Source organism: Actinomyces sp. SKVG-SVH-4(1) (genome assembly GCF_048514265.1).
GTDB lineage: Bacteria > Actinomycetota > Actinomycetes > Actinomycetales > Actinomycetaceae > Actinomyces > Actinomyces oris.
In genome coordinates this window covers 57,672-114,902 of record NZ_JBGEVE010000006.1, presented here as the reverse complement: position 1 = coordinate 114,902, position 57,231 = coordinate 57,672, and the positions used below count along the sequence as shown (strand labels likewise).

Sequence of the window (57,231 nt, the reverse complement as noted above, 5' to 3'; positions counted from 1 at the left end):
GGAAGGGCGCGGTGAAGCCGCGGGCGTCGAGGTCGGCGGCGAGGTCTGAGTCCACGCCGAGATCGGCGAAGGTGGCCTCATCCGCGGCCGGGGTCTTCCCGGAGGCGAAGCGGCGTGAGGCGGAGGTGCGGTGTGCGGTCACGAGGATCCTGTCGTTTGGGACCGCGAGCACGCCGGCGCGTGTCGCTGGCAGCGTGCGCGTCGGTGCGTGAGGTGCCGGCGTACGCGGCTCGACGGCGCGGGGCGTCAGGTGAGTCGACGCGCGCCGGGACCGGGGCACCAGCCAGGTCGGGCAGCGCCCGGACCAGAGAGCCATCCTGCCGGAGATCCCACAATGTGTCACTACGGGCGACTATTCACTGCGCAGGCACTCGATGCGGCGGCCCACGAAACGCTGTGACCAGCGGTTTTACGGCACGCCCCGGAAACGACGGCCGCAGAACCGAAGGAATAGTCGCCATTCGTGACACCTGAGACCCCAGATCCACCCCCGACGGCCACACATTGAAGCCGGCTACCTGCCCAGGCGGCGTTCCCGGCTGGCGAAGTCGCGCAGCGCCCGCAGGAAGTCCACGCGCCGGAAGGCCGGCCAGTTGACCTCGCAGAAGTAGTACTCGGAGTGCACCGACTGCCACAGCAGGAACCCGGAGAGCCGCTGCTCGCCCGAGGTGCGGATGACCAGGTCGGGGTCGGGCTGCCCCTTGGTGTAGAGGTGCTCGGTGATGTCCTCCTCGCTGAGTGAGGCGGCCACCTCCTCCAGGCTCGCCCCGGCGGCGGCCCGCTCGCGCAGCAGCTCACGCACGGCATCGGCGATCTCCTGACGACCCCCGTAGCCGACGGCGATGTTGACCTGCATGCGCCGGTCCTCGGCCTCAGCGGTCTCGACGGCCCCGTCCGCCGACCCGCCTGCCCCAGAGGCCTCCGCGCTCGACGGCCGGGAGCGGACGACGGCGGCGCGCAGGCGCTCAGCCAGCGGCTCGGGCAAGAGGTCGACGGCACCCACGAGGCGCAGGCTCCAGCGGCCGGTCTCGGCGAGCTCGTCAACGGCGTGGGCGATGATGTCCAGCAGGGGCGAGAGCTCGGCCGGGTCGCGGGAGAGGTTGTCGGTGCTCAGCAGCCACAGGGTGACGACCTGGACCCCCATCTGTTCGGCCCACCCGAGGAACTCCTCGATCTTGTCCGCGCCGCGCTTGTGGCCCTGCGCGGCCCCGAAGCCCATGGACTTGGCCCAGCGGCGGTTGCCGTCGAGGATGACACCCACGTGGTGGGGCACCGTGGCCGGGTCGATGCGCGCAGCCAGCCGGCGCTCGTAGATGTCGTAGAGGAGGTTGTCGCCTGCCATGCCGTATTCCTCGGGGCTCCTCGGTGGGGTTGCTGGGGGACGGGGCCCGACGGCTCGGGGCCGCCTCCAACGCTATCGCGCAAGGCCCCTCCTGCGCTGGACGAGCCGGTTAACAGCCGGGTCAAATCCGGCCATCAGGTTCGCCCAGGGTTGCCGGGGCACAAAGGAGGCGTGCCAGGCGGCCGGGCCGCACCGGCTCTGGCGACGGCGGCCCCGGAACCTCCCGACGCACCCCACCATGCCTGCCGTGTCACATCGCCACCCGGACTCCTACCACCGAAACCTACGCTCACGTAACCTACGGAGTCGTAAGGTTCAGCATCGACCCGTTCCCACCCCACACCACCCAGAAGGACACTCACGCCCATGTCACCGACATCGCCCTCGACGTCGCAGGCCCCGCGCCGCTCCACGTCCATGAGCGCCAAGGGCGTCATCGCCTCCGTCAAGCCCAGGCTGCGCGGATGGATCCACGCCGGTACCGCACCGCTGGCCCTGGCGGCCTGCATCGTACTGACGGTGCTGGCGCCGGGAGCGGGCCTGAAGTGGGCCTGCGCCGTCTACCTGACGTGCTCGCTGCTGCTGTTCGCCAACTCCGGCGTCTACCACATCGGCACCGGGCACTGGCCCACGAAGGTCGCGGCCACGCTGCGGCGGATCGACCACGCGAACATCTACCTGCTCATCGCCGGCACCTACACGCCCCTGTCGGCGGCTCTGCTGCCGACGCGCACGGCCGCCCTGGTCCTGGGCATCGTGTGGGCGGGCGCCGCGATCGGCACGGCCACGAACCTGCTGTGGATGCACGCCCCGCGCTGGTTCACCACCGCCCTCTACATCATTCTGGGCTGGGTGGCGATCTGGTTCCTGCCGCAGTTCTGGCGGGCGGGCGGCCCAGCGATCGTGTGGCTGCTGGTGGCCGGCGGCGTGACCTACACGCTGGGCGCCGTCGTCTACGCCCGCAAGACTCCCGACCCCTCGCCGCGCTGGTTCGGCTTCCACGAGATCTTCCACGTGTGCACCGTGGCCGCGTGGGCCTGCCAGTGCGTGGCCTGCTTCCTGGCGGTTCTGCGCTAGCGGGGACGGACGGCCGGCCGGGACGGCCGAGAGGCGGCCACGGAGGCTGCTGGGCCCGGTGGGCGGCCCGCCACGCCGTCGAGCCGACTGCTATGTCCACCCCCTCCCCCAACCCCTGCGACGACGTCGATCAGGCGGACCGGCACGGATTCGCCCACCCCGCCGCCCAACCCCAGCCCCGGAGTATTCCAGTATCTTTCGCCAACCGCACAGCATTCCCTCAGGCTGCGGCGTAGACTCGCGCTTCAAACCCGGTCGGCCCCGCGAGGAGCCGCCGGGTGTCGTCGTCGCAAGGTGGCCCGACCGGCTGCCGAGCGACCATCACCAGTCATCCAAGGAGGACCCATGTCCGAGCAGTCACAGGGCACCTGGCTCACCCAGGAGGCCTACGACCGGCTGGCCGCCGAGCTTGAGCACCGCAAGACGACCGAGCGCAAGGAGATCGCCCAGCGCGTGGAGGCGGCCCGCCAGGAGGGTGACCTGCGGGAGAACGCCGGCTACCACGCCGCCCGCGAGGAGGCGGGGCTCAACGAGGCGCGCATCATCCAGCTCGAGGAGACCCTGGAGAACGCCCAGATCGGCGAGGCGGCCGACGACGGCTCGGTCTCGGCCGGCACCATCGTCACGGCGAAGGTGGCCGGCAAGGAGCAGGTCTTCGCCCTGGGCGGCCAGGAGATCACCGAGGACGTGCCCGACGGCGTCAAGGTCTTCTCCCCCGACGCCCCGCTGGGGCAGGCCCTCATGGGGCACCGCGCGGGCGACACCGTCTCCTATGAGGCCCCCAACGGCCGGAAGATCCAGGCCGAGATCGTCAAGGTCGAGCGGGTCTGACCCTCTTTTCCGCCCACCCCTTTCCACCGAGCCGGGCATTCTTCGCGCAGCCCCACCGAATTTCCGTTGGGCGCCGCGAGAAGTGCCCGGCTCAGATTCTATGGACACCCAAGAAAACAACCAACCCTCGAGATGACGCAAGGAGAGTTCTGTGGGTTATGCAATGTATTTCTACAGATTCAGCGACGGACGCAGCATCGGGGGCGACAAGCGGGGGTTGTCGGACTTTCTTGAGCGCCGAGGACTAAGCCTTCAGCGCAGCACACACTCCAGCGACACCACACACCTGACGAACGCAGACGGTTCGGTACTGTTATTCGACGACGGCTACCCACGAGATCTCATCCTCTCCGACCCCTCCATTCACGACTCGGAGCTGAGCGCTTTCATTGCACACGCCCATCTCAGCGATGACGAGTGCGAACTGCTCTACGACTTGTGCGTCTCAACGAACTTCCTCCTCGTTCACGTGGACGTCCCCCTACTATTCGTCATCCCGGGCGGGAATCACCGGATCGACCAACTGCCGCAAGAGGTGAGGGATGATGCAGACCGAGGTGAGATTGAGATTGTTGTGGCCAACAGTTGGCAGGAAATGCAAGCCGCATTAAAGTACGAGTATACGCGTATCCCGCAGATACGAGGAATCCAACCACGGACGGGACGTATCCACCCATGGGCTTCTCTCTTTATCTGTACAAGATCGACGGAGACCGACTCGTCGATCCGGATCGCGACGGCGTGCAGGAGTTCTTGCAACGGCGTCGAATGCACATGAAGGTCTTCCCGCCCTCCAGCGCAGACCGGTCATCATCCGCAACGCTGCTCAACGAGGACGGCTCCGACATCAATGTCGATGGGCTCCAGGACTTCCACTTCTCCAATGTGCTCGAGGAGGATGAGGCGATGACGGCCGGGACCGGGCATGCCCACCTCACCTCCGGTGAGTGCGACTTCATCTTTGATCTGTGCATCTCGGCGGGCTTCATGATCGTCAACCCTCAAGGATGCCCCAGTTTCGTCGTCCCGCGTGGGAACCACACGGCCGAGAATCTGCGAGTCATCACGCAAGACATGAGCGCGGAGGATCAGGAGCAGGACATCATCGGCGTCAACAGCGGCGAGGAGCTTCAGGCGCTGCTCACCGGTGGGTTCCAGAGCTTCCTCAACTGGCGCGAGAGGGCCTTCACCCAGCTCGAGCTGAACAGCTCCGGGTCGGAGCCCTCACCGAGCACCTGACCGACACCCGCACCTGTCCCTCCGCCCAGACCGTTCCTCGCGGTCAGTGAAGCGCGGGCGGGAATAGGGGTCGGCCGCAGTACGGTGTCCTCATGTTCAACGCCCTTCGTCACTCGCTCAGCGGATCGGCGCCGGCCGGCCGCGAGACGCCGGTCCTGCCCACCCCCGGAGACCACCCGGTGCTGGAGACGCCCCTGGACGGGCCGTGGCCCGAGGGCAGTCGGGTCATCTACCTGGCGGCCGGCTGCTTCTGGGGGGTGGAGCGGATCCTGTGGCGCCAGGACGGCGTCGTCTCGACGTCGGTTGGCTACATGGGCGGTCAGACACCCAATCCCACGTACCAGGAGGTGTGCACCGGGGCGACCGGTCACGCTGAGACGGTGCGCGTCGTCTACAACCCAACGGTCTGCGGCGAGGGCGGGGAGACCCTGCTGCGGACTTTCTGGGAGAACCACGACTCCACGCACCTGAACCGCCACGGCAACGACGTCGGCACCCAGTACCGCTCGGCGGTGTGGACGACGACGCCGGCCCAGCGCGAGGCGGCTGTGCGGATACGTGAGGCCTTCCAGGGCGAGCTGACCCGCCTGGGCCTGGGAACCTGCGTCACCACCATCGAAGAGGCCGTGGACGCGCCGGCTCAGTTCGGCGGCCCCTACTACCTGGCTGAGGACTATCACCAGGCCTACCTGCACAAAAACCCCAGCGGCTACTGCAACCACGGCCCCAACGGGGTGACCTGCCCGGTCGGCATCACGGACCTGCCCGCCCAGACCGACATCCTGGCCCCCGACGACGCCCCGGCCTGAGGACATCACCCCAGCCATTGACGGGTCAATCACCAGCGTTCTCACACGTTGTCTTGAGATGCTGTCCCCCGGCCGCCGGCCAGCACTCCCAGCTGCGAGCGCCCGCGACTTCCTGACCTGTTTCCCTGCGCACCACAGGAGGCTCAACCCCTATGAGCAGCCAGCAGACTCGCACCCCGTCGGACCGGTCTCCGGCGGGGGCGGAGCCGGAGACCCACTGGTCTGAGGACACAGACTTCCAGTGGCGCGCCGCGACCGAGCTGCTCATCGCCATGGGGGTCCCGCGCTCCACCGCCCGCCTCACCGGCGACCTGCGCACCTCCGTCGCGCACTTGGAGGAGGTCGACGCGCACCTGCCCCGCGACGGCAAGCCCCTGCCGGAAGCTGACCGTCTCACTCGCAACAACGCCGTCGACGACGTTGCCCGCGCCATCCTGCCGCTGGCGCACGCCACCCTGGAACGGATCCGGGCCGAGGAGCTGCGCACCGAGGTCGTCGGCGTCGACTACGACGCCCTGTGCGACGCCGTCGAGCAGCTCGAGGCCACCTACCGCGCCGGCTGGTGGCGCGCGGCTGAGAGAGAGGGCGCCGACTTCTTCCTGCGCGAGGTCGAGGCCCTCAACCGTCTCAACGTTCCGGCGGTGCGTGCCAACTGGCGTGACGCCGGCAAGATCGCGGGCATCCTGCGCAAGATGCCAGTCTCCACGCTGCGGCGCGTGGCTCGCACGAGCAATCCCATGGCGCTGCGGCTCATGGTGCTGTTCAATCTCCAGGCCGGCTACCGCGACGGCAGCTTCGACAAGACCATCTCCATCCCCCGTCTCATCCACACCCGCACCAGCGAGTACCGCGCCGAGTACCGAGCCGGCTCAGCCGCTTAGCGCGAACCGCGCAGCCGCACAGCCCCCACCAGCCCCCGCCGACCCACTCACTTCGACCGAATCTTCAGAATCGACGCGGCTCCGGGTCGATTCTGAAGATTCGGTCGAAGTGAGTGAGGGAGTAGGGAGGAGGGGGCTCACCAGCGTCGGCCAGTGGGCCTGACCCCGGCAGCGGCCAGCCGCCGCAGCATCTGCGCCCCGGCATCGCCCCAGGCCTGCGCCCATGTCCAGCGGGCCACCGTCAGGCCCGAGGCCCGCAGCGCGTCCTCCCGGAGCTTCTCACGCCACACGACATCCTCCGGGTCCTGCCCGAAGGAGGCCGACCGGTACTTGACCCGACCGTCGAACTCCCCGGCCACCCCATGATCCGGCCAGTAGAAGTCCAGGATGTAGAGCTCCGACCCGACCCGCACACTCACCTGCAGCTCCGGCTGGGGAAGCCGGTGCTCCCACATGCGCACGCGGGAGATCGACTCGCCCGGCGACTCGGAGCGGCCGTCGGCCAGGCGCACAGCCTGCCGAGCACGAGGGCCGCCACCTGCCGTCTCGGGCAGACGCTCCAGCGCCTCTTGCAGTCCCTCCGCAGAGCACAACCCGTTGTTCAGGGCCGCATCCATGGCGGCGACTCCCGCCATGAGGCCGTTCCACCGAGCCAGGTCAATAAGCGCGTCCGGCAGCGCGACCGCGAGATGCCCGCCCACTCTGACGACCTCAGTGCCGGGGCGCCGGACATGGCGCCTCAGCAAGGAGGTCCGCACCCGGCCGGGGTGCCCGTCCACGACCTCCACCCGGCGCAGGACCGTCCCCACCAGTGGCAGCCCGTAGGCGGCGACGGCGGAGGCGCCCGCCAGCACCAGCTCGTCACCGTACTTCCGGTGCGCCGCCTCGAGCAGCAGCTCGTAGCGCTCCATCCATGCAGCCTCCTGCCAGGCCGCGCGGGGCGCGTAGACGCCGGCGGCGACGCGCAGCCAGTCGTGGCTGAGGTCCGGGCGTGCGCACGCGGCGCAGTCGAGACCGATCTCGTTCCACATCAGCGGGCGCAGGGCCCCGCCGTCGGACAGGGGCGGGGAGGAGATTGCGGTAGTCATCCCCCCATGCTGCCCGCAACGCCCCGGCTCTCACTCAGCGCGCTCACCGTCCTGTGGAAACGGGGCGCCGACGACGCCGTTGTGGAGACCGGGATCGCCGATCACTTCGACCGAATCTTCATAAACGACGCGGCTCCGGGTCGATTTTGAAGTTTTGGTCGAAGTGTGCGCGGAGGGAGGCCAGCTCGAGCTTGCGGTAGCGGCTGACGGCCGCGGCGACGTCGACCATGCGGGGGCGCACGAGGAAGGCGGGCCGCTCGCGCTCGTCGGTCAGGGCGTCTAGGCCCTCCTCATCGAGCAGGGCCTCCAGGTCGTCCAGGCACTCGCGCAGCGGGGAGACCCCGTCGAAGCGCTGCTCCAGCAGGGCGCGCAGCGCGTAGGCGATGGCCTCGGCCTGCCCCGGATCGGTGACGCCGCCGACGTCGGAGATGTCGATGTCCTCCCGGTCAAGGACCAGGGTGGAGGTGCCGTGGGCGCGGGTGCGCACCGGCCCCCGGCGGGTGCGCGGCGGGGCGGGCTCGGGGACGCGCTGCCGGGGCGCGGCGAAGTCCTCCAGGCCGGTCAGGGGCCGGGGCTGGTCGGCCACGACCCGGCGGGCCTGCTCGGTGACGTCGCGCAGGTGGTAGGCGTCCATGAGCAGGACCCGGTCGGCCACGTCCAGGTAGTCCCCGGAGCCGCCCATGACCATGACCGTGGAGACGCCCCTCCTGCGGAACAGCGCGGTGATGCGGTCCACCAGGGGCGTGATGGGCTCGCGCTCGGCGGCCACCAGCTCGCGCATGCGCGAGTCGCGGATGAGCAGGTTCGTGGCGGAGGTGTCCTCGTCCAGCAGCAGCGTCGTGGCGCCGGCCTCGACGGCCTCGATGATGGAGGCGGCCTGGGAGGTGGATCCCGAGGCGTTGCGGGTGGTGAAGGAGGCGGTGTCGCGCCCGGCCGGCAGGTGGGAGATGAAGGGGGTCAGGTCGACGCCGGTCACGGCGCGCCCGTCGGCGGCCCGCACCTTGACGGCGTCGGGGACCGTGGCGACGAGCTCGCGCCCGTCCCCGGGCACGTGCGGGTAGACACCGCGCTCGATGGCGCTCAACAGCGTGGACTTGCCGTGGTAGCCACCTCCGACGATGACATTGACGCCCGCCTCGACGACAGTGCCGCGCACTGTCCCGGCGTGCGGGAGCTCCACCGTGGCGGCCATGGACTCGGGAGCCTGGAGGGGAACACCGCCGTCCAGGGGATCGTCACTCACCCCGGAGCGGCGCGGCAGGACGGAGCCGTCGGCGAGGAAGGCCACCCAGCCGTTGCGGGCCACCGTCGCGGTCAGGGCCCGGTGGTCCTCAAGGGTGGCGACGTGGCGCACGAGCCGGTCGCCCCGCTCGCCGGTGAGGTCCATGGCCTCCTCCAGCTCGCGCACGAGGTCGCGCCCCACGATCCGGGAGGCCTCGTGGCCCTGGATGGAGCGGCCCTGGGCGGGCAGGGCCAGGCGGGCGCGGACCTCCAGCACCCAACCGGTCCCCTCCTTCTTCTCCTCGGGGCGCAGGATGATGCTGGAGCGCTGGAGGATCTCCTGTCCCGGGGAGGCGATGGACAGCGCCGTGCCGCGGAAGCCCGCGTGCAGCTCGCGGGTGAGGAAGTCGCCCACGGCCAGGCGCCGGTCTGCGTCGGCCAGCAGGTCGGCCTCGTCGAGCAGCTCCAGGCCGTGCAGGTCGGTGGGCACATCCACGTGTATGCGCGTGGGCGGGGCGTAGGGGTCGGACTGGACGCGGTCAATGTGCAGGAACCAGCCGGCGGGCGCCCGGTAGCGTCCGACGATCGCCTTGTAGGCGGCGTAGGAGCGTCCGTCGAGGGCGTGGAGGTGGCCGACGAGGTCGGCCAGGAGGCCGTCTCGGGGCTCGTCGTCGTAGACGCGGCGCGAGCGGCCGCGCTCGCCATCCCGGTAGCCACGGTCACCGCCACGGCCGCCTCCCGAGCCTCCTCGGTAACCCGAGCCGCTCCGATAGCCACGGTCACCTCGATAGCCGCGGTCGCCACCAGAGCCTCCTCGGTCACCGCGCTCGCCGTATCCGCCCCTGTCGTCCCGGCGGGAACCGCCTCGCTCGCTGCGCTCAGTCATGGGGAAACCCTACCCACCCGCCATACCGCTCCCACCAGCCCCGGCACGAACGACGTCGCCGCCGGAGCACCCGCAGGTACCGCCGACGGCGACGTGATGGACTGGTGTCCTCCGGCTCAGCCGAACGACCGAGCTCGACGTCCTCAGCGCAGGGAGGCCAGGGCGTCGGAGTGGGCGACGACGTCGCGCACCATGGCCGGCACCTCGGCGTCGTGGAAGGCGGCCGGCGAGAAGGCGCCGTCGGCGAAGTCGGTGTTGAGCGACAGGAACACGTTGGAGGCCACAACGGTGGCGCCCATGCCCTGGAGAATCTGCTGGAGGTGGCTGACGGCGCGGATGCCGACGCTGTAGGAGTAGCCGACCACGCCCACGCCCTTGTTGGCCACAGCGCCGGGCTGGAGGAAGTCGATGGCGTTCTTCAGCGCGCCGGGGATGGAGAAGTTGTACTCGGGGGTGACGAAGATCAGCGCATCGAAGGACTTCAGGGCCTCATCGAAGGCGGCGCCGGCCGGGTCGCTGGGGACGGCCATGCGCGGGGGGATCTCCTCGGCGAACAGGGGCAGGTTGAAGGAGGCGATGTCGACGATCTCAGCCTCAACGCCCTCGATCTTGTTGGCCTGGTCGACCACCCACTGAGCGATGGAGCCACCCACGCGGTTGGGGCGAACGGAACCGACGACGACGGCAAGACGGGTCATGCTTTTTCTCCTGGTCGGGATGAGCCGGGTCGGGTTCGGCGTCAGGCGAAGACTCCTTTGGCGCACCCGGCCGCGACAATTGATTTAGCAATAACCTTATGGGAGTTCCAACAGAAAGAGCGACCCCTTATTGCATGATGCCTGCCACAACGCACGCACACTCGCCCCCGCCTTTCCGGTTAGGACGCCGGGAGCCGCGAATTTGTCCCGGATTATCGCGCCAGGAAGAAACGGAAGGCGGGGTCGGCGGTCTCCTCGTTGTAGGAGTAGCCGAGGCGGTCCATGTGCTCGGTCAGCTCGACGTCGTCGGGCCCGGCCGCGAAGGCGCACAGGATGCGGCCGTAGTCGGCGCCGTCGGTGCGGTAGTGGAACAGGGTGATGTTCCAGCGGGTCCCCAGGACCTCCAGGAAGTGGGCCAGCGCCCCGGGCGACTCGGGGAAGAGGAAGGAGAAGAGGCGCTCGGGCACTCCCAGGGTGGCGCGCCCGCCGATCATGGAGCGCACGTGGACCTTGGCGAGCTCGTCGTCAGTGAGGTCGATGACGTCGTAGCCGGCCTCCTCCAGGTCCGCCACGATCTCGGCGCGCTCCTGGCGCCGGGCGATACGCACGCCCACGAAGATGCGGGCGGGGTCGGTCTCGGTGCGGGCCGCGGAGAGGCGGTAGTTGAACTCGGTGACCGAGCGGGCCCCCAGGACCGAGGCGAAGCGCAGGAAGGAGCCCTGCTCCTCGGGGATGGTGACCCCGAGGATGGCCTCGCGCTGCTCACCGATCTCGCTGCGCTCGGAGATGTAGCGCAGCTGGTGGAAGTTGAGGTTGGCGCCGGACAGGATGAAGGCGAGGCGCTCGCCGGACAGGTGGTGCTCGGCGACGTAGCGCTTGAGCCCCGCCAGGGCCAGGGCGCCGGAGGGCTCGGAGATGGCGCGCACGTCGTCGAAGATGTCACGCACGGCGGCGGAGGTCTCGTCGGAGGAGACGGTGACGACGTCGTCAAGCAGGGCCCGGCACATGCGGAAGGTCTCCTCGCCGATGCGGCGCACGGCCACCCCTTCAGCGAACAGGCCCACGTGGTGCAGGGTGATGGGCTCCCCGCCCAGCAGGGCGGCCTTGAGGCAGGCCGACTCCTCGTGCTCGACGCCGATGACCTTGATCCCGGGCATGAGCTGCTTGATGAGGACGGCGACACCGGCCGCCAGCCCGCCGCCGCCCACGGGCACGAAGACGCGGTCGAGATGGGCGTCCTGCTGGATGAGCTCCAGACCGATGGTGCCCTGACCGGCAATGACGCGGGGGTCGTCGAAGGGGGCGATGTAGGACAGGCCCTCGGCCTCGGCCAGGCGGGTGGCCTCAGCCTTGGCCGCGTCGAAGTTGTCCCCGTGGAGGCGGACCTCGCCGCCCAGGGCGCGAACGGCGTCAACCTTGATCTGAGGGGTGACGGTGGGCATGACGATGATGGCGCTCATCCCCAGCAGGGCGGCGGAGCGAGCCACGCCCTGGGCGTGGTTGCCGGCCGAGGCGGTGACGACGCCGCGCTCGCGCTCGGCCGGGCTCAGGGAGCGCATGGCGTTGTAGGCGCCGCGGATCTTGAAAGAGTGGACGGTCTGGAGGTCCTCGCGCTTGACCTCGACGGTGTTGCCCAGGCGGGCCGACAGGGCCGGCATCTCCTGCAGGGGCGTGTGCTCGGCCGCCTCGTAGACGGGGGCCTTGAGGATCTCCCGCAGGTAGCGGGCGCTGTCCCAGGCCGGAGTTCCGTTGCTGCTGACGCTGTCGAGCTCATTCACGAGTGACAGCGTAACGGGCCAGGCGCCGATCACGATGAAGGGCTCCGAATGTCCAAAACGGATACAAAGGAGCCTGCGGCTCGATCAGGTGGCTGATAGAACCTTGGAATCATGCGGTTCTTGTCTGACGCCTTGGCCCTGTTTCGGGTCTTTGTTTCCGTTTTGGACATTTTCAGGCTGATCGTCTCACGATCCGGCTCGGCGAAGCCGTGAGGCCAGCTTGCTCAGCACGCCGGCGCACCCGAGGTGCCAAGACTCCGCCGATGCACAACTGGACGCAGGGCCGGAAGGAGGCTTTCACCAGCACAGGCGGCCAACACCTCCCATACCTGCCTATAGCTGGAAACATTCATACCTATGTGAGTCCGCAGAGCGAGCAGGTCATCAGTGCACCGGAGCCGGCGGGAATAATTCGGCTGGACCGCAAGGTTGGTATGCACACCCTACGGAAAGGAGCCGCCATGTCGCTCCAGCTCTTCGAGCTCGTCCCCACCACCCCGTCGCGCGAGGCCGCCGAGGCCCTCATCGCGCAGGTCTCCCAGGCCGTTGAGGCCGCCGGCGCCTCCGTCCTGGAGTCGCAGGTCACCGCCAGTCACGAGCGCATCTTCACCATCGTCGAGCTCGGCTCCGACGACGTCGCCGGCCTGACCCAGGCCGTCCGGTCCGCTGCGGCCGACGCCGAGGTCACCGGCCCCGACGAGGTCCGCCTCGTGGGCGCCGAGCTGGAGGACGTGCGCGCCCTGGCCCGCAAGGCCGACTACCTCGTGGAGTGGGACATCCCCGAGGAGATCTCCATGGAGACCTACCTGGCCCGCAAGAAGGCCAACTCCCCCAAGTACGCCCAGGTGCCGGAGGTGAGCTTCCTGCGCACCTACGTACGTGAGGACACGGTCAAGTGCCTGTGCTTCTACGACGCCCCCGATGAGGAGGCCGTGGTGCGCGCCCGCGAGGCCGTCTCCACCCCGATCGACCGCCTCCACGCCCTGGAGGGCTGAGGTTCCGGTCCGCTGATGAGGCGGGCGCCAACCCATCGCGCGGTTGGCGCCCGCCTTGTTGTCTGTGCCCGACGGCGTAGCTCCTCGCGCCCGGCCTGGGCCCGGCCGGAGCCGGGCCGCTGCCACAAGACCTCAGCGGCCCCAGCGGTCTCCGCGGTCTCAGCGTCGCATGCTGCGGGAGGCGGCGACGGACGTGATCGACAGGACCACGAGGGCGGCGGCGGGCGTGGCCACGGCCCAGGGGGCCCGTTCGATGTAGGGCAGCGCGTCGGACAGGACCAGCCCCCACTCCGGTGCGGGGCTCTGGGCGCCCAGGCCGAGGAATCCCAGGGCGGCCAGAGCCAGGGCCTTGCCGGGCAGTCTCAGGGCCGCGTGGCGCGCCAGGGGGCCGACGACGGCGGGCAGGACCCGGGTCAGGGTGATCCGCACACGCCCCTCCCCCAGGACCGGAGCGAGCAGGACGTCGGGGCGCTGCCGGTTCTCGGCGATGAGCCCGGCGGCGTGGGAGGCCAGGGGTGCCCAGCCGACGCCGGCCACGGCGATGGCGGCTCCCGTGGCGCTGGGCCCGGAGACGCCGGCGACGATGAGGCCGGCCAGGATCGGCGGGGCGGCGTTGGCCACCTCGATGAACCCCGTGGCCGCCCGCGGCGCCAGCCCCACCAGGATGGCGATGACGAAGCAGACCACCGTGACGATGACAGCTCCGCTCACCGTGGACACAGCCCCGTGAGCCACCCGTGCCAGCACGTCGCGCCCGAGCGAGTCGGCGCCCAGTGGGAGGGCGGCACTGGGCTGTGCGAGCTTGTCCGCGACGACGGCGTAGGGGTCGCGCCGAATCCCGACGGCCATCATGAGGGCCAGCAGGGCGGCACCGCTGACGGCGATGACGCGGGCAGCCCGCCCCGAGTGCTCCACCGGGGGCGGTGCCGTGAGTCCGCCCGCCCCAGCGGCCCGCCCCATGAGGAGGCGTCGGACCGCTCCGGCGATAACACCGGCGGCCAGCGCCAGGGCGAGCAGCAGCAGGATCTGGGCCTGGAGCGCCGGCACGTCCTGGGCGGAGGCGGCGTCCAGGAGCTCGCGCCCCAGCCCGGGGATGGCGAAGATCTTCTCCACGGCAACCGCGCCGCCGGTCAGGGCGACGACGACGAGCGCCACCTGCCCGGTCAGTGGCGCCAGGGCCCGCCGCAGGACGGCTCCGGCCAGGGTCCGGCCGCGGATGCCGGCGGTGGACCAGGTGGCCACCCAGCGTTCGGAGAAGGTGGCGGTGACGGCGTCGGAGACGAGTCCGCCGAGGTAGCCGCCGGTGGGCAGGCCCAGGCTGAGGGCCGGCATGATGACCTTCTCGGGGCTGCCCCACCCGAAGGGCGGCAGGATCCTGAGGTAGACGGCCAGGACGAGCATGAGGATCGGGGCCAGGAGGTACTCGGGCAGGGAGATGAGGACCGCGGAGGCGGCGCCGCCGCGAGGCCGGGGGCGCCCTCGCAGCCCGTCGCGCAGGGCGGGCAGGACCAGCGCGGCGGCCACGACGACCCCGACGCCGAGCGCGGCGGCCATGAGGCTCAGGGAGACCCCGAAGGCGTCCACGGCGTCCGGGCCGACGTCGGCTCCCGAGACCCAGGAGCGGCCCAGGTCGCCGCGGGCCACTCCGGCCAGCCAGTGCCCGATGACGTGGAGGGGGCCGCCGTCGATCCCGATGCTCTTGCGGATGGAGTCCAGGATCTCCGGTGTGGGCTCCCGGTCGGAGGAGGTGGCACGCAGGATCGTCAGGGCCGGGTCCTTGCCCGAGAGCCAGGGCAGCATGCCCACCAGGCCCACGAGGCAGGCCAGGGCGAGCAGGCGCGAGATGCCGGTGACAAGGTCACCCGTGCGCAAGCGCCCGGCGAGCCGAGAGAGCACGCCGCTCACTTCTTCACGGTCGTGGCCGAGGTGATGAGGGCGCGCTCGCCCGGGTCGCGCTGGGCGCCGGTGACCCCGGCGGCCTCGCCCTGGATGACGCGCTCGTGGGCCAGCGGGATGGCGGCGCCGGAGGCGAGGATGGCCTGCTCGGCGGCCATGATGGCCTTGTGGCGCTCGTCGCCGGGCTGCGTGGCGGCGGCCTTGGAGATGGCGGCGTCGACCTTCTCGTCGTGCAGGCCGCTCATGGAGTAGGAGCCGGAGGAGGAGAAGTCGGCGGTCATGTAGGCGACGGCGTCGCCGGAATCCAGGACGGTGGAGCGCGACACAAGGACGGCGTGGAACTTGCCGGCCAGGGCCTCGGACTCGATCTGGTTGTACTCGCGCACGTCCTGGGTGACCTTGAAGCCGGCGGCCTCGAGCTGCTGGGCCAGGAGGGGGACCATCTCTCCGAGCTCGGGGCGGTCGGTGTAGGAGGCCAGGGTGATGGCGGTGCCGGCGGGGACGGTCCCCGCGGCGGTGGCGCCGGGGACCTTGCCGGTGGCGGCCGCGCCCGAGGCTCCGGGGTAGGTCTCCTTCTTCCAGGCGCGCAGCTCGGCGGCCCACGGCACGGCCGGTCCCAGGAGCCCGACAGGAGAGTCGGCGTGACCCTCGAAGACGGTCTTGATGAGGGCGGCGGGGTCGACGGCATTGCGGGCGGCGGCGCGCAGGGCGGGGTCGGCGAAGGGGCCGGAGCGGGTGTTGAGGTAGAGGGTGGAGGTGCGCGGGGTGGCTACCTCGTGGAGAAGGTTCTTGTCGATGTTGCCGACCTGGGCGACGGGGACGGCTTCGACGATGTCAGCGGTGTCGGTGCGCAGGGCGTTGGCGCGGGCGGCGCCGTCGGGAACGTAGGTGACGTCGATGCCGGGGGCGGTGGCCTTCGTGCCCCAGTACTTGTCGTTGCGTTCCAGGGTGGCGCCGGAGGAGCCGTTGGCCTGCTTGAGGATGAAGGCGCCGGTGCCGTGGCCAACGGGGTCGATGGCGCCGTCGGCGGAGCCGGGGTAGGCGGCCGGGGACAGGATGACGAGCTGGGGGCTGGACAGGCGCTGCGGCATGAGGGGGTCGGGCGCCGCGGTGGTCAGGAGGAGGTCCTTGCCGTCGGCCTTCGCGGTGAGCTTGACTCCGTCCAGGACGCGTGGCGGCTTGGCGGCGGTGGCGGCGAAGGTGAGGGCGGCGGCCGCGTTCTCGGCACTCAGGGCGGCGCCGTCGTGGAAGGTGACGCCCTCGCGCAGGGTGAGGCGCCAGGTGGTCTCGCCCTCGCGCTTCCAGGAGGTGGCGAGCAGCTCCTGGGCGTCGCCGTCGGCGTTGAGCGTGGTGAGGCTCTCGGCGCAGGACCAGCGGACGAGCTTGGAGCCGTCGTTGGTGAGCGGGTTGAGCTTGCTCTCAGGGGCGTGGAACATGGCCAGGCGGATACGGCCGTCACCCGAGGAGCTGCGCGAGCAGGAGGCGATGGCGGCGGCGCCGGCTCCGACGCCGAGGGCGGCGAGGACCTGGCGGCGGGTGACGGCGGGGGTGGGCATGGACATGGATGCTCCTTCGGGCCTGTGTCGGGGTGTCAGCGGTCGGGGTGTCAGCGGTCGGGAGTTCGTCAGTCGGTGGCGGTCGGCAGGGTGGGCACGGCGTCGCGCAGGGCGCGGGTGGCCGTGTGCGTGGGCTTAGTGAGGAGGCGGCGCATGGGGGCGTCCTCGACGATGGAGCCCTCGTCCATGACCAGGGCCCGCTGGCAGACGCGGGCGACGGCGGCCAGGTCGTGCGACACCACCAGCAGGGCTGGGGCGGGCACGGCGCCGGAACCAGCTGGGGCGGGCTCCGGCTCGCCACTCGCGCCGGACTTGGCGGGGGGCTCCTGCTCATCGCTGGTGGCGGCGTCGGGGTCGGCCTCGATGGCGGCGAGCAGGTCGAGGGTCTGGCGGCGCAGGGCGGGGTCGAGCCCGGAGACCGGCTCGTCGAGCAGGAGGTAGCGCGGGGACAGGGCCAGGGCCCGGGCGATGGAGACCCGCTGCGCCTGGCCGCCGGAGATCTCGTGGGGCCGGCTCTCCCATATCTTGCGGCGAATCTCGAGGCTCTCCAGCACCCGCCGGGCCCGACTGGTGGCCTCCTCACGGTCGCGCACCACCCCCAGGGTGCGCAGCGGGGTGGCCACCTGCGCCAGCACTGAGCGGCGCGGGTGGAGGGTGGCGGCGGCGTCCTGGGGGACGTACTGCACCGCCCGCCGGAAGGCCCGCAGCGCTCGGACTCCACCTCGGCGCACGGGGCGGCCGTCAAGCAGGATCTCGCCGGCGTCCTCAGGGCCCGGGGAGTCGAGCAGCAGCAGGGCACGCAGCAGCGTCGTCTTGCCGCATCCTGAGCGTCCGATGAGGGCCACGTTCTCCCCCGGCTCCAGGCTCAGGTCCACGCCGCGCAGCACCTCTCGCCGCTCGCCGCCCGCCCCCGGGTGGGAGCGCCTCAGTCCACGGGTCTCAAGCCCGCTCATGCCGCGGCTCCCGCTGCGGCCAGGGCCCCGTCGATGGTCTCCTCGGCGCCGGCCTCGCACATGGCGGCCGTGACCGGGTGCTCGGGGCGGGTCAGGACGGAGCGGGTCTGCCCCGATTCGATGATGACGCCGTCATGGAGGACGGCGATGTTCTCGCAGATGGCGGCGGCGGGCAGGTCGTGGGTGATGAGGAGCAGGGCGGGAGCCTGGGGCAGGCTGGTCAGAGAACTCAGGAGCCCGAGGATCTCGGCGCGGGCGACGACGTCGAGGGCGGTGGTGGGCTCGTCGGCAATGATGAGGGCGGGTTCGGCGGCCAGGGCCAGGGCCAGGCTGACGCGCTGGCGCTGGCCTCCGGAGAGGCGCCCGGGGACGCGGTCGGCGAAGGACTCGTCGAGCCCGACGGCGTAGAGGTAGTCGGTGGCGCGCTGGCGGGCCTCGTCCCGGCTGCGTCCGGCGGCCTGGGAGGCCAGCGCGATTTGGCGGCCGACCGCGATGAGCGGGTGCAGGGCGGTGGAGTGGTCCTGTGGGACCAGGGCGATGCGGCTGCCCCGGGGGCGGCGGGCGGCGGGCAGCCCGAGCAGGTTGACGCCGCCGGCCTCGCCTCCCGCTGGGGAGCTCACGCTCGGGTCGCTGCCTGTGTCGGCGTCGTCGGGCTCAACGGTCAGGGAGCCGGCGACCTCCAGGGAGGCCGGGAGGGTACCCGCGAGCGCGGCGCAGGTGAGGGACTTGCCCGCCCCGGAGGCGCCGACCAGGGCGGTCCGGCTGGCGGGCTCCAGGCGGAGGGCGACGCCGTTGACCAGCGTCGTGCTGCCGGATCGCACCACCAACGATCTGAGAACGATTGTCACACGCAAACCCTAGGTGCAAGTGACAACGATTTTCAAATATGCAGTTGGTCAACCCTGGCCGCCCCTGACGGCCCCTGCGGGCTATTTGATCCCGAGGCGCTTGAGGTCGCGCACGGCGCCCAGGTCGGCACTGGTGGCGAGCATCGCGTAGGCGCGCAGCGCTGCAGAGACCTTACGGGGGCGGTCCACGTGCGGGGTCCAGGCGGCCTCACCGCGGGCCTCCTCCTCGGCGCGGCGGCGCTCGATCTCCTCCTCGCTCAGGCGCACGGAGATGGCGCGGCGCGGGATGTCGATGTCGATGATGTCGCCGCTGCGCACCAGGCCGATGAGTCCGCCGGCCGCGGCCTCCGGGGAGACGTGGCCGATGCTCAGCCCGGAGGTGCCCCCGGAGAAGCGCCCGTCGGTGAGCAGGGCGCACTCCTTGCCCAGGTGCATGGACTTGATGTAGGTGGTCGGGTAGAGCATCTCCTGCATGCCGGGGCCGCCGCGCGGCCCCTCGTGGCTGATGATGACGACGTCGCCGGAGGTCACCTGCTTGCCGAGGATCCCGGCGACGGCGTCCTCCTGGGACTCGAAGACGACGGCGGGCCCGGAGAAGGTCAGGATCGACTCGTCCACGCCGGCGGTCTTGACGATGCAGCCCTTCTCGGCGATGTTGCCGAAGAGGACGGCCAGGCCGCCGTCGGCGGAGTAGGCGTGCTCGATGTCGCGGATGCAGCCGGCGGCGCGGTCGGTGTCGAGGGACTCCCAGCGGGAGGCCTGGGAGAACATCTCGGTGGTGCGCACGCCGGCGGGGGCGGCGAGGTAACCGGTGCGGATCTCCTCGCTGACCTGGGAGCCGGGAACGCCGTCGGGGCCGGGGCGGGCGATGTCGTAGGCGGCGAGCTCCTCACCCAGGGTGGTGCCCAGGACGTTGGGGGTGGTGGTCTCCAGCAGTCCGCCGCGGTCAAGCTCGCCGAGGATGCCGATGATGCCGCCGGCGCGGTGGACGTCCTCGATGTGGTAGAGGTTCGTCGAGGGCGCGACCTTGGCCAGGTGGGGGACCTTGCGTGAGAGGCGGTCGATGTCGGCCATGGTGAAGTCGACCTCGGCCTCCTGGGCGGCGGCCAGCAGGTGCAGGACGGTGTTGGTGGAGCCGCCCATGGCGATGTCCAGGCTCATGGCGTTCTCGAAGGCGGCCTTGGTGGCGATGGAGCGTGGCAGGACGGAGGCGTCGTCGTGCTCGTAGTAGGCCCGGGTGATCTCGACGATCTGGTGGCCGACGCGCTTGAAGAGCTCGCCGCGGTCGGCGTGGGTGGCCAGCAGGGTGCCGTTCATGGGCAGGGCCAGGCCGAGGGCCTCGGTGAGGCAGTTCATGGAGTTGGCGGTGAACATGCCCGAGCAGGAGCCGCAGGTGGGGCAGGCCAGGCGCTCGATGGCGCTGATGGTCTCGTCGGTCACGGTGGGGTCGGCGGCGTCCATCATGGCGTCGATGAGGTCGAGCTTGCGGGTGGTGCCGTCGGCCGCGGTCATCTTGCCCGACTCCATGGGGCCGCCAGAGATGAAGATGGCCGGGATGTTGAGGCGCATGGCCGCCATGAGCATGCCCGGGGTGATCTTGTCGCAGTTGGAGATGCACACGAGGGCGTCGGCGCAGTGGGCGCTGACCATGTACTCCACGGAGTCGGCGATGAGGTCGCGGCTGGGCAGGGAGTAGAGCATGCCGTCGTGGCCCATGGCGATGCCGTCGTCGACGGCGATCGTGTTGAACTCCTTGGCCAGGCCCCCGGCGGCCTCGATCTCGGTGGCCACGAGGCGCCCGACGTCGCGCAGGCCCACGTGCCCGGGGACGAACTGGGTGAAGGAGTTCGCGATGGCGATGATCGGTTTGCCGAAGTCGGAGTCCTTGACGCCGGTGGCGCGCCACAGTGCACGGGCGCCCGCCATGTTGCGGCCGTGGGTGGAGGTGGCGCTGCGGTACTGCGGCATGAGCGATTCCTTCTCGGGCAGACGGACTGGAACGGCGTCGCAAGGAGCCGGCCTCAGGGGGTGGCCAGCGCTTCACGACGCCGTGTTGCCATAGCGTAGCCCTCGTTGGCTTCGGGCGCCGCTTCGCTTCCTGTCCCTGAGACGCGCTGAGACGCTCCAAGGCCGCCCAGGCGCGGTCGCGGGCCGTCGTCCCGCTCCCCCAGGGGGCCGCCCTCACCGCCGCGATTTGCGGAACGCCGGGCTTGCGTCACCGGCCGCGGTGACGGCGCTTGGCCCGCTGACGACGGCGCGCCCAGTCCTCGTCCGCCTTCTGGCGACGGCGCCTGCTCCGGTCACGGCAGGCACGGGTCGCGGTCTCCTCACGGGCAGCGGCCAGGGCGGCCTGCGCAGCGGTGGACGGACGCACCCGGGCAGCCTCCTTGGCGGCCTGCCGGGCGGCGCGCTTGGGGTTGGGGCGAGAGGCCGACGACGAGTCCACCGGCCTGGACGCCGGTACCGGAGGACAAGCAGCGGCTCGGTCGATGAGCGCCCCGCCGTGAGTCAGGAGGAAGTCGTAGAGCTCGACGTCGCTGGGCTCGGCCCCGAAGACGTGCCGCACCGCCCGCACCGTGCCGCCTTGGTCATTCGCCTCGGCCCCACGACGACGTTCGTGGAGCTCAAGAGCACCGACCCAGAAGCGGCCGTCGAAGAAGAGGGTGAACTGGGCTGAGATGTTGGCGGGGACGTCGGTCTGGTTGTCTGAGGCGGGCGTGTTCGGCATGGAGGCTCCTGCGGGTGCGAGTGATCGCACCCGGTGCAGCAGGAGTCCCCGTGACGGCCGATGACCGGCCCCCGAGGTGACGAACGCCTGGTTGTCGCTCGCCCATGCCAAGATCGGCGGGGCGGATCCGGGGTCTGCGGCCCCGTCGGCGTCATCCGGACTTCCTCCGGACCGTGCAGTTCGTGCTACCGGGTGTGGCGCGAGCGCGCCGCCCTCAGGCTAGCGCAGTGAACGCCGCCCCGGGGGCACCGTATGCAGACGCGCGTTCGCACGGCAGGGCTCCAGATCGTAGCTTGGGGTGCTGTGCTGGCTCCTCACTTGTGAGACAACGAGTGTCATGACTTCTGAGACACTCGCTCGGACAAGATTCCCGGATGGTGCTGGTCGTCCTGGAGGCGACGATAAGCCGAGGGAAGAGGCCTGACGGCTTGCCGGTGTCCATGGTGCTGACATTAACCCCGCACCGGCGCTGCATGCCGGAGAGAAACCGCAGGATTCCAACGATCCCCGCTGGGCGCACTGACGCCGGGCCCGCTAATGTCAGCACTGTGGACACCGGGCCGCGCAGGAGTAAGTCCGGGGTTCTTACAGCAGAGCCCGGCGCCTCCCTCACAGGTCCGGCCACACCGACCCCGCGTCGCCTGCCGTATCCAGCACCCGCCACCCGGGTCCCATCACACGTCACCAAACCAACGTCATGACCTCAAACATCAAACTCTAGCTGGCACCCACGCGAAGGCCCACAGGCCATGGTTCGACGTCGGCCCCGCCCGCACCGAGCCGGATCCGCCCCGCTCCTGCCCCAAGTCGGCCTACTCCACGAGGGTCGGGATCCACTGGCCGAGGGTTGTGCGTACTGCACGAGGTCCCCACCTACGTGGAGTACGCACAACCCTCCTCCAGTAGAACCCCTCGCTCGTGCAGTGCGCCCAGACGACACCGGCAGCCACCACAGTGACCGGGTCAGCCCCCGCCGACAAGGCGAGCAACAACTCTCACGCCTCGGAAACCCGCCGCACCGGCGTCTTGAGATGCCAAGACATCCGAGACTCCCAGAAGTCATGAGACAACACAGGGGTTAAGGGTACGAACCGGAGACCTACCGTGCGAACGCGCGGTCAGTGGCTCAGTGGGCCTGACTCACATGACGCCGAGGATCTCCGTGACGAAGACGAGGGTGTCGCCGCCGCGGATGCCGGCCTGCGGGACGCCGCGGTCGCCGTAGCCGAGCTCGGAGGGGATGGACAGCAGCAGGCGCGAGCCGACGCGCTGGCCCACGAGGCCGTCGTCCCAGCCGCGGATGACCATGCCGACGCCGACCTGGAAGTTCAGCGGCTGGCCGCGGTCGTAGGAGTTGTCGAAGACGTCACCGCCCCAGATCTGGCCCAGGTAGTTGGCCACGATCGTGTCGCCGGCCTCCACCACCTGGCCGTCACCGGCGTCGAGCACCTGGACCTGGAGCCCCTCGGGGGCCTCGGTCCCGGGGAAGGTGAGCGTGGGCTTCGTGCCCTTGGCGCCCTCGACGGAGGGCATGTTGGTGTTAATCATGCGGTGAGCCTACGTGAGGCCCTCGGTTCGATACCGCAGCGGGCCTCGGCCCAGCGCGAACCCGGCAAGCGGGGCGGCACCGCTGGGCCGGCAAGCACGCAGCTGGGGCCGGGACGCATCAGCTGCGTCCCGGCCCCAGCCGAGGTGGCGGTGTCAGGTCGGACCGGACGAACCGGGCCCGACCCCTCGCCGCGCGCTCAGTCGCGGAAGTAGCTCAGCAGGCGGAGGAACTCCACGTAGAGCCACACGAGGGTGACGACCAGACCGAAGGCCCCCGCCCAGGCGTAGCGCTGGGGCAGCCCGTTGCGGACCCCGTTCTCGATGGACTCGAAGTCGATCGCCAGGAAGAAGGAGGCCAGGATGACCGCCAGGATTCCCAGCGGGACTCCCAGCGGGATCCCCATGATGGTCAGGGAGCGCAGCCCCCAGGCGCCGGTGGTCGCACCGGTCATCATGAGGGCGAAGTTGATGAGGCAGAAGATCATGTAGCCGAAGGTGGCCACGACCACCACCCGACGGAACCTGCCCTGAACCCGGAAGCCGCCGAAGGAGTAGGCCGCGAGCATGGCACCGAAGGTGGCCAGCGTCGCGAGCACGGCCTGGACGACGATGCCCTCGTAGCGGGCCTCCATGACGCCGGAGAAGCCACCCAGCAGCAGTCCCTCGAAGGCCGCGTAGGCCAGGATGAGGGCCGGGGAGGGCTCCCGCTTGAAGCTGTTGACCAGGCCCAGGACGAAGGCACCGATGGCACCGGCGAACACCGCCATGGCGCCCAGGCTGAAAGTCGCCTCATCGGAGCTGGTCACCAGGCTCCAGGACAGGGCGCCCGTGGCCAGGATGACGGCGAACATGCCGGCGGTGCGGATGATGACGTCGTCGTAGGTCATGCGGCGCATGTCCGCGTTGGTGGCCGACGGCGCCTGGTACTGGGCCTCCAGACCGGCCATCTGCTCGGGACTCACCTGGCCGTAGCCGGCAGCCTGCTGACCGTACTGGTTGGCGGTCTGACCGTACTGTCCGTACTGCTGGCCGTAGCCGGCGGCCTGCTGACCGTACTGGCCGGCCTGGTAGCCGGGCATCGTGGGGTAGCCGTTGGGCGTCTGAGCCGGGGCGGCCCCGGGCGCATGGCCGCCTTCCTTGAAGGCGGTGCTTCGGCTGAAGAAGGGGTTGGACATGTTCCTCTCATCCTCTCTGAGGGGGCTGGGACCGTCGGCCCGGGGAGGCCGCCGCTCGCAGTCCGGTCCGGCCGTCGGCGACCGGCACCCGAAACTGCGCATATTATGCGCAGCCCCCGCACGGTCAGGGGAACCCTTTTCTCTCACAACGTAGCCATCTGGGGAGATATCCCCACTGCGCGTCGGACGCCGTCGACTCCTCAGTGGCCTCCGGCGGCTCGCATCGACCGATCGGTTCTCATCCTCCAGGAGGACCCCCTCCCCCTGACGGACCCGCCCCGGCCGGCCGCGGGTTCCTCACCTCGGCCGATTCGCCGACGACGGCGCACTCCTAGGCTGGAGCCATCCGGTTGCTCCGTGGGAGCAGCCCCTTGGAAGAACCACGGCGAACCGCCCACCCACCCCTGGCCAGAGGCCCACGTCGAAGAGAGAACATCATGATCGAGGCAGTCAATCTCACCAAGCGTTATGGCAAGAAGACGGCGGTGGACAACATCTCCTTCACCGTCGAGCCCGGCACCGTCACCGGCTTCCTGGGCCCCAACGGGGCGGGCAAGTCCACCACGATGCGCATGATCATGGGCCTGGACAAGCCCACCAGCGGCAAGGTCACGATCAACGGGCGCCCCTACCGGCAGCTGTCGGCCCCCCTGTGCGAGGTCGGTGCCCTGCTGGACGCCAAGGGCCTGCACGGCTCGCGCAGCGCCCGCAGCCACCTGCGCCAGCTGGCCGCCTCCAACGGCATCCCCGCCAAGCGGGTCGACGAGGTCCTGGAGATCACCGGCCTGACCTCGGTGGCCAAGAAGCGCGTCAAGGGCTTCTCCCTGGGCATGGGCCAGCGCCTGGGCATCGCAGCGGCCCTGCTGGGCGACCCCGGTGTGCTCCTGTTCGACGAGCCCGTCAACGGCCTGGACCCCGAGGGCGTCAAGTGGGTGCGTGAGACCTGCCGCCGTCTGGCCGGCGAGGGCCGCACCGTATTCATCTCCTCCCACCTCATGAGCGAGATGGCCCAGACCGCCGACCACCTCCTGGTCATCGGCCGCGGCCGGATCCTGACAGCCGGCCCGGTCAACGACGTCATCGCCTCGGCCACCACCGATCGGGTGCGCGTGGCCTCCCCCCAGGCCACCCAGCTCGCCGAGCTCATGGCCTCCCGCAACCTGGCCACCCGGCCCGTGGCCCCCAACGTCCTGGAGACCACCGCGACCACCGCCGCCACCATCGGCGAGCTGGCCGCCCAGGGCGGCATCGTCCTGCACGAGCTCACCACCATCCGCGCCAGCCTCGAAGAGGCCTACATGACTCTGACCAGCGACTCCGTGGAGTACCGCACCGACCCCGCCTCCCAGGCCCAGATGCAGCAGGCCCCGGTGCGCCAGGTCGTGCCGCAGGGCTCCACCCGGGGCTGAGGCCCGCACCCCAGCGCGCCACGCCCGCTACCAGAAGCTCCATCCGTCTCACTCAAGAAGGTCCAGCCATGAGTACCCACATTCCAGCACACGCCTCCGCCGCTCCCGCAGGCCCCGCCCCGGCGCGCACCGCCGTCGGGACCGCCCCTGCAGGTCCAGCCCCGCGCCCAGCCCACCCACACATTCAGGGCCGCCAGACTCTCCTGCGTTCCGTGCGCGCGGAGTGGATCAAGTTCTGGTCCCTGCGCTCGTCCTGGATCACCTCCTTCATCACCATCACCCTGACCGTTCTGTTCGGCGCTGGCCTCACCGCCGCCTTCGGACGCTCCGAGCAGTACCAGGACGTGGCCAAGGACTTCATTACCTCCGGTCTGACGTTCGGGCAGGTCGTGGTCGCGGTCCTGGGAGCCCTCATCATCACCGGGGAGTACTCCTCCGGTCAGATCCGCTCCTCCCTGGCCGCCGTCCCCAGGCGCGGGCAGCTCCTGCTGGCCAAGGCAGTGGTGTTGGCCGTCGTCTCCTTCCTCCTGGGAAGCCTGTCCGTGTTCCTGTCCTGGGCGATCTCCAAGCCCTTCATCGGCGAGCACGCCGGCTCCCTCACCGACTCGCACTACGCCGGTCACATCTGGGGCTCGGGCCTGGTCTTCGCCGTCATCGCCCTCATGGCTCTGGGGCTCGGCCTCCTGCTGCGCTCCACCGCCGGCACTGTCACCGTGATCGTCTCCCTCCTGTTCATCATCACCGCTCCCCTCCAGCTCGCGGCCAGCAAGTGGGATTGGGTCTTCAAGATCATCGGCTGCCTGCCCAGCACCGTCGCCGAGGCCGTCTCCGACCCGTTCCAGCGCACCACCGAGTGGGGCGGGCAGGGTGCTCAGTTCCTCACCCACGGCCAGGCCATCGCGGTCTTCGCCGCCTGGGCGCTCATCCCGCTCATCGCGGCCTGGTTAGTCTTCTCCCGGCGCGACGCCTGAGCCTGCCGGCCCCCGCCTCCGACAGGCACGGGAAGAATCCCATCGTCGGAGGCGGGTGCCTCAGCCGCACAGGTCGACGTCGATCACGACCCCCTGGAATGACACACTGAGCCCTATGTCCAGCCAGCTGCCAGCCCCTCAGCCCGGCCGTCCAGCCACCGACACGCCCACCGAGGACGACGTCGAGCTCCCGCCCGAGCCGCGGGGCCTGCTGCGCACACTCAGCCGGTGGTACCACCGCCATCCGACGATCATCGACATCTCGATCGCTGCCGGCGTCGGCACCTACAGCCTCGTCGTGGCTATCCCGATTCTCCTGCGCCCAAGCAGCCCGGCGAGAACCTATCCCATCCTGCCTCTGGCGTTGATCGTGATCGCACTGATGGGGGTCGCGCTATCACTTCGCAGGCGCTTCCCCCTGTGGTGCTGGGCCGCCATCCTCCTGATCCCGGAGACGTATCAGTTCGCGGTGCTGCACGCCTTCCACCTCACCACGGAGCAGTTGCTGTACGCGGCCATCGGCGTCAGCGGCATGGAGCTGATATCAGTTCCCTTCGCCCTGGGCGCCATCGCCTCGCACCGCAGGCCGGCCGCCGCATGGACCGCGGGGGGCATCTCCCTGGTGGTTCTCATGGTGGACCTCAGCCTAACAACTCCTGGTTTGTCGATTGGGGAGCTCCTGCGCACCACCGTCATCCTCGTTCTCCTCATCCTGGTCGGCATCCTGCTCGGTTTCAACGCCCGCTCCGCCCGGCTGCGGCTCAAGGCCATGGAGCTGCGCTCGGCCCGGATGGCTCTGGCCAGCGAGCAGGCGGTGCTGCTGGCGGCCGCCGAGGAGCGCAGCCGCATCGCCCGGGAGATGCACGACGTCGTCGCCCACTCCCTGGCCGTCATGATTACGATGGCCGACGGCGCCGCCGCCATCGTGGAGCGCGATCCAGCCACGGCCAAGCAGGCCATCGAGACCCTGGCCGAGGCCGGACGCAGCGCCCTGGCCGACACTCGCCGCCTGGTGGGGGTCCTGCGGGAGGACCCCTCGGTGGCAGCAGAACAGGCCCCGCAGTCCCCGGAGCCGCCTGCACCCTCGGGAGAATCGCCGTCGTCGGCCCGCCAGCACGAGGTCCGCGACCTGCCGGTGCCTGAGTTCGCCCCCCTGGGGACGGTGACGCCGGTCGAGCCCAGCGTCCCCATCGCCAACCTGCGCCAGCAGGCCACCGACGGCGCGGGCGACCGCTCCCGCGGAGACCTGCCCCTGGCCCCCTCCCCCGAGCAGGCTGACATCACCGAGCTCGTCAAACGCTTCGTGGCTGCGGGGGTGCCGGTCACCTACCGGTGGGTGGGGGCGGCGCTCCCGGAGGACAAGGCCCTCCAGCTCACCGTGTTCCGCATCGCCCAGGAGGCCCTGACCAACGTGCTGCGTTATGCCCCGACGACGCCGGCCGTCAGCGTCGACGTCGAGCGGCACATCGGCACCGTGGTCCTCACCGTTGACAACGAGGCCGCCCCGGGCACGCGCCCGATGCACGGATCCGGTAAGGGGCTGATCGGCATGCGGGAACGAGCTTCGGTCTATGGTGGGACCGTACAGGCCGGCCCGACGCCCACGGGTTGGCGAGTCCGCGCGGTCCTGCGCTGGGACGAGCATGACGAAGGGACTTTCTCATGGCAGACGCCCCTGTGAGCGGCGGCGACCCCCTCCAGCCCGACGAGTCTGAGCGCCCCGGCGAGGTCCGCGGCCCGGTCAGCGTCGTGCTCGCCGACGACCAGGCGCTCATGCGCATGGGCTTCCGCATGGTGCTGGAGGCCGAGGAGGACATCACCGTTGTCGGCGAGGCCTCCGACGGCACCTCCGCCCTGGCCCAGGCCAAAGCCCTGCACCCCGACGTCATCCTCATGGACGTGCGCATGCCGGGTATGAACGGCATCGAGGCCACCGAGCGCATCGCCCAGGAGTGCCCGAGCACGCGCGTGCTCATCCTGACCACCTTCGACCTGGACGAGTACGCCTTCGCCGGGCTGCGCGCCGGGGCCTCCGGCTTCCTGCTCAAGGACACCCGGCCCACCGAGCTCGCCGAGGCGATCCGTACCGTGGCCTCCGGGGAGGCGGTCGTCTCGCCGCGCATCACCCAGCGGATGCTGGAGATGTTCGCCGGCTCGCTGCCGAGCTCGCAGGCGCCGGCCCAGTCCTCCTCGGATCCGCGGATCGACTCACTGACCCCGCGCGAGAAGGAGATCCTCGTGCTCATGAGTCAGGGCATGTCGAACGCGGAGATCGCCGCGCACCTGGTCGTCTCGGCCACCACCGTCAAGACCCACGTGGGCAACGTGCTCGCCAAGCTCGACGTGCGAGACCGGGTCCAGGCCGTCGTCGTCGCCTACGAGACCGGCCTCATGGCCTGAGCCCAGCAGCATCGCTGAGCCGGTTCGCGGTGAGGCGGACGGGACAGGCGCTCTTGGCAACCATCCGCACCGCTCGTTCCTCACGGTGCTCCCGCCAGGCCCGTCCACGCCTTCGAGCACCTGCCCCACCCGCCCAGATCGGGCGACCGCACGTCAGCGGGGGGCGTGGAGGCGCTGCTGGGCGTCGTCGAAGCCGACCGTGACGACTTGTTCGACGGCGTCGGCGGCCTGCTCCAGGGTGACGCCGAGGTCGGCGCGCTCACGGCCGGGGAAGTCGGACAGGACGAAGTCGGAGGGGTCCTGGCGGCCCGGCGGGCGGCCGATGCCTACGCGCAGGCGCGCGTAGTCCTTGGTGGAGACGGACTTGCTGATGGAGCGCAGGCCGTTGTGACCGCCTTCGCCGCCGCCGCGCTTGAGGCGCAGCTCGTGGGCGGGCAGGTCGAGCTCGTCGTGGATGACGAGCAGGCGGCTGGCGGGGTCGATCCCGTAGTAGGAGACAAGCCCGGCCACAGGGCCGCCGGAGAGGTTCATGAGCACTGAGGGCTCGGCCAGGATGACGCGGGGGCCGGGGGCTCCGCCGGGCATCATGCCCAGCCTGCCCTCGGCCACACGGGCGCGGGCCTTCTTGTGCTGGGTGAACCGAGACCCGGTGCGCTCGGCCAGGACGTCGAGCACCATGTAGCCGACGTTGTGGCGGTTGCGGGCGTACCGGGTCCCGGGGTTCCCCAGCCCGACGACGAGCCAGGCCTCACTCATGCGCCCCGCCCCGGGGTGAGCCCGGCGCGGGCGGCACGGGTGGTGCGGGAGGCGCCTGCCGGCGCGTCGTCATGGCTGGACACGTCAGTCACGCGCGATTCACTCGGCCTCGGCCTCGGCGTCGCCCTCAGCGGGGACGACCTCGGGGACCTCGGAGGCGACGGCGTGCTCGTTGGCCACGTTGACCACAGCGGTCTCGGCGTCGGCGACGGCCTCGACACCCTTGGGCAGGGCGATGTCGGCAAGGGTCAGGACGGTGCCGGCGGCGACGCCGGTGACATCGACCTCGATGGCCTCGGGCACGGAGACGGCCGGGGCGGAGACCATGACGGTGGCGGCCTCGATCATGTGGATGGTGCCGGGGGCGGCCTCACCGATGACGGTGACCGGGACCTCGACGTCGACGCGCTCGTTGCGGTCCACCAGGAGGAAGTCGACGTGCTGCACGCCGGGGCGGATGGGGTGGCGCTGCACGTCCTTGGCCAGGGCCAGGAGGGTCTCGCCGCCGGCGATGTCCAGCTCGACCAGGGCGTTGTCGTTGCTGCGCAGGGCCAGGCGGGTGGCGTGCTCCTCGAGCAGGAGGTGGCGGGGCTCGGTGCCGTGGCCGTAGACGACGGCGGGGACCTGGCCGGCGCGGCGGGCCTGGCGGGCCGAGCCCTTGCCGAACTCGGTGCGGTCCTGGGCCTTGAGGGTGATGGCGTTGTTGGCCATGTGGCTCTCCTTGCGGATGAGGCGGGGCCCGGTGCCCCGCGGCTGATGGTGGTCCGGCTGGGCGCGACGACGCGCAGTACCGCCAGGTACCACCACGTCGATCACGGATGCGCGCCGTGCTGGCGCGTCCCTCGCCGGGGCGACGTGGGCAAGACTACGGCATGGGCGAGGCGCGCGAACAGCCGCGCAGCCGGTGAGGCGCCCCACCTGGCGGGGCCGGTGGGTTGGCAGGCCGGCAGGGCCAGGCACAGGCAATGAGCCCCGCAAGGCCGGCCGGCTCGCGCGGTCGATCCTTAGGTCGCGTGGTCGAGGGTTGAAGGCACGACCTCGCGACCTACCCTACGATGGCGCGGGCCGCAGGTTTGCAGCAGCTCAGCCGCGTCACGTATGCCATTCCCTCGCGATGAGGATCAGGAGGTTGGCGTCAGCGCAGATGGCAACCTGCTCGGTATCAAAGTAGGACGACTCAAAACGACTCGGGTCATCCTGCATCGCGTGCTCGATGTCGAGAATCCCATCAGCCTTCTCCTTCGGGACCGTGGTGAAGACCTTGTCCTCGGGGACGTACTGGCGCAGGTCGGGGTAGATGCCGGGGAGCGGATTGGCCTTTCCGGTTGAGGCCTCGGCGAGGGCCCGGCTGCCGGCGGGATCGAGGGTCATCACCCCGTGTATCCATATCGGGCGGTCCTGCGGGGGCAGGATCTCGCGTTTCTCCTGCCAGTACTGCAAGACCCAGTGGGCCGAGGAGATGGTGACGCCCGGCATGCGTCTGTCGAGGCGCCCCAGGTCGGTCCGGATCTCCAGCGTCACGGGGACGTACTCGGCGAAGCTCGCGAAACGACCATCTGACGTCGGCGTCGCACTCGACCGCGACCGGCCGGCCTGCGCTGGGGCGCATCCACCCAGCGCCAGTGCCGCCCCGCCGGCGAGGCCCATGCCGACGACGTCGCGCCGCCCGTACTCGGACATGCCCGCCCTCCTTCGCTCCCGCCTGCGATCAGGCCCGTCGCAAGACACCGCGGGTGCAGCGAAGACTACTCGCGCCGTGCAGCCGGAGGCCCGTGCTCGCGGCGGCCGGCGGCGGGCACTTGTCCCCATATCCCGGCCACGGGGCACTCAACGTCGGCGGAGCTGAGATCATTCGGAGGACAACGGCCCCGAGCCCGCCAGCGCCTCACAACGCCGGCAGCACTCCCGCACCCGACTACCAGAGAGCAGACCATGAGGTACTTCGCCGAGTACATCGTCGGCAGGAACGGTCCCATCGACGTCTTCCTGCAGCCCCAGACCCCGCAGCTCATCGCCGATGAGGTCGCCCGCAAACTCACTTCACCCGCCTACCTGGACGGCGCAAGGCACTTCGCCGTCGTGGTGTGGGCACTGCCCGAGGGAACGTCGCACATCGACGAGGTTCCGGAGTCCTCCCCGGCGCGAGCCACCTTCATCCAGTGCGGCGGCTCGGCGGCCGCCATGAGCGTTGAGATCCGCGTGACCCACGAGGACGACTCCTACGAGCACTACGCCGTGGCCCGCGAGCCCGTCGCCGACCCCGGAGCGTGGACCACGATCACCTGGGACAACGGGGGTCCCGAGCCCTTCTCCCTGCGTCTGCACCCCGAGGAGGTCTTCACCGGCGAGCAGGCAGCCCCCGTCTTCCGCGCCTACATCGAGGACGGGGCCCTTCCACCCGCAGAGCTCCTGCGCAGGCTCGACGTCTAACTCGCGCCGGCTCCGCGCGTTCGTACCGTAGGTGCCGGGATCGTACCCTTACCCCTCGACAGCGCGACCTACCCTACGACCGCGCGGGCACGGACATCGATCAGACCCGCAGCAGCTCCAGGCAGCGGCGCACGTCCTGGATCAACATCTGGCCGGGTGCGGAGGCCTGGGCCTGCCCCCGCTCGTCGGGGACGACGGCGAAGGTCAGCGCCGACCCGAAGGCCGGCGCCACGCGGCTGACCGCCCCGAGCGCCCCCATGGACATGGCCGCCACGGGCACCCCCAGGCCGGCGCCCTCCCCCGCGTCCGCCGTGGCCCGCGCGCACACGCCCAGAAGTCGGGCGACATCGTCGGCACCGGTGGGCCACACGGCGATCTTGGCCAGGTCCGCGCCCTCGCGGGCCATGCGGGCCAGGACCTCCTCGAGGACCTCATCGGCCGGGGTGGCTTCGAAGTCGTGGAAGGAGGCGACGACGTCGATACCCAGTCCGCGGGCCTGTGTGCAGACCTGAGGCAGGCAGCCGCGCTGGACCTCGACGTCGATGGCGACCGGGCGGCGCTCGGGCGCCCAGTCGGCGAGCCCGTCGAGGACGGAGCACAGAAGGGCGACATAGGAGGCGTCGTCCAGACGGGCCCGGCCCCCCTCGGCGGCGGTGCGGCAGGTGAGCAGCACCGGGGCGGCGGCATCGGCGTCAACACCGTCGGCGGCAATGGCCTCCCCCAGCCCCCGCAGGCACTCCAGGATCCGGGCGGCAGCCGCGGCAGCATCCAGCGGGTCGGGGGCGGCCAGGGCGCCAGCCTCCTCCAGCAGGTCCACGCGCAGCTCGAGGACGTCGGCGCCGGCGTCGACGGCGCTGCGGGCCTGGGTCCGCGCCTGGGCGAGGCTCGGCCCGGTCAGGGAGACAGCCACCGCGGGCAGGACGCCGGGGCCGGGAATGCTGCGCCCGCCCCAGGTCAGCGACGTCGCGCTCACGCCGGCGCCCCTTCAGCCGGCCCCGACTCGGGCACGAGCGACAGGGCGATGCCGTCGAGGATGTCGTAGAGGCTGGTGGTGACCCGCGCCAGCGGGCGCCCGGCGGCGGCGGTCCGCTCCACGACGCGGGTGACGACCTCGCTCCACACGAGGGCGCCCGCGGCGATGACGTCGCGGCGGCCGGGGGCCAGGTAGCCCCAGGAGGCGCGCTGCTCGGGCGTGGAGTGGATGATCGCCTCGCAGGAGGCCAGGACCGCCTGCGGGCTCAGCTCAGCACCGTTCAGGGCCTGCGGGTCGAAGGCCTGAAGATCCAGGGCGTGGGCGGTGACGGTGGTGATGGTGCCTGCCAGGCCGACCAGCCGCCCCGGGGCGGACAGGTCGACGACCCGTTCGGCCTCATCGAGCAGGCCGCGCACCTCGGCCCGGGCGGCGGCCTCGGCCTCGGGGGTGACGCCGCCCGCGAGGAAGCGCTCGGTGATACGCACGCTGCCGGTGTCCAGGCTGATGGCGGTGCTGGGCTGATCCACGCCCAGGACCAGCTCGGTGGAGCCGCCCCCGAGGTCGACGACGAGCCGCGGCGCGGGCGCGTGCTCCCCCGGCCCTGACGCCCCCTCATCTTCACCGGCGCCCAGGAGCGAGCCGGTGAAGGACAGGCGGGCCTCCTCCTGGCCGCTGACGACCTCGGGCTCAATGCCCAGCAGGCGCCTGACCCCGGCCACGAAGTCCTCGCGGTTGCGGGCGTCGCGGGTGGCGGAGGTGGCCACGAAGCGCCGCACGTCGCCCCCGGGGGCGACACCCAGCTCGGCGCAGTCGGCGGCGTAGGAGGCCACGGCCGCCAGGGTGCGCTCCAGGGCCTCGGGGTCGAGCAGGCCGGTGCGGTCCACTCCCTGACCTAGGCGCACGATCTCGTTGCGGCGGCGCAGCACCTCCAGGCGGGGGCGCCCGGAGTCGTCACGGTGGGCCTCGGCGACGAGGAGGCGGATGGTGTTGGTGCCGCAGTCGATTGCGGCGACGCGGGTCATGGTGGCGGCCTCCTGGGAAGGGGAATGACGGCGGAAGCGGGCACGGCCCGAACGGGCGGTGCGGACAGTGCGGACGCGGGGCGGTTGGATCGGAACGGGGGCTCAGGCCCGATGCGGGCCGAGGCCGATTGGGCGGTCAGCAGGAGCAGCGCTCAGGATCCCACAGTCCGCGCTCGCGCAGGGCCTCCAGCGTGCGGTCACCGATGGGGTTGACGCCGGCTCCGGCGGCCAGGGTGTGCCCGAGCAGGGCATGGAGGCACTTGACGCGCGTGGGCATGCCGCCGGCGGAGACCCCCTCGATCTCAGAAACCTGCCCGAGCTCGGCACGACGGGCCAGGTAGTCGTCGTGGGCGGAGGCGTAGGCGGTGGCCAGCTCGGCGTCGTCGGCCAGCTCGGCGTTGAAGGTCTCCATGAGGTGCTCGGCCTCCAGGGTGGAGCAGCCCTTCACGGCGGCCGGGTGGGTGAGGTAGTAGCTGGTCGGGAAGGGGGTGCCGTCGTCGAGGCGCGGGGCGGTGCGCACCACGGTGGGGCGCCCGCACACGCAGCGGGCCGCGATGGCGACGACTCCGCGCGGCACCCTCCCCAGCTGCTCGGCCAGGGCCTCGAGGTCGGCCGACGACACCGGCTCCTGCGTCTGGGGCGTGGGGCTCACGGGGTCTCCTTCGTCTGCGGGGTGACGGCCGGTTTCGGCGTGGTCTTGGGCGGATCCGACGGCGCCTGGTTGGGCTCCCCGGTCGGCAGCTCCTTCTGGGCGGGGTTGAGGGTCTTGCCGTCCGTCCCACCCTTCGATCCTGCCGGGGCGGTGCCGCCTGCCTGGCCGGCGGCCCGCGAGGAGTCCCGGAGCTCCTCGTACCAGGGTGCGTCCGGGGAGCCCGGGGTGGCCCCTCCGCCGGCCTCGTTCTCCTTCATGGAGTCGGCGCCGACGACGACGTAGCTGGTGTCGCCGGGCATGACGTAGCCGAGGCGCTCACGGACCTGGGAGCGCACGTAGGTGTCGTCCTTCCACTGGGCCAGCTCGTTCTCCAGGGTGGTGGAGGTGTCGGAGGCCTCCTTGATCCTGTCGACGACGGCGTCGTACTGGGCCTGCTGTGACAGGTAGGCGCGCAGGGAGGTGAAGATGACGACGAAGGCCAGCAGGCACACGACCGCCAGGATGACGACCCGGGGCGGCAGGGTCCGCTCGGGCACCGCCATCGGCAGGCCCCGCTGCCGGGAGCCGGACGAGCCGGAGCCCGACCCGACCGCGGAGGCCGCCCTCTCGGCCGGTACCTGGCGGGGCCGGGCGCCGCCGGCGACGCGGCGCGTCCCGGACTGGCTGGAGGAGGGGCGGCGTGGAGTCATACCGGCATCCTGCCTCACCAGGGCACAGGAGACAGCGCACCCCACCGGGCGCGTTGCTCACGCTTCGGTCATGGCCCGCCCCTGCCGGGCGCACATACAGGACTGCCATAGACGACGCTTCGGGGCAGGCGGGAGAACCCGTCTGCCCCGAAGCGGTGGGGTGCGTCGTCGTCGAGTCGCGGCTGAGGTATCGCGTCAGTCAGCGGCTCGACGTCGGCTGGCCGCCGTCAGGCTCAGGCCTGGAAGCGGGGGAAGGCGCCGGCGCCGGCGTAGACCGCGGCGTCGCCGAGGGCCTCCTCGATGCGCAGGAGCTGGTTGTACTTGTTGACGCGCTCGCCGCGGGCGGGGGCGCCGGTCTTGATCTGACCGGAGTTGGTGGCCACGGCCAGGTCAGCGATGGTGACGTCCTCGGTCTCACCGGAGCGGTGGGAGGTCATGGACTTGTAGCCGGCGCGGTGGGCCATCTCCACGGCCTCGAGGGTCTCGGTCAGGGAGCCGATCTGGTTGACCTTGACCAGCAGGGCGTTGGCGGCGCCGAGCTTGATGCCCTTGGCGAGGCGCTCGGGGTTGGTGACGAAGAAGTCGTCGCCGACGAGCTGGACCCGGTCGCCGATCTTGTCGGTCAGGGCCTTCCAGTCGTCCCACTCGTCCTCGGAGAGCGGGTCCTCGATGGAGACGATCGGGAAGTCGGTGATGAGCTTCTCGTAGTAGTCGACCATGAAGGCGTTGTCGCGGGCCTCGCCCTCGAACTGGTAGGTCTTGGTCTTCTCGTCGAAGAACTCCGAGGAGGCGACGTCCATGGCCAGGGCCACGTCCTTGCCGGGCTTGTAGCCGGCCTTCTCGATGGCCTCGACGATGAGCTCAAGGGCCTCGCGGTTGGAGTCGAGGTTGGGGGCGAAGCCACCCTCGTCGCCCAGGCCGGTGGACAGGCCGCGGTCCTTCACGACCGCCTTGAGGGCGTGGTAGACCTCGGCGCCCATGCGCAGGGCCTCACGGAAGGTGGGGGCGCCGATGGGGGCGATCATGAACTCCTGGATGTCCACGTTGGAGTCGGCGTGGGAGCCACCGTTGAGGATGTTCATCATGGGCACGGGCAGGACGTGGGCGTTGGGGCCGCCGACGTACTGGAACAGGTCCAGACCGGCGGACTCGGCGGAGGCCTGGGCGGCGGCCAGGGAGACGCCGAGGATGGCGTTGGCGCCGAGCTTGCCCTTGTTGGGGGTGCCGTCGAGCTCGATCATGAGCTGGTCGAGGCCGCGCTGGTCGGCGGCGTCGAAGCCGATGATCTCGGGGGCGATGATGTCGTTGACGTTGTCGACGGCCTTCTCCACGCCCTTGCCGCCGTAGCGGCCCTTGTCGCCGTCGCGCAGCTCAACGGCCTCGAAGGCACCGGTGGAGGCGCCCGAGGGGACGGCGGCGCGAGCGGAAGCACCGTCCTCCAGAAGGATCTCGACCTCGAGGGTCGGGTTGCCACGGGAGTCGAGGATCTCGCGGGCGTGAACGTTCTCGATGAGGGCCACTTGGTGCTCCTTGCTGAGGGGATCGTGATGCGGTCGTCGGCGTCGGGCACGCTCGCGCGCGACTGCCGAATGCAGGATCAGCCTAGCGGGCCGACTCCCCCACCACGAGGGCCATGGTCCTGAGGATTGCACAGTGTTCACGCCCGGCGAGAAACACTGGACGACGGCGGTCTCTCGCTTCCGCCGTCGTCCTGGGGGCTCTGTGCGGCCCTACTGGCCGCTGGTCTCGGAGTGCTCGGTGCCCTGGCCGGCCTCGCCCGCGGCGCCGTCGGCCTGACCGGTCTGGCCCTGCCCGTCGGTCTGGCCGGAGTCGGCGGGCTGCTGTCCGCCCTGCTGAGGAGCCTGTTGCTGAGGCTGCTGCTGGCCACCACCCTGCTGCTGCGGGGCCTGCTGTTGGCCACCTTCCTGCGGGGCTTGCTGTTGGGGGGCCTGCTGCTGTTGCTGGGGCGCCTGCTGCAGGCCACCGCCGAAGGGGTTGTTGCCGGCTTCCAGGCGGGGATCGGTTCGGGTCAGCCAGGTCTGAGCCTTATTCGAGTAGCGCGGGGAGATGTCACCGTCGAGCGTGCCGCGAACCTTGTCCAGGTCGGCGAGCGCGACCTTCCCCTGCTGCCCAGCCTGCTCCGGGTGCTGAGAAAGCTGCTGGTACTGGCCATTCAACAAACTCGCCCGCAGGTAGGTGAGCGTTTCCGGCTTGCGGGGCTCGAAGCCCAGCCGCTCCTTGACCAGCTGCACGATCTGCGCGTCAGTGACAGTCAGACCATGGGCCTGGCCGACCTCAACCAGGACAGGGGCCTGAAGGAGGCCGTTCACGATCTCAGACCGATTCACGCCCTGACGTACCAGGTTCTCCCAACCGAGTGCGGAGTCCAGCTCCTTGACCACGACGTCGACGTCCTTCTCACTGACGACCACGGAGTGGCGGGCCCCGTCCAGGCCGGTGTAGTGCATGTCGGCCACCTGACCGGGGTGGTCGGAGCAGCCGGCGAGCGCCCCGACGGCAAGGAGGAGTGCAGCGCTGGCGGCGAGGACGCGCGTGCGTGCGGCAAGGCTTCGGGTCACGGTTTGCTCCTGGAAGGGGACGACGCCGGAGGGCGACATGGTGTCACAACATTTCTGCCCCGACCCTACCGTTCCGCCTGCGACGACGCACGCAGCCGGTCCGCCGCCGCCCACCGTCAGCGGCGTTTGCGGTAGGTGGTGGCCTCGGTCTCGTAGGCAGTGTCGCCCTGGACGACGGCGCGCAGGAGCACCTCGGCCCACCGCACGACCTCCTCACCGGACAGGGCCGCCCCGCCCATGCGGTTGGTGCCCGGGGCGGGCACCACGATGGTGCGCGTGGCCGGCTTCAGCACGGTCCCCGGGTAGAGGCGGGTGACCTTCATGCGCGCCGACTCGGGCAGGTCCACCGGGGCGAAACGCACCGACTTGCCCTGGGCGACGATCTCGCGCACCCCCAGCTCGGCGGCCAGGGCCCGCAGGCGCGCCAGCGCCGCCAGGCGGGCGGTCGCCTCGGGCACGGGCCCGTAGCGGTCGGCCAGCTCCTCCAGGACGTCGTCGACCTGCTCCCCCGAGCGTGCCGCCGCAAACTTCGTGTAGGCCTCCAGACGCAGGCGCTCGTGGGGGATGTAGTCCTCGGGGACGGTGGCGTCCACGGGCAGCTCGATGCGCAGCTCGACGTCCTCCTCGTCGCCCTCCTCGAAGCCGATCGCCTCGGCGCCGGCCTTCCCGGAGCGGGCCAGGGCCTTCTTGTAGGCGGCCACGGCCTCGGAGACCATGCGCACGTACAAATCGAAGCCGACCCCGGCGATGTGCCCGGACTGCTCGCCGCCGAGCAGGTTGCCCGAGCCGCGGATCTCCAGGTCCTTCATGGCCACCTGCATCCCGGCCCCCAGATCCGTGTTGGTGGCGATGGTGCGCAGGCGCTCCAGGGCCGTCTCGGTCAGGGGCTTGTCCGAGGGGTAGAGGAAGTAGGCGTAGGCCCGCTCCCGGCCGCGCCCCACGCGCCCGCGCAGCTGGTGGAGCTGGGACAGGCCCATGCGGTCGGCACGGTCCACGATGAGGGTGTTGGCGTTGGACACGTCCAGCCCGGTCTCCACGATCGTGGTGCACACGAGCACGTCGGTCTCCTTACGCCAGAAGGAGTCGATGACGGCCTCGAGCTGGTGCTCGTTCATCTGCCCGTGGGCGGTGGCCACGCGCGCCTCGGGCACCAGCTCGGCCAGGCGCGCGGCGGTGGCGTCAATGTCCTCGACCCGGTTGTGGACGAAGAACACCTGCCCCTCGCGCAGCAGCTCACGGCGGATCGCGGCGGAGACCTGCTTGGTCTCGTAGGCGCCCACGTAGGTCAGGATCGGGTGGCGGTCCTCGGGCGGGGTCGCCAGGGTGGACATCTCGCGCAGGCCGGTGACCGCCATCTCCAGGGTCCGTGGGATCGGGGTGGCGGACATGGACAGGACGTCCACGTTGGTGCGCAGCGCCTTGAGGGTCTCCTTGTGCTCCACCCCGAAGCGCTGCTCCTCATCGATGATGACCAGGCCCAGGTCCTTGAACTTCACCTGACCGGTGATGAGTCGGTGAGTGCCGACGACGACGTCCACGCTCCCCTTCTCCAACCCCTCGAGCACCTTGGCGGATTCGGCGGCGTCCTGGAAGCGGGACAGGGCCGCCACGGTCACCGGGAAGCCGGCGTAGCGCTCGGTGAAGGTCTCGGCGTGCTGGCTCACCAGGAGCGTCGTGGGCACCAGGACCGCGACCTGCTTGCCGTCCTGGACGGCCTTGAAGGCGGCGCGCACGGCGATCTCGGTCTTGCCGTAGCCGACGTCGCCGCACACGAGCCGGTCCATCGGCTGGGCCTTCTCCATGTCGGCCTTGACCTCGTCGATGGTGGAGAGCTGGTCGGGGGTCTCGGTGTAGGGGAAGGCCTCCTCCAGCTCGGCCTGCCAGGGGGTGTCGGGGCTGAAGGCGTGGCCGGTGGTGGCGGCGCGGGCGGCGTAGAGGCGCACGAGCTCGCCGGCGATCTCGCGCACGGCCTTGCGGGCCTTGGACTTGGTCTTGGCCCAGTCGGCGCCGCCCATCTTGCTCAGGGCGGGGCTGTCGCCGCCGACGTACTTGGTGACCTGGTCCAGGGCGTCGGTGGGTACCAGGAGGCGGTCGCCGGGCTGGCCGCGCTTGGAGGGGGCGTACTCGATGACGAGGTACTCGCGGGTGGCCGAGGAGCGGGCCCCGCCCACGGTGCGCCGGCTCAGCTCGATGAAGCGCCCCACCCCGTGCTGGGCATGGACCACGAGGTCCCCGGCGTGCAGGGACAGGGGGTCCACGGAGCGGCGGGCGCGGCGGGCCGGCAGGCTGCGGCGCTCGCGGGGGCCTGCCGAGGCCCGCCCGGTGAGGTCGGACTCGGCGATGAGGGCCAGGCGCAGGCCCTCGGCGAGGAAGCCGTGGCCGGCGCTGGCCTGGGTGACGCGCACGACGCCATCGCCGGGGCCCGCCGTCGGGGCACCGGCCGAGCCGTCGGCGTCATCAGAAACAGCGGCCGGGTCGGGGGCCCAGTCGCCATCGCGGCCGAGCTCGCCGGCCTCGGAGAGCTGGTCGACGATGCGGGCGGGGACGTCGCCGTCGCCCAGGAGCTGGGCCATGCGCCGGCCGGGTCCGGGCCCGTCGGTGGCCACGACGACGGTCCAGCCCTGGCGGGCCATCCGTCCCAGGTCGGCCACGGCCCGCTCGAGCTCGCCGCGGTAGGTGTGGGGGTCGCTGAGGTCCAGGCGGGTGGTCTCGGGGCCGGCGGCCAGGGCGGTGAAGGACCACCAGCCGCGGTTGGAGGACAGGGCCAGGGCCCGGGCCTCGGCCAGGTGGGCGAAGGCGGCGGCGGACAGGTCGACGGGGACTGTGCCGCCGGAGGCCGCCGAGGTCCAGGCGGCGGCGAGGAACTCGGTGGTGGTGGCGGTCAGGTCCTCGGCGCGCTTGCGCACCCGCTCGGGCTCCAGCAGCACCGTGAGCCGGTCACCGACGAGGTCCAGCAGCGGGACCATCTTCTCAACCAGCACCGGGGCGAGGGACTCCATGCCCTCCACGGCGATGCCCTGGCTGATCTTCTCCAGCATGTCGGCGGCGCCGGGGACGGCGTCGGCCAGGGCGGCGGCGCGCTCGCGCACCGCGTCGGTGAGGACCAGCTCGCGGCAGGCGATGGCGGTGACAGCGCCCAGCGTCTCGATGGTGCGCTGGTCGGCGACGGCGAAGGAGGAGACCTCGTCGATCTCGTCGCCGAAGAAGTCCACGCGCACCGGCCGGGGCTCGGAGGGCGGGAAGACGTCGAGGATGCCGCCGCGCACGGCGTACTCGCCGCGGGACTCAACCATGTCGACGCGCGTGTAGGCGGCGGCCTCCAGGCGGCGGGCGGTCTCCTCCAGACCGACGGTCAGACCGGGGGCCAGCTGGACGGGCTCGAGCTCGCCGAGCCCGGCGATGACGGGGGCCAGCAGGGCGCGCACGGGGACGATGAGGACACGGATCGCCCCGCCCTCCTCGGGGTGGGCCAGGCGGCGCAGGACGGACAGACGCTGGGCGACGGTGTCGGCGCGCGGCGAGAGGCGCTCGTGGGGCAGGGTCTCCCAGGCGGGCATGACGGCGACGTTCTCCGCCGGCAGGTAGCTGCGCAGCGCCAGGGCCGTCTCCTCGGCCTCGCGGCCGGTGGCGGTAACGACCAGCAGGGGCGTGCCGGAGGCCTCGGCGGAGCCGGCCGCCGGCGCGTCACCGCCGGCGACCCGTTGGACGCCCTCCTCGCCCAGGGCCATGGCGGCCAGGACAGCGGGTCGGGCGCCCGGCGCCACCACGAGGCTGCGGTCGGTGCGCGAGCGGGAGGAGGCGGCGCGAACGGTGCGGGCGATGTCGGCGTCGGCGAGCAGCGGAGGCAGGAGCGCAGTCAGGAGCACGGCCGCGAGTCTAGTGACTCCCCGCCCCGGAACCACCGGCGGGCCGGACCGGTCGGCCGGTGAAGGCCCGGCGGACCCAGTCCCCGCTGCGGACCTGGTTCCAGGGGTTGGCGTGCCCGGCGACGACGCCGACGCCCCCGCCCGTGGTCTTGTTGCGGCTCTCCAGCAGGACGGAGACCTGCGCCGAGGCGGCCATGCCGGCGATGAGCCACACGACGGTGCCGATCTGGGTGATGAAGGCGACCGTGCCGTAGGCCGGGATGAGGCTGAGCAGCGCGATCTGCGCGGGGTTGGAGCGCTGGACGACGGCCCTGGCGGCGTAGACCAGCAGCCCCACCATGACGAGCACCACGGGGATCCACCCGAAGCGCAACGCGGTCAGGAGCAGGTGGTTGTCAATGGAGCTGTAGCCGCCCCAGGCCACCGAGTCCCCTACCTTCTGATAAGAAGAGGACAGTCCCAGCGGCTTGAGCTGGCGCACCAGGACGAGGATGTCGCCGCGGTAGCCGGCCGAGTCCTCCTGCTCGCGGCCGGCCGAGTCGAAGACGCCCAGGACGTAGGGCAGCAGCACGCTGCCCACACCGACCAGCACCATGAGGAAGCTCATCCTCCACAGGGCGGGGATGTTGATGTGCACCTGCATGAGGCTGAGGATGACGGCGATGACGGCGCAGGCGATCGCCGAGCGGGAGAAGGTCGGGATGGTCGCCCCCAGGACGAGGGCACCGGCCGCGATCCGGTAGCCGGGCCTCCACCGCGCGGCCAGGATGAGCGGAATCCCGGCAGCCAGGCACACCCCCAGAGCGATGGGGTGACCGAAGGCCCCCTCGACACGGGTGAAGCTGCCCCGGGCCAGGGGCGGGGCCCACTCCTCGTAGAGGTTGTTCTCAATGGCGATGTAGCTGAAGGGGTTGATGGTCGTGACAGCCTCGAACAGCGCCAGCACGGCCACCACGATCCACACGATGGCCAGGACCTCCGCCACTCGCCGCAGCCCGAGCCGCTCCACGAGCAGCCGTCCGGCGAGGTAGGCGGGCAGGGCGCCGAAGACGACGTCGGACAGGACATAGTTGAGCGGCGAGCCCGCGGCGACGGACAGGCCCACCAGGCACCAGGCGGTGGCGACCATGAAGTCACCGCTGGTCAGCCGCCACGAGAAGCCGGGCAGGAGGGAGAGAACCACCAGGAAGCAGGCCAAGGTGGCCGGAGGCACATTGGGCTCGAAGGGGATCATCACCCACACCGGCACGAAACCGATGGCGCCCATGACCAGTGCGGCCCCGGCTATGGGGCGGCGGTGGATGCGGTCAGCCACAAAGATGAGGACCGCCAGGGCGACGCCCACCATAGGGAGGACGATGAACAGGGTCCTGGCGAAGGACATCGTTCCTCCCTTGTTGTGTCATGACCGCCGTGATGTCACGGCGGTCGAGTCGGTGGTCGGTCGGTGGTTTGTCGGCGGCCGGCCGGCGGGGCGGCAAGCCGCGACAGGACCGCTGTGAGAAATGCCCGGGAAGATGCTGGGAGGGCCTCGGCGGCCCTGACCAAGGTCAGGACCGACCGGAAGAAATCCGTCGACGTCGTCCCGACTGGGCCGACCCCGACGCCTTCTTCACTGTGGGGACGGGGGTCCTCAGGACCCTCACCCATCACACGATTCCAGTGAAAGACTCACCACATCGCCCGCTCCCCCACGTCTGAGGATTCCAGGCGTGGCCGGGGGCGCAGCGAAGGCTACTACAGTCGCCGAGACCTGAGCGTGATCTTACAGTTAGGGTTGGGCCGTAGCCTTTCAGCATCCGCCGGGCCACACGGCCCACGGTGCCCGACGGGCCGCCGGTATCGACCAGATCCAGATCTTCCCCAGACCAGATGAGGAGCAGCGTGCAGCCGTCGCAGATCCTTCACGCCATCCGCAGGAACCTAGTCGCCTGCCTCGTCATCCTGCTCGTATGCATCCTGGCCGGGCTGGGAGTGGCCCTGTCGACGAAGCCGGTGGCCATGGCCACCACGACTCTGGGCATCCAGCCCAAGTCCAAGGAGACCCCCTCCTTCTCCACCCAGGCCAAGGACCTCATGCCGACCCTCGTGGAGCTCTCCACGAGCCCGAAGGTCCTCGAGCCGGCGGCAGCCGACCTGAACATGGAGACCACCGACCTGTCGGACGCGCTGACGGTCACCAACCCGCCCGAGACCCTGGTCCTGTCCATCACCGCCAAGGCCGGCAGCAAGCAGAAGGCCGTCGACATGGCCCAGGCGACGGCCGACTCGCTCAACAAGGAGCTCACCTCCGGCGAGCTGCTGGGCAAGCAGGCCCTGGGCATGACGACGAGCACCACCTCGCCCGCCACGACGGCCAACACCACCATGGAGCGCCCCGGCGCCCGGGCCGCGGCGATCTCCGGACTGCTGCTGGGGCTTCTGGCCTCCGTGTCCTACGCGATGTTCCGTCACCGGCGCGACAGCGGCCACGGCGCCGACAGGGGCGCAGAGATCCGCCCCGGGCGCACCGCGACCACGCTGAGCGCCCTGAGGCAGAAGACCTCGGACCTGCTGCGACCGAGCCAGCCGCCCGCGCAGCCTCAGGTGCAGGCGCAGCCGCCCTACCAGTATCAGCAGCTCCCGGCCCAGTCTCCGGTCCCGGCCTCCCCCGAGGCCTCCGTCATCCCGGCCCCCGGCGCCATGGCCCCGCAGGCGGCCCCCGCCTCGATGCCGTCCCCCGCTTCCGCGCCCATGCTGCCGGGCTCGACGTCGGCCCCAGTACCGGCCTCTCAGCCGACGGCCTCATCAGCACCGGCCCCGTCTTTCTCGGCCCCCCAGTCGCCCCAGTCGCCCCAGCAGACGACCGCGATGCCTGCGATCTCCGACTCCGCGAATCCGGCCGCCCAGCCGGTGCCCTCCGCCCAGGAGCCGGCCCACGCCCCGGCGCCGATGCCGTCGCCGGCCTCCCCGGTGCCGATGTCCCCCGCCTCGCAGAGCCCCGTCTACATGAGCGCGGCGCCGCTGTCGTCGCCCTCGGCGGCCTCCGTCTCCGCTCAGTCCTCAGCACAGCCGTCCGTCCAGTCCTCCACCCCGGACCCGGCGCACAGCTTCACCTCCGGCATCACCTCCGCTATGCAGCGCCAGCAGGCCGACCTGTCGGCGCCAAGCGCCTCGGCCGAGACCATCTCGGCCGGGACCGTCTCGTCCCAGTCGGCCTCCGAGGCCAGTGCCCCTTACAGGCACGCGCCGTTGCCCCCTCCGCTTCCCACCCCCGCCGACCTGACGGTGCCGGCCTCCCCGTCGATCGCGGTGCAGCCTTACACGGCCGCCCCGACTTCCGGGAGCCACCGTTTCCCGGGCGCACCCGACGGCCCCACCCGGCGCAGCACCGCCCTGCCCACCGGGCAGACCGTCTCGGCCTCCTCGGGCTCCTCAGCCTCCCCGGCCTCCTCCGCCCCCTCGGCGGGGCCCTCCTTCCAGTACCCGCCGGCACCGACGTCGGCCCCGGCACCGATCACCTCGTCCGCCGGCTCCCCCGCCTCCGCCACGCCGGCCACCGGGCGCCGGCGTGTCTCGGGACCGACGTCGAGCTCCGCGCCGAGCACGCCCGTCCGACGGCGCATCACCTCGCCCTCAGCGGACCGCTCGGTGACATCGGCCGGCTGGCAGGATGCCTCCGCCCTGCCGACGACGACGGGCCGACGCCGGACCCAGCCGACCTCCTCGGCCCCGGAGCCCCCGGCCGCCGCCGGGGTCTCGCGCGTGGCGGCGCGCACGCAGGACTCAGCCTCCGAGACCGACTCCCCCTCCCCTTCGACGTCGATGCGTCAGCAGGCGCCCTCACGCCGGCAGACCCTGGCTCGACGCCGGCGGATGTCCAAGCCGAGGCTGACTCTCGTGACGCCACTGTCCGAGGAGTCCTCCATCGAGCAGACCCGCCACCTCACGCCGGTGTCGGCGTCAGCGGGTGGACGCCACCGCAGTCCTGATCGGCCGGACGCCCCGCCCCCGCCTCCGCCGCCGTCGATCCAGCCCGGCCAGCAGATGGCCTCGGCGTCGTCGGCCTCCTCGGCCCGGCACACAGCCTCCGCCTCGGCTGCCTCTGCGGCCTCGGCCGGTCGCCGCAGGCAACCGACGCGCCGCTCCTGGTGAGCCGGCTGCCGGCACCAGCGTCAAGGGCGGGTCCGATGCTTCGAGCATCGGACCCGCCCTTCATGTCTGCACCGGTCCAGGCGTTCCAGGCCAGGACCCGCCTGGCCGGAGCGCTCAGTTGTCGTCCTCCTCATCAACGTCCTGGTCCTCGTCGGCGGCCTGCTGGTTGCCGTCCTGGTCCGCGTTGTTGGCAGCGTCCTTCGCCTCAGCGGCAGGCTTGGCCTTCTTGCCCTTCTCCTTGTTGTTCTGCGCCGTCTTGGGGACCGTGAGGCTCGGGATCTGGGCGGTGATGGTGTTGCCGCTGGGGTCGGAGACCACCAGGCGGTAGGTGTGATCGCCGGGCGAGCAGGTGGTGTCCTCCAGGCTGTGGCTCTTGAGGGCCCAGCGGGTGTCGCTGATCTTCTCGGTGGCCACCGGCGTGGTCTCGTCATCCCGGTAGAGGCTGTAGGTCAGGGTCGGGTCGTCGCGGTCCCAGGTGGCGTTGAACCCCACCCTCACTGAGCCCGAGGTCGTCACCTCCGCCTTGGCCGCCAGGGTCTCGGCCTTGCCCTCGGGGGGCAGCGTGGGCTGGCCCGCGCGCCTGGGGTAGCGCACGATCCCCTGCTGGACCTTGCCGTCGGCCTCGATGAACTCGCCCACCATAAGGATGTAGGAGTCGGTGACGTCGACCTTGAAGGCGGCCTGGGACGTCTTCGTGAACTTCCCCGCCTCCAGGTCCGGGTACCAGCCGATGATCGTGGGGCTCTTAAGACCCGAGGTCGACCAGTCCTGGTACCCGTCGACCACCCCCTGGTGGCGGATGGTGATATCGGGGCTGTTAGTGAAGGCCATGGCCCGCACGTACAGGGGGTGCTGACCGTCCTTGCGCACCTCGGGCATGTTGGGGAACCCGTAGATGGTCTCGCAGGAGTGGGCATGCCCCACCGTGTAGACGGTGTCCTTGGTGGGGGCGATCCCATAAGTGTCACCGTGGCAGGGCTCGAGCCAGACAAGGTTGCCGTTCCAGTCGGCCTTGAAGCTCCCTTCGAGGTTGGCCTCGTCGAGGCGCCCGACAGCGGAGTAGGCAGTGCCGTAGAAACCGTCCTCGTCGACGGCGATATCGAAGATGGCGGCCTTCTCACCGGCCGTGCGCACGGTGTCGTTGACCGGCATGGGCAGCACCTCACCGGTGGAGGCGCTCAGAAGCGCCATCCCGTATCCGGGCTTGCTCGAGCCGTTGACCGTGGAGAAGGAGCCACCGATGACGACCTTGGAATGGTCCGGGGAGACCTCGATCGCGTAGACCTGGGCGTTGGGGCCCTCGGCGGAGGCGGTCCAGTCCAGGAGCTCACCGGTGGAGGCCTTGAGGGCGGCCAGGCGGGTCCGCTGCTGGTTGTTCACCTTGGTGAAGTAGCCCCCGACGTAGAGGGTGTCGCCGGCCACCGCGATGTCCTTGACGGTGGTGCTGAACACGGGATGGAAGGAGGAGATGAGGGTGCCGTGCCCGTGGGAGATGTCGAAGGCGGCCAGACGGCTGTGCCACTCGTTGTTGACCTTGTCGAACTCCCCGGCGACATAGAGGGTCTTGCCGTCCTCGGAGAGGGCCAGGCTTCGTCCCGCGCCGTTGAGGGTGGGGGCGAAGTCCTCGATGAGCTTCCCGGTGTTGAGGTCGTAGGCCAGGATGTTGGAGCGCGGGACCTCCTGCTGTCCGGCACGGGCCCCAGCCGGGCGGGCGTTGTTGAAGTTGCCGACGACGTAGACCACGTCGCCGACGACGAGCTGCCCCCAGGCGACGCCGTCGATCTGCACCGTGGGCAGGGGCGCGGCCGTGTAGGCGGGCTCCCGGGAGGACTGGCCGGAGGGGTCAGTACCAGCGGCAGCGGCGGCCTCGTTGTCACCGACGTCGCCGGAGCCGTCGCCCGGGTCGTCTCCGTCGGCATCGGCCTCGGTCTCCTGAGCCGTGGCCACCGGGGCGGCGGGGGTCAGGACAACCATCGAGGCGAGCAGGAGCGGCAGGAGGGAGACGATGATGGCAAGACGGGGGATGGTGGAGAGACGACGCACAGGAACCTCCGGTACATATGGCGAGCAACGCGCAAGCGGATCACAGATCATCGCTGGTAGCGGGACGGATGAGGCCCACATGAGTCACCGGATGAATGTCTGCGATAACGATTAATGTAACTGGTAGCGCTTGTTAGTTCGGGGAGCGCATCCGACCATGCGGAACACGAAGAGGCAACGAAAGGAACACAATTCGATGACGGCGCCACGCTACGTGACCGCAAGGTCGGTTTGCAACGAAATCGTTATCTAAAGGTTACTGCACACTTCGAGCGCAACTCGCCGTCATGGGGAGCCCACCCCATGAAAAACGCCCTCGCCGGGCCCGGTGAGGGGCTCGGCGAGGGCGGGAGCGCGGCGGCCGGAGCCAGCGCGCGGTGGCTCATGGGGGTCCTGCGAGGAGCGGACCCGACTGTCTCAGTCGCCGGCGACGCCGACGGTGTCGAAGAGCTCCGCCACTGAGCCGTCGTCGAAGACGGCCTTGATGGCGCGCGCCAGCAGCGGCGCGATCGGCAGGACCGTCAACTGCTCGAAGCGCTTGCCGGCGGGGATCGGCAGGGTGTCGGTGACGATGACCTCGCGGGCCCCGCAGGTGGAGAGCCGGTCCACAGCCGGCCCGGAGAGCACCCCGTGGGTCGCGGCGACGATGACGTCCTTGGCCCCGGAGTCCAGGAGCACCTGGACGGCCTTGGCGATGGTGCCGCCGGTGTCGATCATGTCATCGACCAGGACGCAGGAGCGTCCCTCGACGTCGCCGACGACGCGGTTGGCCACCGACTCGTTGGGGCGGGTGACGTCGCGGGTCTTGTGGACGAAGGCCAGCGGGGTGCCGCCGAGCTGGTTGGCCCAGCGCTCGGCCACCCGGATGCGGCCGGCGTCGGGGGAGACGACGGCGGCGTTGGCCGGGTCGACGCGGGTGCGCACGTAGTCCACGAGCACCGGCTGGGCCCACAGGTGGTCCCAGGGTCCGTCGAAGAAGCCCTGCTCCTGGGAGGTGTGCAGGTCCACGCTCATGAGGCGGTCGGCGCCGGCGGTCTTGTAGAGGTCGGCCACGAGGCGGGCGCTGATGGGCTCACGCCCCAGGTGCTTCTTGTCCTGACGGGCGTAGGGGAAGAAGGGGGCGACCACGGTGATGCGCTTGGCGGAGGCGCGCTTGAGGGCGTCCACCATGATGAGCTGCTCCATGAGCCAGTCGTTGACGCGGTCGCCGTGGGACTGGACGACGAACACGTCGCAGCCGCGCACCGACTCGTTGAAGCGGACGTAGGTCTCCCCGTTGGCGAAGTCGTAGGCCGTGGAGGACAGCACCTCGGTGCCGAGCTCGCTGGCCACGTCCCGGGCGAGCTCGGGATGGGCGCGTCCGGAGACGACGACCAGCCGTTTCTCACCCTTGGTAATGATGCCCGTCATGACGTGGTTCCCTTCTCACGGCCGGTGCGGCCCTCGATGTGACTGTTGGAGACGGAGGTGAAGGTCAGTGATCGCCCCGGCCGGCACGCCCCGGACGGCCTCACTGGTCGGGGCCGAAGCTGCGCTGCGCTCATGCGTCAGGCCTGGGCGGCGTCGGCGTCGAGCTGACTGAAGGGGGCCACGACGCAGCCGGCCGGGATGACGGCGTCGGTGAGGATCGCGTAGGCGCCCACGCGGGCGCCCTGGCCGATCCGGGTGGTTCCGCGCACGAGGACGCCCTGCTCGAGGGTGACGTCCTGGGCGAGCTCGGCGGTGACGTCCACCCAGGTGGAGGCCGGGTCGACGACGCCGACGCCCTGGGCCATCCAGCCGGCCAGGACGCGGCGGTTGAGCTCGGCGCCGAGCTCGGCGAGCTGGGCGCGGTCGTTGCAGCCCTCGACGAGCCAGTGGTCGGTGGCGACCAGCGCGCTGGTGGACCGGCCGGCCCGGTGGGCGTGGGCGACGACGTCGGTGAGGTAGACCTCGCCCTGGTCGTTGTCCGTGCCCAGGGTCGCCAGGGCGGTGCGCAGGTGGGCGGCGTCGAAGACGTAGACGCCGGCGTTGATCTCGCGGATAGCGCGCTGGGCCTCGCTGGCGTCGCGTTGCTCGACGACGGCCGAGACGGTGCCGTCGGCCTCGCGCACGACTCGCCCGTAGCCGGTGGGGTCCTCGAGCTCGGTGGTCAGCAGGGTGACGGCATCCCCGCGCTCATGATGCTGAGCCAGGAGCTCCTTCAGGGTGGCGGTGTCCAGCAGCGGGACGTCGCCGCTGGTGACGACGACGGGCCCATCCAGATCCTCGGGCAGGGCGGCCAACCCGCAGGCGACGGCCCGCCCGGTGCCGGGGACCTCGTCCTGGTCGGCCGGGACGGCGTCGGGGGCGACCTCGGCGAGGTGGGCGATGACGGCGTCGCGCTCGTGACGCACAACGACGACGAGGTGCTGGGGCTCGAGCCCCCTGGCTGCAGTGACGGCGTGGTCCACGAGGCTGCGACCGCCGATCCGGTGCAGGACCTTGGGGGTGACCGATCGCATACGAGTTCCCTTGCCTGCGGCCATGACGATGACGGCGGCGGGTGCGGTTGACGTCACGTGTCCTCTTCTCACAGGTTCGCGCCCGGGCTCCCGACGTCTCCGGCCGCGACCGGGCGGAGGCCGGGGACGGACTCCAACGGTTTCTGAAATCAGGTACGGATGGACGGTTGGCGCGTATCCCACCGGCGACCGGGTGACCGCCGTCAGGCGTGAGAGCGAGGGAACCCCAACGCCGCTCATGCTACGCCGCTCCGCCCCCAGGATTCGAACCCGGGCCTCAAGGCTCCAAAGGCCTGCGTGCTGCCGCTACACCAGGGCGGAAGGACACATCCCGACCCGGGCCCGACGGCGAGGGGCGAGACGCCGGGACAGTCTCTCATGTCCCGGTCGCACTCGGCACCTTCGCGGCGGCTCAGCGCGCCCCGGTCGCGCCCGGTTGCGCCCCGGTCGCCTCCAGGACCGGACCTGGCACCGAGCCTCCCACCGGTGCGGGGCGCATGCCACACTCCTTGGGCTTCGCAGTCGGCTGGGAGGACAGGGCAGGATGGGGGCATGTCCAGTTCCCCCTCCGCTCCCCCTCCCTCCTCCGGCAAGCCGGCAGCGGTGCGACTCATCGAGCTCGACGGGCTGCGCGGGCTGGCCGCCGTCGTCGTGCTCATCCACCACGCCCTGGAGACCGTCCCCGCACTGGCGGAGGTCGGGGCGCGGCCCGGCACCGTGCCCACCGGCACCTTCAACCGGATCCTCACCCAGAGCCCCCTCCACCTGCTGTGGGCGGGCCATGAGGCCGTCCTCATCTTCTTCGTCCTGTCCGGTGTGGCCCTGACCTACCCGGTGGCCCGCCGCCACGCCCAGGGGCGGCGCTTCGACTGGGTCGACTACGCCCCGAGGCGCTTCGTGCGCCTGTGGCTGCCGGCGGCGGCCTCCACCACCTTCGCAGTCATCGCGATGCTGCTCGTGCCGCGCTCGGAGGATCCGGCGCTGGGGCACTGGATGACCGTCACTCACCCCGTGGGGCTCGGGGCGCGCCAGATGCTCATGGAGTACCTGCTCATCCCCAAGCACGCCTACCGCAATACCGTCCTGTGGTCCTTGCACGCCGAGGCGATCTTCTCCTTCGTGCTGCCCCTGATGATCCTCGGGGTGGCCCTGTGCGCCCGCTGGCGGATCTCCTGGCTGCCGGTGGTGGCGGCCCTGGCGGTGCCCATCATCACCGCCAGCCCCGGCTCGGGCAGCTACCTGCCGGTCTTCACCGTCGGCGCGGTCATGGGCTGGGCCTGGGGGCACAACCCCGCCCCGGTGCCGCAGCGCCCCCAGCCCTGGGCGACGGCGCAGGCCCTGGTGTGCCTGCTGCTCATCACCCTGGCCTGGTGGCCGGGGTTGGAGAGCCACACGGCTCAGCGCCTGGCCAACGCAGTCACCCTGGCGGCCGCGGCCTACCTGGTCCACCTCGTGGTGCGGGCCGGGGCGCTGCGCGGCCTGCTGCGCTCGCGCACCGTGCAGTACCTGGGGCTCATGTCCTTCTCCCTCTACCTGGTGCACGAGCCGGTCGTGGTCTCGCTGCGGCTGCTGACCCACTCGGTCTCGCCGTGGTGGGTGCTCAGCCTCCTCTCCCCGGTGGCACTGCTTGGTCTCCACCTGGCGGAAGGACTTGCCATCGTTCCACAGGGGCTGCTCGCGCAGCCGATGTCTCCGTGGTGGGTGCTCATCCTGGCGCCGTTGGTCTCGGCGCCGCTGACCTGGTTGTTCCAGCGCTACATCGAGGCCCCCAGCCACCGGCTGGCCCGCCGCACCGGGGCCCTGGCCTCGGCGCGCTTCGCCCAGTGGTCCGAGCGCCGTCGCCCCACCCGGCCGGCGGACCACAGCAAGAGGGGCTAGGGCCATGGCGGCCAAGCGCACCCGTATGAGCGCCAGCGAGCGGCGCGAGCAGCTCATCGCCGTGGCCCGCGGGCTGTTCGCCGAGCGCGGCTTCGACGCCACGAGTGTGGAGGAGGTGGCGGCCCGCGCCCAGGTGTCCAAACCGGTGGTCTACGAGCACTTCGGCGGCAAGGAGGGCCTGTACGCCGTCGTCGTCGACCGGGAGATCACCACGATCTCAACCGCAATCTCCTCGGCGATCGCGGACCCGGCCGCGGACGCCGCGGCGGTGCCGGAGGCCGGGCGGCGCGCAACGGAAGGGCCTGACGCCTCCGGATCGGCCTCACGGATCGCCGAGCGGGCCGCCCTGGCCCTGCTGACCTATATCGAGGACTCCCCCGACGGTTTCCGCATCCTCTCGGCCGGCTCGGACCGCGCCGCCGGCACCTACTCCACGCTGCTGGCCGACGTCGCCATCGAGGTCTCCGGGATCCTCGCCTCGCAGTTCGCCGCCCACGACCTCGACCCGCGCACGGCCCCGTTGTACGCCCAGATGCTGGTGGGTATCGTGGCCATGCCGGCTCAGTGGTGGTTGGAGAACCGCTCAATGAGCAAGGAGGAGGTGGCCGCCCACATGGTCAACCTCGCCTGGAACGGCCTGCGCGGAATGAAGGCCGAGCCCACGCTCCACTCCGGGCCTGCAGACAACTCACACGGCTCCGAGGGCGCCTCGGGGGCGGGGACCGACTCGCGCACCGAGGGCTCCGTCCACCGCCACAGCGCCACCAGCGCCACCGAGTCCCCCGACGCCCCCTGAGCGCTGCCGAGGAGTCACTCGCCCCGCATCGTCGTTGGTCCCACTGCGCCTGGCGGCGGCTCGTCGCATTGGTCACTACCCGACCGGTCGATCACCCTGCGAGTGCCAGCAATCCTCAAACCCCAACGACCCAACGAGTTCTGAGAAGTGCCCGGGAAGGAGGTGAGTCACTTCCCGTGCCCGGCTCTCGCCCCAAACGGCGCGCTATTCTGTTGCTCCCGCAATCACCGAAACGGAACCCATGGACCCGGAAACCCTCATCATCGCGCTGCGCAAGAACGCAGTCCTGGTGGTCATGCACGTTGTGCTGGGCACCATCATCGGCACTGTCTTCGGCCTGTTGACGCCGGCGCAGTACACCTCCACCGCCAATGCGAATCTGGGTGTGGAGAACAGTGAGGCCAACCTCCCCAACACCTTCAACTACCTGACCTCCATCATGCCGACGCTGGTGGAGATCGGGACCTCGGAGAGCACCTTCGCGGAGGTCTCCAAGGACACGGGGATCAGTCAGGACGAGCTGCGCAAGTCCGTCTCGGTGACCAGCAAGACCGGCACCACCCTGGTGGAGATCCGAGCCACCAGCACGGATCCCGAGCGCGCCCACAGGATCGCCGAGGCCGAGCTGACGGCCCTGGACTCGGTGGCCCGCGACCTGTCCAGCTCGGGGCAGGCGGGAAACACCACCGCGACCCTCAAGGTGGTCGACTCCCCCACGACCCCCTCCGCCCCCTCGAGCCTGTCGGCCATGTCGACCGCGCTGATCGGGACCGCCATCGGGCTGGCCGCCGGCGCCATCATGGCGATCCTGCTGTACTTCCTGAGTCAGAAGAACCCGCAGGACAAGGTCGAGGACCCGCTGCTCATCATCGGGCGTCGTCGCTCTCGGGAAGACGCCTGACCGGCCGTGGCCCAGACATGGTCGCAGGGCACCTCCCACCAGGACTCGCGGACGCCGTCGGACGCCGATCCTGAATCGAGCCGCGAACCGGGGACGACATGGCGGCGGCTGGAGATGGCGATCGCCGTCGTCCTGCTGGTCTGCGTGGGTGTGCGCCGCGAGCTGGCGGCAGCCCTGAGCGTCGGGGACTGTGTCGCACTCGCCTCGGTCCCCATCACCTGGACGGCCGTGCGCAAGGCGCGCCGCTTCTCGCTACTACTCGTGCTGTCCATCCTGGCGTCGGGCACGGCCTACATCATGTCCCTGCTGGCCGAGAGCAGCTTCGTCGTCGAGGCCTGGGCCCGCCGGGTCACCACCTTGAGCCTGCTGGCGGTTCCCTGTGCGGTGGCCGTCTTCGTGTGGGGGGCCCGCCGGCTGGGCGCGAGACGCGCGGCCCTGGCAGTCGGCTTCGGCATGTTCCTGGACGCGCTGCCCCTGCTGCAGACCAGCTCCAACCCGTGGAAGTTCGGGATCGGTGCGGCGGTGACGATCATGGTCCTCAGCCTGGTGGCCGACCAGCGCCGGCTGGTGCAGATCGTGGCCCTGCTGGTGCTCAGCGGCGTCTTCCTCGTCTCCGACTCGCGCTCCACCCTGGCCTTCCTGGCCATCATCCTGGGCACGGTCATCTGGCAGGCCCTGGCGTCCTGGGCCCGGTGGCACGTGCCTACTCCCCGGCGCCTGGCGATCTCCCAGATCCTCGTTCTGGCGGTCGTGGGGATCGTGGCGATGGTTGGGGTGGTCATGGCCTCGGAGTCCGGGACCCTGGGCGAGGACGCCCAGAACCGGACCATCGCCCAGTCCTCCAGCTCGGCGGGCCTGCTCCTGTCCGCCCGCCCCGAGCTGGGAGCCTCCTGGGCGCTGTTCCAGAACCGGCCCTGGGGGTACGGCGCCGGCGTCAAGCCCCGTTTCGAGGATCTGTGGGTGGCCAAGCAAGGCATGGCCGCCCTGGGCTACGACCCGGAGAACGGTTACGTCGAGAACTTCATGTTCGGCGGCCGCATCGAGCTGCACTCGGGTCTCATGGACATGTGGGCGGCGGCCTCGATCCCGGGCGGCCTGTTGCTGCTGCTCATCGCCGGGATGGCGCTAGCGGCGATGATGCGCGACCTGGGGCGCCTCAAGGCCACGCCCTGGCTGTTCTTCGCGGCTCTGACCGTGGTGCAGAACGTGTTCGTGGGGCCCTGGACGGTGCTGCCCGCCTACCTACCGATCGTGCTGGGGGCCGCCGTCCTGCAACCTCCCCTGCGCGAGGCCGCCCAGCTGGGCATCGACGACGAGCCGGCCGCCCCACCGCGGGATGAGCCCACCGACTCCGCTGTGGCGCCCGCCCAGCAGGCGTGATCCCGACCGCGAGCCCTCAGTGATCGTACTCGCGGTGGACGCAGCCACCGTGGCGCACATGTATGCCGCGCACAGTGAACGACGAGGTAGTCGCCACCCCTTCACGGGAGATTCGCTAGCTCGCCTATCGACGCCCGGGATTGATCCCACATCCGCACGGCTTTATTGTTCCAAGGAGGACACCTCAAGGATGCCGATGCGTCGGTCCGGAACATGCCGGACCTACCAAATTCTATCGCTGTATGGATGGACGGGCAGTACCAGGTGTTTGAATACGCAAGGAATTAGTCTCATGAGCGCACGAACCTTAGTACGCGGGCCGATTGTGCGGCTCGCCGCAGTGTCTCTGGGGTCGAACATCGTCGACGGGATCCGAGTCGCTGCCTTCGCCGTGCTGACCACCGCATATGCCGACTCGGCGCTGGAGGTCGCACTAGTTGCCACCGTAGCAACGTTACCTAAGGTGCTCCTCTCCATACCGATCGGCGTCATGCTCGATCGATGGAGCAAGTTGCGCACCCTGTACCTGGTCAACCTAGCCCGTGCACTCATTTTAGTGGGGCTCGCCGTGGCGCTCCACCTTGGCGCCGGGTCGATCCTGCTGCTTTGTGCGTTCGCCTTATTCTTCGGCATGTTAGAAGAATTATATGACGCGGCGTCAGTACTGGTCGTCCCCGATCTCACAGAACCTAACCAGTACCTGAAGTCGAATGCCACCATCCGATGGGCGCAAGAGCTTGGCAATGGTGCTATCGGGCCGTTTATTGGCGCTACCTTGGTAGGATGGTCCGTGACAACGCCATTCACTTTGAGTGCAGGGGTATTGCTCATCATTGCGCTCGCACTACACTCTCTTCAGCGCTCACACGTACTGACGCCTGACCAGTCGTCAGCCGAGAGACAATGCGATGAGGGCAGGCAGGGGGACGCACGGGACGAGTGCGCAGCGGAAGTTAACAGCCAACCGACGGCCACAACTATTGAGACTCGCACGCGCACTTTCATGAAGGAACTGTGGGACGGTCTTGTTGTGACTTGGCGAAATCCGTTCGCTCGCAACATTGTGGCGGTTTTCGGGATCTGGAACCTCTTCGGTTGGATGCCGGAGTCTATTCTCGTTGTTTACGTCATGGAGGCGCTGGAAGGTGGCGGCGACACCTACGGCCTTCTGTTAGCCATCACGTCCGTCGGCGCACTGGTCGGTGGACTTGCATTGCTAGTAACTCCCGACACAGTGAGCGTTCGTTGGGTGACCGTCCTGGCTCTTGGAGTCTACGCACTGACTCTTGCTGTTCCGGGAATCTGGCCCAGTTTCTGGGTCGCCGCGGTGGCCTTCTTCGTTCAAGGTCTCCCGCTGGTGCTGTTGAGCGGCGCGCTGTCAGCTCAGATACAGTTGACGATCGATCGACGCTTCCTCGGCAGGGTCTATGCGGTCATCGGTACGGTTGGCAGCCTCGGCACGACGGTGGGCCTGGCCCTGGGAGGCGTGGTCGCCGATCTTACTTCAACGCCTTTCGTTTTTGTGCTCGGCGGAGTTGGTATTGGCTTTGCAGCATTAATGTCCGGCTTGACCTTTTCCTCGACCACAGCAAGCATCAAAGACGATTAAGTCCGACGCCCAGCTTGTTGACAAGACTGGAGCCCCATACCGCCTGACGCCCGCCGTGCACATCCCGGCCGAAGTCGCCCAGGAGTTGGTGCTCGAAGGATGGCTGGAGCGGATCGTCCGGGAAACGGCGGTTAAGCTTTTGGTGCTGCCCGATGTGGGCCCTTCAGCCAGCACCGCGCTGAGCTCGGGCCCCGGCCTTCAGTGGTCGTACTCGCGGTGGACGCCGCCTCCGACGCTGGCCGCCAGGATGCCGCGGCCCCGGGCCAGCAGCCGAGCCCCCTTGGCCGCATGCTGAGGACTCCTGATGAGGGTTCCACCGGCGGTTCGCAGGCCGCCGATGACGATGCGCACCAGGCCACCGGCGGCGGCCCGGGCCCGGATGGCCGGCTGAGCCCCGCCACCGGCCAGGGCCAGCTCCACGCGCACCGAGGTCGCGGCGTGGGAGCGCTGTCGCCGCAGGATCCAGGGGCGAGTGAGGCGCGAGGCCGGCACGTGGTCGCGCACGCGCGCCTCATCGCACCAGCGGATGACGCCGCCGGCGGCGCTCAGCCGGCGGGTGAAGAGCGTGTCCTCTCCCCCGGTGGCGCCGAAGGCCTCGTCGAAGCGCAGCCCGGCCCGGCGCACGAAACCCAGGTCCAGCAGCAGGCAGTTGGAGGCCGCCACCGGGCGGACCGTGCCAGTGGGCCAGGTCCTGCGTACGAAGAACTCGCC

The 57,231-nt window shown here is 70.5% G+C and carries 47 protein-coding genes and 1 tRNA gene (2 of these 48 running past the window's edge); 18 read left to right on the top strand and 30 right to left on the bottom strand.

All coding sequences use genetic code 11. The features are described from left to right. Both AB7V09_RS07015 and uppS read right to left on the bottom strand, forming a co-directional pair. A protein-coding gene (locus tag AB7V09_RS07015) for a DEAD/DEAH box helicase (protein WP_419143330.1) crosses the window boundary here: on the bottom strand, positions 1-142 show its 5' end (the start). The gene continues 1,337 nt to the left of window position 1, outside the view; only the first 142 of its 1,479 coding nucleotides appear in the window; the start codon lies at positions 140-142; the stop codon falls past the left edge of the window. Between the two features lie 372 nt (positions 143-514). Then, positions 515-1,342 (bottom strand): polyprenyl diphosphate synthase, encoded by an 828-nt coding sequence (gene uppS / locus AB7V09_RS07010; RefSeq protein ID WP_075414117.1) that lies wholly within the window; start codon positions 1,340-1,342, stop codon positions 515-517. Positions 1,343-1,708: 366 nt separating this feature from the next. Here uppS and trhA point away from each other — a divergent pair, with 366 nt between their 5' ends. The 6 genes from trhA (at position 1,709) to AB7V09_RS06980 (ending at position 6,179) form a co-directional block, all read left to right on the top strand. Continuing rightward, a complete protein-coding gene (trhA, locus tag AB7V09_RS07005) occupies positions 1,709-2,419 on the top strand; it encodes a PAQR family membrane homeostasis protein TrhA (RefSeq protein WP_075414118.1) in 711 nt (236 codons plus the stop codon). 345 nt (positions 2,420-2,764) lie between these two features. Continuing rightward, the gene (locus AB7V09_RS07000; protein WP_003787454.1) at positions 2,765-3,250 is read left to right on the top strand and encodes a GreA/GreB family elongation factor; all 486 of its coding nucleotides are present in this window, start codon (positions 2,765-2,767) and stop codon (positions 3,248-3,250) included. 151 nt (positions 3,251-3,401) lie between these two features. Further along, the gene (locus tag AB7V09_RS06995; RefSeq protein ID WP_419143329.1) at positions 3,402-4,028 is read left to right on the top strand and encodes a hypothetical protein; all 627 of its coding nucleotides are present in this window, start codon (positions 3,402-3,404) and stop codon (positions 4,026-4,028) included. After that, positions 4,025-4,489: a hypothetical protein gene (locus AB7V09_RS06990; RefSeq protein ID WP_419143328.1), complete on the top strand. Its 465-nt coding sequence runs from the start codon at positions 4,025-4,027 to the stop codon at positions 4,487-4,489. The genes AB7V09_RS06995 and AB7V09_RS06990 overlap by 4 nt, the downstream gene beginning before the upstream one ends. Positions 4,490-4,581: 92 nt before the next feature. Further along, on the top strand, positions 4,582-5,298 hold the full coding sequence (gene msrA / locus AB7V09_RS06985; protein ID WP_314920669.1) for a peptide-methionine (S)-S-oxide reductase MsrA: 717 nt from the start codon (positions 4,582-4,584) through the stop codon (positions 5,296-5,298). A 152-nt stretch (positions 5,299-5,450) separates the two neighbouring features. Next, positions 5,451-6,179 carry a hypothetical protein gene (locus AB7V09_RS06980; protein WP_419143327.1) on the top strand — a complete coding sequence of 243 codons (729 nt, stop codon included), beginning with the start codon at positions 5,451-5,453 and terminating at the stop codon, positions 6,177-6,179. Positions 6,180-6,316: 137 nt separating this feature from the next. Here the strand turns inward: AB7V09_RS06980 and AB7V09_RS06975 are convergent, their stop codons facing one another. From AB7V09_RS06975 to ilvA, 4 genes are all read right to left on the bottom strand, one after another. Further along, a complete protein-coding gene (locus AB7V09_RS06975; protein WP_419143326.1) occupies positions 6,317-7,267 on the bottom strand; it encodes a hypothetical protein in 951 nt (316 codons plus the stop codon). 118 nt (positions 7,268-7,385) lie between these two features. Then, positions 7,386-9,374 (bottom strand): P-loop domain-containing protein, encoded by a 1,989-nt coding sequence (locus tag AB7V09_RS06970; protein ID WP_419143325.1) that lies wholly within the window; start codon positions 9,372-9,374, stop codon positions 7,386-7,388. A gap of 143 nt (positions 9,375-9,517) precedes the next feature. Then, positions 9,518-10,072, bottom strand: coding sequence for an NADPH-dependent FMN reductase (locus tag AB7V09_RS06965; RefSeq protein WP_010613908.1), 555 nt, complete (start codon positions 10,070-10,072; stop codon positions 9,518-9,520). Between the two features lie 212 nt (positions 10,073-10,284). Beyond that, positions 10,285-11,850: a threonine ammonia-lyase, biosynthetic gene (ilvA, locus tag AB7V09_RS06960; RefSeq protein ID WP_419143324.1), complete on the bottom strand. Its 1,566-nt coding sequence runs from the start codon at positions 11,848-11,850 to the stop codon at positions 10,285-10,287. A gap of 461 nt (positions 11,851-12,311) precedes the next feature. Here ilvA and AB7V09_RS06955 point away from each other — a divergent pair, with 461 nt between their 5' ends. Beyond that, a complete protein-coding gene (locus AB7V09_RS06955) occupies positions 12,312-12,845 on the top strand; it encodes a DUF4242 domain-containing protein (RefSeq protein ID WP_419143323.1) in 534 nt (177 codons plus the stop codon). A gap of 159 nt (positions 12,846-13,004) precedes the next feature. Here the strand turns inward: AB7V09_RS06955 and AB7V09_RS06950 are convergent, their stop codons facing one another. From AB7V09_RS06950 to AB7V09_RS06915, 8 genes are all read right to left on the bottom strand, one after another. Beyond that, positions 13,005-14,741, bottom strand: a complete 1,737-nt coding sequence (locus AB7V09_RS06950; RefSeq protein ID WP_419143322.1) for an ABC transporter permease subunit — start codon at positions 14,739-14,741, stop codon at positions 13,005-13,007. A gap of 5 nt (positions 14,742-14,746) precedes the next feature. Next, positions 14,747-16,303, bottom strand: coding sequence for an ABC transporter substrate-binding protein (locus AB7V09_RS06945; RefSeq protein ID WP_419143321.1), 1,557 nt, complete (start codon positions 16,301-16,303; stop codon positions 14,747-14,749). A gap of 62 nt (positions 16,304-16,365) precedes the next feature. After that, complete coding sequence (locus AB7V09_RS06940; RefSeq protein WP_419143320.1) at positions 16,366-17,250, bottom strand: ABC transporter ATP-binding protein; 885 nt, start codon at positions 17,248-17,250, stop codon at positions 16,366-16,368. Further along, positions 17,247-18,098, bottom strand: coding sequence for an ATP-binding cassette domain-containing protein (locus AB7V09_RS06935; RefSeq protein ID WP_419143319.1), 852 nt, complete (start codon positions 18,096-18,098; stop codon positions 17,247-17,249). Before AB7V09_RS06935 ends, AB7V09_RS06940 begins: the two co-directional genes overlap by 4 nt. An 81-nt stretch (positions 18,099-18,179) precedes the next feature. Then, on the bottom strand, positions 18,180-20,066 hold the full coding sequence (gene ilvD, locus AB7V09_RS06930; RefSeq protein WP_419143318.1) for a dihydroxy-acid dehydratase: 1,887 nt from the start codon (positions 20,064-20,066) through the stop codon (positions 18,180-18,182). Between the two features lie 247 nt (positions 20,067-20,313). After that, positions 20,314-20,826 carry a DUF2992 family protein gene (locus tag AB7V09_RS06925; protein ID WP_419143317.1) on the bottom strand — a complete coding sequence of 171 codons (513 nt, stop codon included), beginning with the start codon at positions 20,824-20,826 and terminating at the stop codon, positions 20,314-20,316. Positions 20,827-21,966: 1,140 nt separating this feature from the next. Beyond that, entirely contained in the window at positions 21,967-22,374 is a 408-nt protein-coding gene (locus AB7V09_RS06920) for an FKBP-type peptidyl-prolyl cis-trans isomerase (protein ID WP_003787493.1), read from the bottom strand. A gap of 197 nt (positions 22,375-22,571) precedes the next feature. After that, on the bottom strand, positions 22,572-23,549 hold the full coding sequence (locus AB7V09_RS06915; protein ID WP_419143316.1) for a Bax inhibitor-1/YccA family membrane protein: 978 nt from the start codon (positions 23,547-23,549) through the stop codon (positions 22,572-22,574). Positions 23,550-23,986: 437 nt separating this feature from the next. Here AB7V09_RS06915 and AB7V09_RS06910 point away from each other — a divergent pair, with 437 nt between their 5' ends. The 4 genes from AB7V09_RS06910 to AB7V09_RS06895 all read left to right on the top strand — a co-directional run bounded on the left by AB7V09_RS06910 (position 23,987) and on the right by AB7V09_RS06895 (position 28,329). Further along, positions 23,987-24,958 carry an ABC transporter ATP-binding protein gene (locus AB7V09_RS06910; protein WP_419143315.1) on the top strand — a complete coding sequence of 324 codons (972 nt, stop codon included), beginning with the start codon at positions 23,987-23,989 and terminating at the stop codon, positions 24,956-24,958. Positions 24,959-25,026: 68 nt separating this feature from the next. Further along, a complete protein-coding gene (locus AB7V09_RS06905) occupies positions 25,027-25,929 on the top strand; it encodes an ABC transporter permease (RefSeq protein ID WP_419143314.1) in 903 nt (300 codons plus the stop codon). 115 nt (positions 25,930-26,044) lie between these two features. Next, on the top strand, positions 26,045-27,610 hold the full coding sequence (locus tag AB7V09_RS06900) for a histidine kinase (protein ID WP_419143313.1): 1,566 nt from the start codon (positions 26,045-26,047) through the stop codon (positions 27,608-27,610). Further along, positions 27,592-28,329: a response regulator gene (locus AB7V09_RS06895; RefSeq protein WP_075414132.1), complete on the top strand. Its 738-nt coding sequence runs from the start codon at positions 27,592-27,594 to the stop codon at positions 28,327-28,329. The genes AB7V09_RS06900 and AB7V09_RS06895 overlap by 19 nt, the downstream gene beginning before the upstream one ends. Before the next feature lie 153 nt (positions 28,330-28,482). Here the strand turns inward: AB7V09_RS06895 and pth are convergent, their stop codons facing one another. From pth to AB7V09_RS06880, 3 genes are all read right to left on the bottom strand, one after another. Continuing rightward, a complete protein-coding gene (pth, locus tag AB7V09_RS06890; RefSeq protein WP_075414133.1) occupies positions 28,483-29,085 on the bottom strand; it encodes an aminoacyl-tRNA hydrolase in 603 nt (200 codons plus the stop codon). Positions 29,086-29,184: 99 nt separating this feature from the next. Further along, positions 29,185-29,796: a 50S ribosomal protein L25/general stress protein Ctc gene (locus tag AB7V09_RS06885; RefSeq protein ID WP_075414134.1), complete on the bottom strand. Its 612-nt coding sequence runs from the start codon at positions 29,794-29,796 to the stop codon at positions 29,185-29,187. Positions 29,797-30,177: 381 nt separating this feature from the next. Next, positions 30,178-30,765: a hypothetical protein gene (locus AB7V09_RS06880; protein ID WP_419143312.1), complete on the bottom strand. Its 588-nt coding sequence runs from the start codon at positions 30,763-30,765 to the stop codon at positions 30,178-30,180. A gap of 252 nt (positions 30,766-31,017) precedes the next feature. Here AB7V09_RS06880 and AB7V09_RS06875 point away from each other — a divergent pair, with 252 nt between their 5' ends. Then, entirely contained in the window at positions 31,018-31,515 is a 498-nt protein-coding gene (locus tag AB7V09_RS06875) for a hypothetical protein (protein WP_009407668.1), read from the top strand. 100 nt (positions 31,516-31,615) lie between these two features. Here AB7V09_RS06875 and AB7V09_RS06870 read toward each other — a convergent pair whose 3' ends face one another. From AB7V09_RS06870 to AB7V09_RS06835, 8 genes are all read right to left on the bottom strand, one after another. Beyond that, on the bottom strand, positions 31,616-32,488 hold the full coding sequence (locus AB7V09_RS06870; protein WP_419143311.1) for a type I 3-dehydroquinate dehydratase: 873 nt from the start codon (positions 32,486-32,488) through the stop codon (positions 31,616-31,618). After that, positions 32,485-33,510, bottom strand: a complete 1,026-nt coding sequence (locus tag AB7V09_RS06865) for an exopolyphosphatase (RefSeq protein WP_419143310.1) — start codon at positions 33,508-33,510, stop codon at positions 32,485-32,487. The genes AB7V09_RS06870 and AB7V09_RS06865 overlap by 4 nt, the downstream gene beginning before the upstream one ends. Before the next feature lie 136 nt (positions 33,511-33,646). Beyond that, positions 33,647-34,162: a DUF501 domain-containing protein gene (locus AB7V09_RS06860; protein WP_314156492.1), complete on the bottom strand. Its 516-nt coding sequence runs from the start codon at positions 34,160-34,162 to the stop codon at positions 33,647-33,649. Continuing rightward, positions 34,159-34,851: a septum formation initiator family protein gene (locus AB7V09_RS06855; RefSeq protein WP_419143309.1), complete on the bottom strand. Its 693-nt coding sequence runs from the start codon at positions 34,849-34,851 to the stop codon at positions 34,159-34,161. Before AB7V09_RS06855 ends, AB7V09_RS06860 begins: the two co-directional genes overlap by 4 nt. 233 nt (positions 34,852-35,084) lie before the next feature. Further along, positions 35,085-36,371 (bottom strand): phosphopyruvate hydratase, encoded by a 1,287-nt coding sequence (gene eno / locus AB7V09_RS06850; RefSeq protein WP_009407666.1) that lies wholly within the window; start codon positions 36,369-36,371, stop codon positions 35,085-35,087. A gap of 210 nt (positions 36,372-36,581) precedes the next feature. Continuing rightward, a complete protein-coding gene (locus AB7V09_RS06845; protein ID WP_419143308.1) occupies positions 36,582-37,469 on the bottom strand; it encodes a hypothetical protein in 888 nt (295 codons plus the stop codon). Positions 37,470-37,546: 77 nt separating this feature from the next. Next, positions 37,547-41,296 (bottom strand): transcription-repair coupling factor, encoded by a 3,750-nt coding sequence (gene mfd, locus AB7V09_RS06840; protein WP_419143307.1) that lies wholly within the window; start codon positions 41,294-41,296, stop codon positions 37,547-37,549. Positions 41,297-41,306: 10 nt separating this feature from the next. Then, positions 41,307-42,680 carry a hypothetical protein gene (locus tag AB7V09_RS06835; RefSeq protein WP_315063616.1) on the bottom strand — a complete coding sequence of 458 codons (1,374 nt, stop codon included), beginning with the start codon at positions 42,678-42,680 and terminating at the stop codon, positions 41,307-41,309. 500 nt (positions 42,681-43,180) lie between these two features. On the opposite strand from AB7V09_RS06835, the gene AB7V09_RS06830 reads away from it, so the two are divergent. Beyond that, positions 43,181-45,430: a chain-length determining protein gene (locus AB7V09_RS06830; RefSeq protein ID WP_419143306.1), complete on the top strand. Its 2,250-nt coding sequence runs from the start codon at positions 43,181-43,183 to the stop codon at positions 45,428-45,430. 114 nt (positions 45,431-45,544) lie between these two features. Here AB7V09_RS06830 and AB7V09_RS06825 read toward each other — a convergent pair whose 3' ends face one another. From AB7V09_RS06825 to AB7V09_RS06810, 4 genes are all read right to left on the bottom strand, one after another. After that, on the bottom strand, positions 45,545-47,473 hold the full coding sequence (locus tag AB7V09_RS06825) for a hypothetical protein (protein ID WP_419143305.1): 1,929 nt from the start codon (positions 47,471-47,473) through the stop codon (positions 45,545-45,547). A gap of 417 nt (positions 47,474-47,890) precedes the next feature. After that, positions 47,891-48,883 (bottom strand): ribose-phosphate diphosphokinase, encoded by a 993-nt coding sequence (locus AB7V09_RS06820; protein WP_003787536.1) that lies wholly within the window; start codon positions 48,881-48,883, stop codon positions 47,891-47,893. Between the two features lie 137 nt (positions 48,884-49,020). Beyond that, positions 49,021-50,013 carry a bifunctional N-acetylglucosamine-1-phosphate uridyltransferase/glucosamine-1-phosphate acetyltransferase gene (locus tag AB7V09_RS06815; protein ID WP_314156476.1) on the bottom strand — a complete coding sequence of 331 codons (993 nt, stop codon included), beginning with the start codon at positions 50,011-50,013 and terminating at the stop codon, positions 49,021-49,023. 192 nt (positions 50,014-50,205) lie between these two features. Beyond that, positions 50,206-50,277: transfer RNA gene (locus AB7V09_RS06810), tRNA-Gln, on the bottom strand. A gap of 231 nt (positions 50,278-50,508) precedes the next feature. Between AB7V09_RS06810 and AB7V09_RS06805 the strand changes: the two genes are divergently transcribed. The 5 genes from AB7V09_RS06805 (at position 50,509) to AB7V09_RS06785 (ending at position 56,520) form a co-directional block, all read left to right on the top strand. Beyond that, positions 50,509-51,834: an acyltransferase family protein gene (locus AB7V09_RS06805; RefSeq protein ID WP_419143304.1), complete on the top strand. Its 1,326-nt coding sequence runs from the start codon at positions 50,509-50,511 to the stop codon at positions 51,832-51,834. A 4-nt stretch (positions 51,835-51,838) separates the two neighbouring features. Beyond that, positions 51,839-52,630 carry a TetR/AcrR family transcriptional regulator gene (locus tag AB7V09_RS06800; RefSeq protein ID WP_279012953.1) on the top strand — a complete coding sequence of 264 codons (792 nt, stop codon included), beginning with the start codon at positions 51,839-51,841 and terminating at the stop codon, positions 52,628-52,630. 241 nt (positions 52,631-52,871) lie between these two features. After that, a complete protein-coding gene (locus tag AB7V09_RS06795) occupies positions 52,872-53,531 on the top strand; it encodes a YveK family protein (RefSeq protein ID WP_075414150.1) in 660 nt (219 codons plus the stop codon). 114 nt (positions 53,532-53,645) lie between these two features. Beyond that, complete coding sequence (locus AB7V09_RS06790) at positions 53,646-54,911, top strand: hypothetical protein (RefSeq protein WP_075375543.1); 1,266 nt, start codon at positions 53,646-53,648, stop codon at positions 54,909-54,911. A 292-nt stretch (positions 54,912-55,203) separates the two neighbouring features. Beyond that, on the top strand, positions 55,204-56,520 hold the full coding sequence (locus AB7V09_RS06785) for an MFS transporter (protein ID WP_419143303.1): 1,317 nt from the start codon (positions 55,204-55,206) through the stop codon (positions 56,518-56,520). Positions 56,521-56,718: 198 nt separating this feature from the next. Here the strand turns inward: AB7V09_RS06785 and AB7V09_RS06780 are convergent, their stop codons facing one another. After that, a protein-coding gene (locus tag AB7V09_RS06780; protein WP_419143302.1) for a glycosyltransferase family 2 protein crosses the window boundary here: on the bottom strand, positions 56,719-57,231 show its final stretch. Its footprint extends 540 nt past the window's final position; 513 of the gene's 1,053 nt are visible here — the last part of the coding sequence; the start codon falls outside the window, past its right edge — the gene reads right to left on this strand; its stop codon occupies positions 56,719-56,721.

What these genes read in the sequence shown, in the direction of transcription:
- AB7V09_RS06795 (WP_075414150.1), top strand. Translation starts at nt 52,872, where the DNA reads ATGGACCCGGAAACCCTCATCATCGCGCTGCGCAAGAACGCAGTCCTG.
- AB7V09_RS06955 (WP_419143323.1), top strand. Translation starts at nt 12,312, where the DNA reads ATGTCGCTCCAGCTCTTCGAGCTCGTCCCCACCACCCCGTCGCGCGAG.
- AB7V09_RS06925 (WP_419143317.1), bottom strand. Translation starts at nt 20,826, where the DNA reads ATGCCGAACACGCCCGCCTCAGACAACCAGACCGACGTCCCCGCCAAC.
- AB7V09_RS06880 (WP_419143312.1), bottom strand. Translation starts at nt 30,765, where the DNA reads ATGTCCGAGTACGGGCGGCGCGACGTCGTCGGCATGGGCCTCGCCGGC.
- AB7V09_RS06865 (WP_419143310.1), bottom strand. Translation starts at nt 33,510, where the DNA reads ATGACCCGCGTCGCCGCAATCGACTGCGGCACCAACACCATCCGCCTC.
- AB7V09_RS06805 (WP_419143304.1), top strand. Translation starts at nt 50,509, where the DNA reads ATGTCCAGTTCCCCCTCCGCTCCCCCTCCCTCCTCCGGCAAGCCGGCA.
- pth (WP_075414133.1), bottom strand. Translation starts at nt 29,085, where the DNA reads ATGAGTGAGGCCTGGCTCGTCGTCGGGCTGGGGAACCCCGGGACCCGG.
- AB7V09_RS06845 (WP_419143308.1), bottom strand. Translation starts at nt 37,469, where the DNA reads ATGTCGCCCTCCGGCGTCGTCCCCTTCCAGGAGCAAACCGTGACCCGA.
- uppS (WP_075414117.1), bottom strand. Translation starts at nt 1,342, where the DNA reads ATGGCAGGCGACAACCTCCTCTACGACATCTACGAGCGCCGGCTGGCT.
- AB7V09_RS06855 (WP_419143309.1), bottom strand. Translation starts at nt 34,851, where the DNA reads ATGACTCCACGCCGCCCCTCCTCCAGCCAGTCCGGGACGCGCCGCGTC.
- msrA (WP_314920669.1), top strand. Translation starts at nt 4,582, where the DNA reads ATGTTCAACGCCCTTCGTCACTCGCTCAGCGGATCGGCGCCGGCCGGC.
- AB7V09_RS06895 (WP_075414132.1), top strand. Translation starts at nt 27,592, where the DNA reads ATGGCAGACGCCCCTGTGAGCGGCGGCGACCCCCTCCAGCCCGACGAG.
- AB7V09_RS06975 (WP_419143326.1), bottom strand. Translation starts at nt 7,267, where the DNA reads ATGACTACCGCAATCTCCTCCCCGCCCCTGTCCGACGGCGGGGCCCTG.
- AB7V09_RS06910 (WP_419143315.1), top strand. Translation starts at nt 23,987, where the DNA reads ATGATCGAGGCAGTCAATCTCACCAAGCGTTATGGCAAGAAGACGGCG.
- AB7V09_RS06970 (WP_419143325.1), bottom strand. Translation starts at nt 9,374, where the DNA reads ATGACTGAGCGCAGCGAGCGAGGCGGTTCCCGCCGGGACGACAGGGGC.
- AB7V09_RS06920 (WP_003787493.1), bottom strand. Translation starts at nt 22,374, where the DNA reads ATGATTAACACCAACATGCCCTCCGTCGAGGGCGCCAAGGGCACGAAG.
- AB7V09_RS06800 (WP_279012953.1), top strand. Translation starts at nt 51,839, where the DNA reads ATGGCGGCCAAGCGCACCCGTATGAGCGCCAGCGAGCGGCGCGAGCAG.
- AB7V09_RS06885 (WP_075414134.1), bottom strand. Translation starts at nt 29,796, where the DNA reads ATGGCCAACAACGCCATCACCCTCAAGGCCCAGGACCGCACCGAGTTC.
- trhA (WP_075414118.1), top strand. Translation starts at nt 1,709, where the DNA reads ATGTCACCGACATCGCCCTCGACGTCGCAGGCCCCGCGCCGCTCCACG.
- AB7V09_RS06905 (WP_419143314.1), top strand. Translation starts at nt 25,027, where the DNA reads ATGAGTACCCACATTCCAGCACACGCCTCCGCCGCTCCCGCAGGCCCC.
- AB7V09_RS06945 (WP_419143321.1), bottom strand. Translation starts at nt 16,303, where the DNA reads ATGTCCATGCCCACCCCCGCCGTCACCCGCCGCCAGGTCCTCGCCGCC.
- AB7V09_RS06980 (WP_419143327.1), top strand. Translation starts at nt 5,451, where the DNA reads ATGAGCAGCCAGCAGACTCGCACCCCGTCGGACCGGTCTCCGGCGGGG.
- AB7V09_RS06785 (WP_419143303.1), top strand. Translation starts at nt 55,204, where the DNA reads ATGAGCGCACGAACCTTAGTACGCGGGCCGATTGTGCGGCTCGCCGCA.
- AB7V09_RS07000 (WP_003787454.1), top strand. Translation starts at nt 2,765, where the DNA reads ATGTCCGAGCAGTCACAGGGCACCTGGCTCACCCAGGAGGCCTACGAC.
- AB7V09_RS06875 (WP_009407668.1), top strand. Translation starts at nt 31,018, where the DNA reads ATGAGGTACTTCGCCGAGTACATCGTCGGCAGGAACGGTCCCATCGAC.
- AB7V09_RS06990 (WP_419143328.1), top strand. Translation starts at nt 4,025, where the DNA reads ATGAAGGTCTTCCCGCCCTCCAGCGCAGACCGGTCATCATCCGCAACG.
- AB7V09_RS06915 (WP_419143316.1), bottom strand. Translation starts at nt 23,549, where the DNA reads ATGTCCAACCCCTTCTTCAGCCGAAGCACCGCCTTCAAGGAAGGCGGC.
- ilvD (WP_419143318.1), bottom strand. Translation starts at nt 20,066, where the DNA reads ATGCCGCAGTACCGCAGCGCCACCTCCACCCACGGCCGCAACATGGCG.
- AB7V09_RS06965 (WP_010613908.1), bottom strand. Translation starts at nt 10,072, where the DNA reads ATGACCCGTCTTGCCGTCGTCGTCGGTTCCGTTCGCCCCAACCGCGTG.
- AB7V09_RS06940 (WP_419143320.1), bottom strand. Translation starts at nt 17,250, where the DNA reads ATGAGCGGGCTTGAGACCCGTGGACTGAGGCGCTCCCACCCGGGGGCG.
- AB7V09_RS06835 (WP_315063616.1), bottom strand. Translation starts at nt 42,680, where the DNA reads ATGTCCTTCGCCAGGACCCTGTTCATCGTCCTCCCTATGGTGGGCGTC.
- AB7V09_RS06790 (WP_075375543.1), top strand. Translation starts at nt 53,646, where the DNA reads ATGGCGATCGCCGTCGTCCTGCTGGTCTGCGTGGGTGTGCGCCGCGAG.
- AB7V09_RS06820 (WP_003787536.1), bottom strand. Translation starts at nt 48,883, where the DNA reads ATGACGGGCATCATTACCAAGGGTGAGAAACGGCTGGTCGTCGTCTCC.
- AB7V09_RS06900 (WP_419143313.1), top strand. Translation starts at nt 26,045, where the DNA reads ATGTCCAGCCAGCTGCCAGCCCCTCAGCCCGGCCGTCCAGCCACCGAC.